Here is a 55,216-nt window from a genome sequence, read left to right as displayed (position 1 = left end):
CGATCCGGCGGTCGATCTGGTCAAGACGCTTGGCAGTAGCAGCCTCTCGCCGTTCATCGGCGTCCGGCGACAGAAAGGAAGCGATCGCGGCTTCCGCGATAAGCGACAGCGACTGCTCGCGCCGGGCGGCGTAGGCCGATAGCGCCTTCATGACATCAGGATCGAGATAGACCGACAGCTGAGCCTTCTTTTTTGTCCCGATCATGGCTACCTCACAATCCGAGATCGTCGCCGGGATCGAGGGAGGCTTGGCGCGCCACGCCCTGCATCATGTCGTTCATGCGCCTGATCCGCGGGACATCTTCATCGAGCTCATCCACGAGGTCCGAAGCGAACTCGTTCTCGAGTGGTTCCTTATTCTCCACCGTGTCTCGATCGAGTTCCGGCTGCTGCCTGCGGTCGGCGGCCTTTGGATCTTCGTCATCCGTCTGGTCGTCGTTCAACGTCTCCAATGCCCTTGGGCGCGGCGGCAATGGCCTTGAGCTCCAATCGTCCAACCGGCCGCCATTGGATTTCGTCAGCATCGGCGGCGCCATGATGCGCTCCTGGAAACGTCTATCTTCGTAATAGCGCGCCTTCTTCGCCCGAATCGGATGGAGGCCCGACATCATGACGATCTCGTCGGAGGGCGGGAGCTGCATCATCTCGCCGGGCGTGAGCAGCGGGCGGGCGGTCTCGGACCGCGACACCATGAGGTGGCCCAGCCAAGGCGCCAGCCGGCTGCCGGCATAGTTCTTCATCGCCTTCATCTCGGTCGCCGTGCCGAGCGCGTCGCTCACGCGCTTTGCGGTGCGCTCGTCGTTGGTCGCAAAGCTGACCCGGACGTGGCAGTTGTCAAGGATCGAGTTGTTGGGCCCGTAGGCCTTCTCGATCTGGTTCAGCGACTGAGCAATCAGGAAACTCTTGATGCCGTATCCGGCCATGAAGGCCAGCGCAGACTCGAAGAAGTCGAGCCGGCCGAGCGCCGGGAATTCGTCGAGCATCAGGAGGAGCCGGCGCCGGCCGGCCTTGGCTTGCAGATCCTCGGTCAAGCGGCGGCCTATCTGGTTGAGGATCAGACGGATCAGCGGCTTGGTGCGATTGATGTCGGAGGGCGGCACGACAAGGTACAGCGTGGTCGCTCGCTCTCCGCCAACGATATCGGTAATCCGCCAGTCGCAGCACCGCGTCACCTCCGCCACCACGGGATCTCGGTAAAGGCCCAGGAACGACATGGCGGTGCTCAAGACACCGGAGCGTTCGTTGCCGGACTTGTTCAGCAACTCGCGGGCAGCGGACGCGACGACGGGATGAACACCGGCCTCGCCGAGATGCGCGGTTCGCATCATTGCGGCAAGCGTCGTCTCAATGGGCCGCTTGGGATCGGACAAGAAGGCTGCGACACCGGCGAGCGTCTTGTCTTCCTCGGCATAGAGGACGTGGAGGATCGCGCCGACCAGCAGGGCGTGACTGGTTTTCTCCCAATGGTTCCGCTTCTCGAGGCTGCCCTCCGGGTCGACCAGAATGTCGGCAATGTTCTGGACGTCGCGCACCTCCCACTCGCCGCGGCGCACCTCGAGCAACGGGTTATAGGCCGACGACTTCGCGTTGGTCGGATCGAACAGAAGGACACGGCCGTGTCGGGCGCGAAAGCCGGCAGTGAGCTGCCAGTTCTCCCCCTTGAGGTCGTGGACGATAGCCGAGCCCGGCCACGTCAAGAGCGAAGGGATGACGAGGCCGACGCCCTTGCCCGATCGCGTGGGTGCGAAGCACAGGACATGCTCCGGTCCATCATGGCGAAGATAGGTGCGCTCGAACCGGCCGAGCACCACGCCGTCGGGTCCAAGCAATCCAGCCTGCTCGATCTCCTTTGCCTTCGCCCACCGCGCGGACCCATAAGTCTCGGCATTCTTCGCTTCGCGGGCGCGCCAGACCGACATACCGATCGCGACCGCCGCAGCGATGATGCCGCCGGATGCCGCGATGAAGGCGCCCTCGGTGAAGATTGAGGGCGCGTAAGCATCGTAGGCATACCACCACCAGAAGAAGGCAGGCGGAAGGTAGAACGGAAAATGGAGCAGCTCGAACCAGGGCTGCCCGAGCTGCGGCTGAAAGCCGAGGCGCCAAGCCGTCCATTCCGTCGCGGCCCAGATCGTGAGCAGGACGATGCCGAAGACCATGATGACCTGCCCCCAAAGAATCTTGGTCGCCGACATGGCGGCCGCCCTCTCCTGACGTCGGTGATTGGAAGGATCACTCACAAGCCGAGCCCCCGGTTGCGCCCAAAACCCCAATCGATGCCGCCATCCGCGCGCGCGACGCCAGAGACATGCCGGCCGAGCTGTTTATCGAGTGAGGGCGTCCAAGGCACGAGCTGGAAGCCGAGACCGTCGTCGATCATGGCGAAGCGGCCGGAGGCGAGCGCGAAGCGCTGCCGATAGGTGCCTGCCACATACTCGCCGCTAGCCGACGGGTTGAACGGCTGACCGGTCTCGGCGGCGAGCTGCTTGCCGAGATCCTCTAACTCCCGACGGCGCAGCGTGCCGATAAGGTTTTTCGCGAACACCAGTCCACGCGCCTGGCGTTCGGCGAGCCCCTGCCCGATGAGCTGCTCGGGCCGCCGTTCCATAGCGTCGCGGACCTCGGCGCCGAAGCCGCCCTGGCCAAGCGCCACAGGGTCGCGCGCGACGGCCTGCCGATCGAGCCATGTCGCGCCGCTCGCGGTCACCTGCGCTTCGATCGAGAGATCGGAGCGGACGGCAAGCGCCACGCGACGCTGCCCTCTTGCGTCATCGAATTTGCGAAGCTCGACGATTGAGCCTGGCGCGCTGTCGCCGGCAGCGTCGAGGTCGGGCAGCCGGATGTGGTGGGTGCGGCCGTCGACCCCGTCGACCACGGCATAGGCGGTCGCCTTGAGCTCGTCGTCGAGACCGCGATCAACGAGACGCCCGATGACGGGGACGTCAAGATTTTCGCCTGATAACACGTAACTCGCGCTCCCGCGCTCGATGCCGCGTTCGGTCAAGCTGCGGTGGATACGCTTGATGATGTCGCCGCGTTCGCCGAGCTCGCGCAAGGTCGTTTCGGCGGCCTCGTCCATGGACCATTGGCCGGGCCCGAGTTGATGAGCGAGGCCAAGACTTTCCAAGTGTCGCAGCCGGCCAACCTTCAACGCATGGAATTGATCGGGCTGCTGCTCGGGACGCGGCGCAAGGTCGATAACACCGTGCTGGTTTGCATCGCGAACAAGCTGGCGATCGAGCTGCGTCCAGCGCTCGGCTCCGATCTGGCTCTCGAGCGAGCGACGAATGTCGAGATCGGAGCGCAGTCCAAGTTCCTGGGTGACCAGGTCCTGGGCGCGGGCGCGCATCCCTTCCTTGATGTAGTCGCGGGAGATGACGAGGTCTTGGCCGTCCTCTGCGACGCCGCGCACGATGATGTGGACGTGGGGGTGCTGGGTGTTCCAGTGATCGACCCCCACCCAGTCGAGCTTGGTACCCAGATCCACTTCCATCTGGCCGACCAATTCGCGGGCGAAACCCTTGAGGTCGGCCATGTCAGGCGCGTCCTCGGGGGAGACGATGAAGCGGAAATGGTGGCGGTCATTCTGACAGCGCTCGGCGAAGGCCTTGGGATCGGCATCCTCGGTGCCCGGGCCGAACAGGTGGGCCTTCTCCCCGTCCCGGGTCACGCCTTCGCGCCGGAGATAGCCGAGATGCGTCGCGAGCGGCGCCGACCTCGCCCTGTGCCGGACGACCCGGGTCTTGATGGTCACCAGACGCGAGCGGCCGGTGAGCAGACGGTTTGCCCGCACGCTGGCGGCTCGGCCGCGGCCGAAGCGCGAATGACGGTGGCTGACGAGCTGGCCGGCTCGCGAAATGCCGCCGCCAGCGCGTTGAGCGGCGGCAAGCGCCTGGGCGATGAAGGGCTTGGCCCGCTGGCTCCTCGAGGAGCGGATGCGGCCGGGCCGTGGTTGAAAATCGCTGTCTTCAGCCATGGCCAGCCTCGACAATGTGCGGAATGCAGAATCCCTGCAACGGGTTGATAGTCGAGCGCACATTGCGCGCCGAAGCCGCACATTGCGGACCCGAGGAAAAATAGCAGCACAAACAACCAACCGACCGAGCCGCACATTGCGGCCTTTTATCTCGCCATCGTTCGGTCGGTACTCGCGGAAGCCCCCACTGTTTGCGAGTGTTTGCGATAGCGATCGTTACGCGAAGGGCCGAGACACCCGTAGGGTGGCTCGGTGAGGAGCGAAGCGACGAGTAGAGCGCGGGCCGAAGGCATCGCCCGTATGACTGTGTTGCAGCGTTTCGAATGCAAACCGAATGTTCGTCAAGGGGCGCCAGCGAACCTGGAAACTGACAGCTGATATCGCGAGCTGCCCGATGTGCAGCCGCCGCAACAAGGGTGCCTGCAGACGTACCGCGATCCGCGCATTGACGTTGAAGATGCCGTGCAGTCATTGCGATCGCCCCATGGCCGAGAGCGCGACGAACAGGCCCTCCGACTGCGGCGCAATCGCCGAAATATCGTGCACCGTAGTGCCGACTGAGCCGCCGTGCGCGGGTTGATCGAGCGCCGCTCGCGCGCCAGGGGACGGCCCGTCAGCGTGGTCGAAGAACAGCGGCGCCCGCGTCCAGGATGAACGAGAAGAAGCCGCGAGGAGAAGAGGTCCTGGCGCTCCCTCCGCGTCGACAAAAGGGACGATGGCCGCGACATAGGCTGTCGTCTCCGCGGGCAGTGGACGGTGTCTATCCCGAAACTCCTCGTAGCGGCCGGGACCTGCATTATAGGCCGCGAGAAAGCCCGGCGAGCCGTAACGGTCGTGCAGTTCGCGAAGAAAGGCGGCGCCGGCGAGGATGTTGTCACGGGGATCGAAGGGATCGCGCCCGAGACCATAGCGCGCGCGCATGTCCGCCCAAGTCTTGGGCATGAGTTGCATCAGGCCGAGTGCGCCTTTGGGTGAGACGGCACGCCGATCGCCATTGCTCTCGACCCGCATGACGGCTCGTATCCATGCAGCCGGAATGCCAAAGCGCTGCGCGGCCTCTGCCACATGAGATGCGTAGTGATCGCTCGCCGGTTGACTTCGTGCCGGTGCTCTCTGCCCGGACACTGCTGCCGTTGGCCCGCCAATCACCAGCAGGCCGGTAAGGAGGAGAACGGCAAGGCTCGCCCTGTCTCCGCCATCATGGCGAGGCGTCTTGCTGCCTACCGGCGGTGCGCACGGACCACCGGTTTGACCGCCGCTGTGCGTGGCGGCCGCCCGACGGTTGCGTGGACCCGAGTTATGAGAGGGCTTTTCCCCGAACAAGGGGGTGGACCGTTGATGCGCCTGGTTGGCGGCACGCGCGACAGGATCCTGCATGCAATCAGTCCCGCTCGGCGCGTTGGGGCTGACGATTCCAGTTCAGCGTCCAGGCCGCTTTGTCGTTGCCCGACTGGAAGAGATTTGCGCGGATCGGCCGCGGCAGCGCCGGGTCGTCGATGACGAGCGAAACGTAATCGCCGGCCTTCTCGCCGGTCCGCTTCCAACCTGCGCCGATCTCCGGGCCATCGGCATCGCCGAGGCGGATACGGTAGTCCGGCGCGTTCTCGGCATCCGAGGATTCGGCCGGGACGAGGGTGAGAATCCGCTCGAAGAACAGCGTTTCAACGCGACCGGTGAAGCCGGACTTATCGCGCGTGAACTGGCCGATTTGTGCCATGGGAAAGCTCCTGGGTTGCTGGGTTGGAAACGGGTCAATGAGTGGCGGCGCGCCAGACGAAACGGCCGTCGGCGGCTTCGTCCGTCCAAAGCGGGACTGCGCGCGCGACGATCGAGCTGACGGGGAGCGCGCCGAAATAGCGGCCGTCCAGGCTGTCTGGGACGGTCGGGTTCATGAGAAAGACCTCGCCCGGTTCGAGGGTATGGCAACCGCTCCAACGCGGCAGCGGACGGCCGCGATGATCGTGCTCGTGTGCGGCGCCGACATCGACAGCATCGACCGTGATGGCATCGCCCGACCGGCACACGGTTTGCCCGGGCAGCGCCATCACACGCTTCAGCAGCGGCAGACCTTTTGGAAGAAAGCCGCCATCGGCAAGGAAGCTGGCGATCGGTTCCGGCAGCCGTACCGCGACCAGTTCCAAGTCGCGCAGCTCTCCGAGCGGATGCAGCGCGTAGAGCCCTATTGGCGTGCTCGCGGTAGCGTTCCAAATCAGCCGCGGCGCAGGATGAACGAGGGCCAGGGCGCCGGCGACCAGCGCCGCAAGGTAGGTCAACATGAGATAGCCGAAGCGGGTCATGGCGTGACGCTCCGGCGCTTGAGCCAGGCGATATGCTGCTCGCGCGTGTAGGCGCGCGGCACATGGTCGGCGGCGAGACGGTTGTGGAGATGCCGCCAGTATTCGGGTGCGGCGTCAGCCGGATCGATGGAGAGCGCCTCGATGGCGTCGATGGCCTGCAACACGCGCTCGACCTTCGGCCAGCTATCAACGCGCAGCAGGATTTCGCCACCGGGGCGGACGAAGGGCAGCGTCTGATAGCGCTGCCCGGCTTCCACGGCACGCACGATGTCCATGCGCGACACCACGGTGCCATAGTCGTTCGATGCCCAGCGGACGAAGCCGAAGATGCTGCCCGGCTCAAAGCTCGAGATGCTGCGGCGACGGTCGAGAATCTTCTCCTCCGCGCGGCGGCCGAAGCGCAGCCAGTGCTCGATCCGCTTCTCGATCCAGGTCAGCTCGACATGGGTGAGCGCGACATCCCGTCGATGCGAGGGCGGCACTGCACGCGGCGGCAAGGCTTCATTGTCGTTCATGACGGTTCTCCGGGGCGTCAGCGGGGAACTCTCGCGCCAGCAATTCGCGCAGCATGTCGGCGACGGTCACGCCGCGCTGGAACGCGGCGACCTTGATGCGGCCGCGCAGCGTGGGCGTGACGTCAATCGTCAGGCGCGCGGTGAATGCGGCAGCATCATTCACGCTGCGTGGCGGCGTATCACTGGCTTTGATCCAGCTCTCGGCATCGCCCGGACGCGAGGCGAAGCCGCGTTTGATAGAGCGGTCGCTCATGGCGCGAACCTCGCAACTTCTGCCGCGAGCGCGGCGATCTCGCGGGCGGCGGCGCTCTGCTCGACGAACTCGAAGACGAGCCGTCCGGACTGAGCGGCGTCGGCGAAGACAACGCGTTGGCCGATGGTGCTGGCGAGCACCGGCGGATCGTGGTCGGCGAGAGTTTCGGCAGTCTCGCGGGCGATGATCGTGCGCGCGCCGCAGCGGTTGAGCACAAAGCGAGCAGGAAGCTGCGGACGATAGATGCGAGCCTCTCGCAGCAGAGCGAGCATCTCGGCCGAGGCCCAGCCGTCGAATGGCGACGGCTGCACGGGGATCAACACGAGATCCGCCGCCAGCAGCGCCGAACGCATCAGTCCCGCGACGCGCGGCGGTCCGTCAATGACGACATGATCGGCGGTGCGTGCGATTTCCGGCGCCTCGCGGTGGAGCGTATCGCGCGCGAGGCCAACGACGCCGAATAGCCGTGCGACATTCTCCCGCGCACGCTGCTGCGACCAGTCCAATGCGGAGCCCTGGGGGTCAGCGTCGATCAGCGTCACGCGCTTTCCGCGCAGCGCCCATACGCCGGCGAGGTGCAGGGCGAGCGTGGTCTTGCCGACACCGCCTTTCTGGTTGAGCACGGCGACGATCATCGCATGCCTCCCGTCTTGCGACCTGAAAGCGGCAGAGATGGTTGGCTTGGGTGCTCGGTTGGCGGCTGAGCGCGGATGTCGGTGTTATCCGCAAGACGCGCGGCCCCACTACAACAGTTAGATTCTAAGTTAGACTCTAAGTTAGGGCAGGCGATCGTGTTTCCTGGCCAAAGCGTTAGCTGTGGTTTGCACTCCCGGAATCCCGATACCGGCACGCCCGGAGTCCCGATAGTGTGAACGCCCGAAGTCCCGAGCTGATTCACAGCGCCGTCCACAGGAGCTGTGAATGACTTCGATGGCAGGATGCGCAATAGCTCTCGGCGTTCCCTGCGTTCGATGCTCAGGCAGTAGCCTGGCAGCGGTTGACGTGCCGCGATCCGGCGGAGATCAAAGGCGAAGTCTGCAGGCTTGGCGAGGCTGCCGGATTTCTCATGGAGGTGTGCGACCTCGAACAGCCAACCTCTCGGCTGGCGGCCAGCATGCTTGCGCGCGACGCGGTAGAGCCAGCGCTCGATCCCACCAGTCAGGCTGAAATAGGCCGGATCGATCGTGAGAACGAGTGAGCGATCGATGACGCCGCGATAGAGCCAGTCGGGAAGGACGAATTCCATTCCCTGCACCCGACCGTCGCGCGTCGCGCATTCCTCCCATTCGTTGATCCATGAGAACTGGTGGCGCCGCCAATGCTCCCCCTGCCGGATGCTGGTGCGGATGACGGTCGCCTGCAGGCGGGCCAATGCCCCCTTCAAGAGCTTGTAGTCGCGGGCGCCGGTCTGCCGGCCGACTGCGGTCAGAAGCTGGTAGGGTGTGAAGCGCAGGAAGCGCGAGGTCTTCAGACCGAGGTTCTCGGCCTCGACAATCTGGCTCGCCGCCCAAATCAGCACGTCGGCATCCCAAATGGTCGCCATACCGTGCTCAGGAACTGCATAGACTTCGACACACACGTCGCCGGTCTGGTAGAGGATCGGTCTTGTTCGCTTGGCCTTGGCGAGCGAAAAGAACGGGCGCTCCATCAGGTCGCGTTGATCACGCGGGCTGGCATCACCGGTGGCGACAACGAACGGGTCGAGCTTGCTTCGCTCGCTGGGTGTGATGAGGCGACGCGACGACATGACGAGCGTTGCCTTAGCGATGCGCGTTGCCGGCGGCGCGCGCTTCGAGGTAGCGCGGATCCGACGTTGAGCTGCAGGCGGCCTGATCGGCCCAGGCTTCGAGATCGCCGATGGCGTAGACAACGCGGCCGCCGAGCTTGCGAAAAGTCGGGCCATTGCCATGGCAGCGATATTTTTCAAGCGTGCGCGGCGAGATGCCGAGGAGGCGCGCGGCCTCGGGGGTGCGCACGTAACGGGTGGCGAGTTGCGCAGGCCTGTCGAGCATGGGAGATCTCCGTCTTGCCTCGAAGTGCCGCGGCCAAGTCGCGGCATGTCCGGGCCAGAGTGGCGGAGAGTTCAGGCGTTGGGGGTGGACGAAAATTGACGTACGTTTGTGTCCCCCCATCGTCGCAACCAGGCGAAGCCAGGCGTACTACCGGGGCGCAACTAACTCATCAGGTCGATGGCTTGAAGGAATCGGGGAGCCGATCAGAGGCCGCGTAGAAGTTTCAGATAGCCGCGCTCGACCAAAGCGATTGAATCGTGAATGAGCCGGTTCGCCTTGCGGCGGGCATGAGAATCCTTCCACTCGACCGAGCGGCGCTGAGCGTGGTCGGAGGCGAGCACCTTCGCTGCCACGTCTCGCGGGCCGCCACCCAGGTCGTGGACGTCGAAGGCGTGCAGGAGCTGAATCAGTCGCCGTTTCTGAAACGACGTCAGCCGCAGCGCCGCCGGGAGAAGACCGGTGCGCTGGCCGCTGAGGCGACGCACGAAGTGTAGCGCCACGTCGGCCCGCAGTTCGCCCATGCCGTCGAGCGGCACAAGCACGGCGGGACGGCGCGCGGCCTGCTCGTCGCGCAAACTGACATGGAGCTCACCCGAGCCGTCGGCGACAACCAGCTCGCGACCGTCAGCATCTGTCCGCCCGACGATCGACAGTCCGAAAGCGTTGCGATCAATCGAATGAACGGTCTCGAAGTCCGGCGGCGCGGGCGTCAGGATCAATGTTCCCGGTGATGCCTCGGGCAGCCAAATGGCTGGTTCGGGCCAAACCGGAGAGGCGGGGTCATGGGCGACACCGCAACCTCCATCGACGTGCGAAACTGGTTCGGATGGTGTTGGGATCGGATTCGCCGCGCGCGATCTGTCGCTCAGTGCGGGCGAAGTCGCGGCGGTAGTCGGCATTGCGACGAAGGAATTCGAGGGCAAAACCCGGGCGCTCAAGACGATTCAGGCGTTCGATGGTCTCCGGCGAGCGCCAGTACTGGGTCGGCATGGTCTGTCTTCTCGTCTTTTTGTTCTGTGCCCCGCACCACGATCCCTAAAGACGCTACAAGAGACCAGACCCGGAGGTTGCATCACGCGAGATCGCAATTTGCGTGATTGGGGCGCAAATCACTGCATCCGCGGTTCCAAAAGGCCCTGATATCCGGCTTCCACCATCCATCGCGCGCGGGCGAGATGGCTATCATGGACATTTTTGGCACGATCTGGTTCGCGCGTGGGGTCGAGGCCGAAGATCACGCTGACCACCTCGCGCCAGTCGGCGCCCTCCTCTTCGGCCATCAACAACCGAACGTAGATAGCAAGATGTTTCTCGTCATAGGCGTTGACGCGATCCGTTATTGGCGGCCGGTCCTGGAATGGCGCGCCGTTCATTGCAATTGCCCCTCAGCATTGATGCAGCGATTAGAATTCATCTAAGCTCCAGAACTTTGCAAGCTGGGAAATCGTCACACTCGAATTGTGCCGTGATGCGCAGATCGCATCGCGGCGCTCCCCGGAAGCGGCACACCAGGGCCTAGCCAGACGATATGAATAGCACAGTGACGCACGAATCGGAACGATCGTTCCTGGAACGATCATTCCGATGTGAGTTCCCTTGTTGCCATGGATCTCAAGGAGGTCATGGCGGTCAATCTGCGTCGGATACGTCATGTGAAGAAAATGACGCAGGAAGAGTTGGCCGATGGCGCTGGACTAAGCGTCCGTTACGTCGGCGCAATTGAACGCGCAGATGTGTCGGCCAGCGTGACCGTGCTTGGCCGAATCGCGGAGGCGCTCGGCGTCGAAGCAACCGATCTCGTCAAGCGAACGACGGTTCATTCCCATCGGGCTCGATGACGCGACAATTTTGTGCCCCACCGCAACACCGGCACGTCGTGAATCAACTCCGCATTGCCTCACGCATAAGTTGATAGTCGGCTTTACGTAAATCTGATCTGTCTCCAAAGCGCATGCCTAGTTCAGAAACGGACGAGCATGCTGGGGAGATGGAGTAGGCCTCATGACTCTGTACGAGCACTTGCCAGCCGACATTCGCGAGACAGTGGATGCTCTGGTCACGGAACTCAGGCCGCAACCTTGGCCAACGCGGTTCTTTGCGCTGATTGGCCTGCTCGGAGAGAAGTTGGAGGCGCGGCGCGAGGCGGAGCCGTGGCATCTGATCCAACAGTGGACCGGCATAGTGACGGCAACGATGGAGCACTTGCTCCCCGACAGTTCGGTTGTCGAATGCCTGGGACTGATGAGCATTAGTTTCAACGACCAGTGGCGCGCTCAGGCGCTTGGCCAGATCGAACGGGATCCCACAGTGCTGGATCGTCTCGTCGCCATTTGTCCGGACTGGGAAGACATCGTCGAGAGCGTGATCGAGGCCAACCAAAGACGTCCAATCAAATCGGCACGCGGCCGCTGATCGGCATCGGTTACGCCCTTGCCGCTTGCGCCGTCACGGCAAACGAGGTGCCTTCGCGCTTCCTCAGCGTGGCGGTGCCCCGCCCGGGCCAGCCGGGCGGGGCATTGCGGATCGGCTCAGTCGCCGTTGCGACGGTTGGGGCGAGACCAGATCAGGCTGAAGCCCTCGCCCTCTTCATCGGCGAAGAGGTTGGCGAAGATCGGGGCGGTGAAGCTCGGATCGTCGAGCTTGAGGCCGAGATAATCGCGGCCTTCGTTGGAGCGCTTGGACCAGGCGGCCCCGATCTCGACCCGGCCGACATAGATCCGGTGGCTGGGGGCGTTGTCGCCCGAGCGGCTGGTTTCGGGGACGATGCGGACGTTCCTCGCCTGGAGCGAGAGAGTGACGATCTCGCCGTTGAACTCGTTGTTGCCGGTCTTCTTGAAGGTGCCGATGGTCGCCATGGTAGTTCTCCTTGATCTCTGTTTTCGAGCCCGCACCTTGCGGCCTCGATGGTGATCGACAGGCCGGAGGCGATCGACGGCGCACCCCGAAGGGGCTGGACAGCAAAGGAGGAACTTTCTTGTCTCGCGCGAGGAATGGCGGCGCAGCCGGCAGGGGAAGAAAGTTGTGACGCCGCTGTTGCGCCAAAGGCGGTCGAGGCTTCAGCCGTCCTTCGGCCAGATCCATCCATCGAAGAGGCCGTTGGTGCGCTCGATCCAAACAGAGCTGACATCAAGGAGAACGTGGCGATTTGGGAGCCCACCGAGAGAGCTGGCCCAACGAATCCAATGCTGCTTAGCCCTCTGTAATCGAGACGGACGGATCTCCGCTTCCGCGATCGCGCGTCGGCAGCACGCCCCATTCACGAGAGCGGCTGGCCGTAGTTGTGATCCGTCACCGTTTGGTCGATGCCGCACAACGACTGCCACGAAACTGCCACTCTGCGATGATCGGTCGTGTCTCGATGCTTGGCCGCTCTGTGTGAAGCTCACAGACTAGAATGCGAGCACGCTGGATGTCTGATCGAGTCAGCCCCTTCCAATGGACGCTGCCGGCTTGCGCCAGGCCTTCCCGCCCCTACAGGGGTTACGACAATTCGCCGCGCGGACCCAGAGGAGGATCTCGCGCAAATGATGACCGCTAAGAGCTCGAGTGAGAAGAGAACCGGATGAGCGACAAAAGCGATCTTGAAAACAGAGCCATCGAAGCGATATGGAACTATCGTGAGGCCTTCGCCGTGGTCGGCCGCCTGGAGCGAAAAGAACGTTCCGCGCATCGAGCGGTGACCAGGATACTGCCTGAATTGGGGCGCGCCTTACGCAGCCAAGACACGCGGTGTCTTAAGAATAGCATTAAGATCGGCTCGGCAGCTGTCTCGCGGCAGAACGAAGCGTGGGCCAACCTAACTGAGGCGACCGCACGTTTGGATTCAGCCCACTCGACTTTGGCCGCCCTCGAGCGCCAACTAGGATATCTTCCAAAGGTCTCAAAACCACGAGATTCAGGCTAGCTCAAAGTATGCCAGGACGTCGAGCTGCGCCTTATCCTAGGCGGAGATTTTCTGCGGCTTGTTTGCCGCTGCGGTTCATCACCAGCTCGTAGCTGACCTTCGCGCCTTCAACAAGCGAGGTATAGCCGGCCTTCTCTACCGCCGAGATGTGCACGAAAACATCGTTGCCACCGTCGTCCGGCGCAATGAACCCATAGCCTTTGGTCGGGTTGAACCACTTAACAGTCCCTAACGCCACGTCATTTGCTCCAAAAAGAAAAAACACCTTCCCATCTAAATCATTGAACGAGCCGATCGCAAGTCTCCGCGCGAAAGCGGCTCGATGGGATCCGTTGTCCCGCCCGTTCGTAGGTCTTGGACAGAAGAAATAGAGTGCCCCACTCGATGAAATGAACGAGCACGCTGAAATCGGCCGGCATTCAAGAACGACGAGGCGAAGGTCACATTTTCTTCGAGAACTCCGTGCTAACTGTCGCCTGCTTGTCGCGGCCGGATGTACGTCGTGGCATCACGGGAGCCCCGGCTTTCATGCCGGGGTTTTTCGTTTCCGGCGCGAGAAGCAGCTTGACCGGATAGGCTCGTCAAATGGCGCAGCCCACTGCGACAATTCGACTTGGATGCGTAAGAATCATCCGGAGCGGCACAGAGCGAAAAGCCGAATAGCAGGCAGATATGGCGCAGAATATCTACGACAATCCCGATTTCTTCGCTGGCTACAGCCAATTGCCCCGGCAGGTGCATGGGCTGGACGGCGCTCCTGAATGGCCGGCGATCCGGGCCATGCTGCCCGATTTGGTCGGGAAACGTGTCGTTGATCTCGGATGTGGCTTCGGCTGGGCCTCGCGCTGGATGCGCGAGCAGGGCGCGGCCTCGGTTCTGGGTCTCGATCTGTCGCAGAACATGATCGAGCGTGCCAGGGCGGACACAGCGGATACGGCCATTGAGTATCGCATCGCCGATCTCGACACACTGGACCTCCCTGAGGCGGCTTTCGACCTCGCCTACAGCGCACTGACCTTTCACTATGTTCAGGACTTTGGCCGTCTCGTACATGTGATCCGCAAAACGCTCGTTCCTGACGGGCATTTCGTCTTTACGATTGAGCATCCGATCTTCATGGCCGCGGCACATCCGCACTGGATTTCCGATGAGGAGGGCCGCAAAACCTGGCCGGTCAATCGATATTCCGTCGAGGGCGAACGTCGGACGGACTGGTTTGCCAAGGGCGTTCTGAAATACCACAGGACACTTGGCACTACCTTGAATACGCTGATCGGCGCAGGCCTTCAAATTCGGCGGATCGAGGAGTTTGCCCCAACACGCGAGCAGATCCAGCAGATGCCGCAATTGGCCGAAGAACTCGAACGCCCCATGATGCTGATTGTATCTGCGTCCACATCGATCGGCGGTAAGCTTCGAAGCCTTCGTGATATCCGGCCGGATTAGGTTCCTGCCGGGCCCGCCCCGGTATTGATATCAGCCCGGCGTCAAGCGCTATCTTGCCGGCCCGTCTGCGGCCATGCCGGTGAAGCGAGCCAAGGCCGTGATGCTGACCGCAACGGCCCCGGCGATCGCGAAGACCGTTTGCCAGGTGGGCGAAGACATCGCCATCTGGGCGATTCCATGCGTCGCGCTGTAACCGGCGACGGTCGCGGGCGCGACATAGAGGATGATGATTAAGAGCCGCAGCCAAGCCCATGTCACGAGGGCGAGCGCGAGTTGGCCGATGCCGAAGGTTACGGCGCCAGCCGCGAACGCAACCGCGATTCCGCCCAGAGCGCCAGCCCCTGTGTGGAAGGCCCGAAGACCAATCGTCACGCCGGCGAAGACGGGCACCGCGAAGACCGCAAGCGTGAAGAGTAGCCAGGCGAAGAAGCCTATGGCGAGGAAAATAAGCAGTGGTCCCAAGGCAATCATGGTGGTGGGCTCCGTGAGATAGGGGTCTGACGGTCGCGCCTTCCACCACCACCACGGCGCAAACGCAGTATAGCAGCAAATGCCAGCGACCGGAATCGTCACAAATCCGGTTGCGGGCGAATGACAAAATGACCATATTGAGCGTCAGGAGCCGATCGCCCGGGCTGCAAGCGACCCAAAAGGCGGCATCTCGATTTCCCAATCGAACACCCGAACGGCAACCATTCTGCCGGCGCGCGGTGGTCATGAAGCGCTTGTGACTGCCACTAAGACGCCGGTGTGAAATGGATTTGCCATGTCTACCATCCAAAAGAAGTGCGCAGACTTTCTGCGTATGACCTTCAACGATCTGGCCGGCGGCAAGCTCGGATCAGGTCACGCCCACGAGATCGTGGCTGCGTATTTCGGCTATGGTACCGCGGCGGCTCTAAGGGCCGAGCCGAAGTATCAGCTTGCGGCTTTGGATAAAGCCGCGATCCTGATGCCTGATCTGCGCTTGATGGATCAGCGCGTGCAGCACCTCAATGGTCTCCCTGCAGGTCTACCCAATGTTGACGAGCTGGCTTCGCTGCTCTCGAGCTTTCTTAACGCAAACGGCTACTTTTCAGGTGAGGTTTGGTACACCCGAGATCTCGAGGAGTATATCGATGTATCCTTCATTCAAGAAGATCCCATGATGATCGAGGACGCTCTCTCGGGTGAGATGGCTATGACGAATGCTTTTTTTGACGAGCTTTACATAGACAAAGTAAGCCTAGACGTCGGAGACGATGTGCTCGTGGCAAATGTCTCAGGTTCTCTCAATGGAGAGAACGATCCGGATAAGCCGTTCCACGGGGATTCGATCGCTTTCACGACGATGATAACATTTGAGCGTGTGGCCGGTCGAACCGGCTATATGCGGCCGGAGCTGGAGACGTCGGGCGCCATTGATGACTCACATTACTATGATCAGGACGCCTGAGGGCAGCTAGGCATTTCATGGCACGATTGGGCTCTCATTTCGTCTGTCGTTCTGCACGACAAGGTACGGCGGCGCTCACGAGCCGCCGTACCTCCAGACCGGGATGCCTAGCTTCTTCGCTTTGTCAGCGAGATTGTCTTGGATGCCGGTGCCAGGAAAGTGCATCACGCCGATGGGTAGCGTCTCCAGCATCGCATCGTTGCGTTTGAACGGCGCGGCCTTGGCGTGCTTTGTCCAGTCGGGCTTGAAGGCGATCTGCGGGACCTTGCGATTGTCGGCCCACTTGGCGGCAATCAGCTCGGCGCCCTTGGGCGATCCGCCGTGCAGCAGCACCATGTCCGGGTGCTTGGCGTGCACCTGGTCGAGCTTAGCCCAAATTAGCCGGTAGTCGTTGAAGTCGAGTCCACCGGTGAGCGCGACTTTCGGTCCGCGTGGCATGAGCACCTGATTTTCGGCGCGCTTCTTCGCGGCCAGGAAATCGCGGCTGTCGATCATCGCTGACGTCAGATTGCGGTGGTTGACCTTCGATCCGTTGCGCGGCCGCCATGCGGAATGGGCGTGGCGTTCGAACTCGTCGGCGGCCTGGTCGCGCATCAGCTCGAAGGCGTTGCGTCGCTCGATCAGCGTTTGCCCTTCTGCCGTCAGACGCTCCAGCTCGACGGATTTGATTTCGCTGCCGTCCTGCTCCCGCTGCGAGCGCTGCTGGGCCAGCTCGTTATCGTCGAGCTCGCGCTCGATCCTGTCGATCGCACGATGGAAGACGTTTACCATCGACCAGAGCAGGTCGTCGAGGTCGGGCTCAAGACGGGTATCGGACAGCGCCACCACCAGGGCATCGAAGATGTCGGCGACGCTGCCGGCGAGGATTCGCGCTTCAGGAAGCCCCCGGGGATCGGGATCATCGTGGAAGGGACGGTAGCCATGGAGCTGGAGTTCCTGGAGGACCTGGTCGGTCGGGGATGAGCTGTGGTGCGGCTCGAAATCGTTGTCGTGGTCGGCGGTCATTGCGGTTTTCCCTCGTCGGATCGACCGCGCCCATCGCGGCCTTCATGGCGACGAAAGCGGCAGGCGGAACGGACTTGCACCCGCAGCGCAGCGGAGGGCCGGAGCCTTGGCGGAGGACCGAAGGGGGCCGACTATTTTGTCTCGCGATGTAAAGGCGGCTCTGCCGCCGACGGAAAATAGTCGGCCCACGAGGTTGCCGGTCCGGGCCGCCTGCCGCCCGATCGCCCTCTCAGAAGGCCGTGGGGCAGTCCTCTGGCGCCGAGGGGAAACACGTTCACCGACCGTGCGGTAACGAAGCGGCCGCGTCGCCCCTCATCCCGTTTCGGCTATGCCGCCAGCTCCATAAAGCGCGCGACGTCCTGCGCCGCGATCTGTACGCGGCTTGCGGCCCGAAGGGCGTCAAATCCGAGCAGGCGAAGATCCTCGTTGAAGTCGCCAAGCTGTGGCGAGATCACGATTGCCTCGATGCCGGCCTCCTGCGCCCGATCCATCAAGGTCGCCATGGCGCCGTCACCGGCAGGATCGTCGTCCCGGGCGATGTAGAGCCGGCGGAGCGTATCCGGAAGAAGGACGGCGGAGAGATGCGCTGCCGAGAGAGCTGCGACCATCGGCATGGTCGGCAGGGCGCAGCGGAGCGACAGCATCGTCTCGATGCCCTCACCGGCCGCCATGACTTCACCAGCGACGCCAAATCGAACAGCGTGACCAAGCAGGTCGCCCATCGCCCGCTTTGGCGTGTCGATTGGCGCCTTGCCCAGCGTCGCCTCGCTGAAACCATGCGGGTCGAGCCAGGTGCGGTGTACGCCAGCCAGCTCGCCGGACAGATCGGTGACGGCGGCGATCATCGCCGGCCAGGTCTCGGTCGGGCTGTGGTCGTCGGGCCGGTAGTAGCAACGTGGGTGAAAGCGCAGGCTTCCGGTTTCGTGCAAAGACGTAATGCCGCGATTGCGGAGATACGCTTCTATGAGTGTGCGTTCGATCGGCTGCGACATGGCAAAGAGCCGACGAGCGGCCTCCGGCGATCCTCGTGCCGCGCTGGAATTGCGGAGCCGCGGCTGATTGGGCTCGGGCTCTGGATGCGGCAAGCTGAGAAACAAGCGCGCCTCGTCGAGGACGTTCTTGAAGTCGACCAGGCGGCAACTCTCGCGAATGACATCGAGCAAATCGCCATGTTCCCCGGTGGCGGCATCGGTCCATTTGCCGGCGGCTCCCTTCGCCGACTGCTTGAGCCGCACGAACATTGAGCGGCCAGGCGTATTGCGGACGTCGCCGACGAGCCAATAGCTACCTTCCCGTCGTCCGGCAGAGAGGTAGTGACGGCACACGGACTCAGCCTGCCGGCCGAGACGCCGTGCGAGATCGTGTGCGTTATCGGCCATCGTCATCCCCAAAAAGAAAAGGTCCGCCGTCGCCAGCGGACCTTGTTGTTGCTCTCGACGGCTTATTCGGCTGCCATAATCTGCTCACCGGCTCGCTGATTGTGGGCGGTCCGCTCTTCTTCGTCTTCCAGTTTGTTTTCGCTAGGCTGCTCTGGAGTTTCCTCGACTATAGATTCGACCGCCGGTTCGTCGCCAATGGCTCGGCCCAGCGTGCGAAGCGGTTCGGGCAGCCAGGCCGTGTCGGTGAGCAAGGTCTGCGCCTCGGCAGCCATGTCACCCTTCTTCAGATGCTCGATCCGATCGGCGGCGCGCTGCCCTTTTGCCTCCACCACGGCCTGGAGGATTCGCGTCTTCGTCACCCGACCGAAGAAGTTGTCTACGGTCGGTTTCCACCCCGCCGCAGCCATGTCGAGATCGACAGCCCGGGCGAGACGGTCGGCGTGAGCGAGCGCACGCGGCCGCCGATTCCAGGGTTCATGCACGGCGTTGACCGACAGGCTGACGACATGGGCAAAGAGCATCGCCTGGCTGTCGCCGTCCCACGCCTGAAGTGCGTCCCAGAGGTCGGCCGATTCCTTCGGCAAAGCCTTCGCCCAGCGCTCGTGCCGAGCGCGGATCGCCTCGGCTAAGGCGCTGTCGTTCAGGCCGAGCGCCTGGGCGCCGAAACTCACGCTCTTCAGATCCAGCTCCAGGCAGCTATCCGAGCCGTAGTGGTAGAAGGTCTTCAATGTCAGAGCATGCAGGGCCGCATGAAAGGCGACCTGCGGCTGCTCACCGAGGGCATGACGCAGGCCGAGTGTCCGATGGGTGGTGAGCTCGGTCATCAGCCGGTCGGAGATGGGCGAAAGGCCCTCGTCCTCCTCCTGCTCGGCGCCGGGCTCGACCGACACGTTGCGCTCGCCGCCTTCGTAGCTCGCGGCCTTGGCCCGTTCGGCCTCACCATCTTCTTCAGCAAGACCGGGCTCCGGCTCCGCCGACGGTTCGTCTTCGGGCCGGACGTAGCCGCGCTCAACACGAAGCTCGCCTTCAGCGCCAATGCTGACGAAGACGCCTGCGCGCACGATCTCGGCCGGGTCGAAAACAACCGGCCGGCTCTCGAGCCCCTCCAAAGCTGTTTCCAGCTCGGACAACCGTTCGTCGACCTCGTCGGGCAGTTCATCGGCGTCCGCGTGTTTCTCAGACAGCTGATCGAACTCTGCTTGCAAGGCGTTGCGGGCCGCTTCCTCCTCGGCAGTGAGGGTGACGATCTCGCCGCGAAGTTGTCGCAGACCGAAAGCGTGGCCGTAAGCGAAATCGGGGGCGACCTCGGTCCACTTCCAACCCTCGGCGGCAATCGTCTCGGATTCCGCCTTCAGCTTGTCGGCCACCATCTGGTCGACGAGCGCGACATCCTGCATCCAGCCGCCATCGTCGCCCTGAAACAGATCTCGCAGCACCGTGCCACCGGCGGCAGTATAGGCGTCAACCCCGATGAACAGCGCCCGCTTGTCGGAAGCGCGGACCGCGCCTTCTGTCAGCATGCGGCGGATGACGTAGGGCTGCTTGTCGTGGGACGCCTTCAGCCGCTCGAACACAACTTCCTGACGCTCGTGGTCGCCAGATACAGCGAAGGCCATGAGCTGGTCGAGCGTCATGCCGTCCTCCGCATAGACGTCGAGCAGCGTCGGCGAAACCGACGCGAGCTTGAGGCGTTGCTTGACGACGTTGACGGAGACGAAGAAGGCGGCAGCGATCTCCTCCTCCGACTGGCCCTTTTCGCGCAGCGCCAGGAATGCCCGGAACTGGTCGAGCGGATGAAGCGGAGCGCGCTGGACGTTCTCGGCGAGCGAGTCTTCCTCAGCGATGCCGCTATCGCGGACGACGCAGGGCACCGGGGCGGTCTTGGCGAGGCGCTTCTGCTTGACGAGCAGCTCCAGCGCGCGGTAGCGCCGGCCGCCAGCCGGGATCTCGAACACGCCGGTCTCGGCGCCGACCTGGTCGACGACGGGCCGGACACTGAGGCCCTGCAGAAGGCCCCGGCGGGCGATGTCCTCTGCTAGCTCCTCGATCGAGACGCCGGCCTTCACGCGCCGGACGTTCGACTGACTCAGCACGAGCCTGTTGAAGGGGATATCGCGCGAGGGCGAAAGGGTGATCTTGCGAACGGTAGTCGCCATGGGATGATACTCCGCGACGGGCGCCGAGAGCCTCTCTCTCGACATCAACTCGTCACGAAGCGCAGCGCCGCCCTCTCACTTTGGAGGGCGGCGTCGCAAAGCCAACGAACAGGAAAGACGGAAAGCCTCGGAACCGGAAAAGCACCGTTCCGTATCTCCGGTTGTCCGGGAATCAGGCCGCGCGGTCGAGCAGCTTCTTCGCCCGTGCCTCCATGTCGAGTCGTGCGTCCTGATGAGTCTTGTCGCGCGCGACGGCTGTGATGCCCTGGACGAAATCAAACACGCTCTCGGGCTTCCGGCCTTCCTCGGACAGAACTGTGTCGATGATCTTCGCCGTCTCGGTCTTGGAGAAGCCGCCCTTGCGCAGAAACTCGCTGCGGTCCTCGTCGGTCCGGGCGACGATCCGCTCCCGCGCCGATTTGATGCCGTTGACGAAGGGCATCGGCGAAGAGTTCGCGAAGCGTGTCAGCGCCGGCGCCGCCTCATGGGCGAAGCGCGTCGCGGCGTATTTCGAATGGCGGATGGTGATCTCCTCGAAATCCTGAACACCCCACAAATTCCGATTCTGACAGACGGCGCGAAGATAGAAGCTCGCTATGCCGAGCGTCTTCGCGCCCACCTCGGAATTCCAGCAGTAGAAGCCGCGGAAGTAGAGGTCCGGCAAGCCGTCGGGCAGCCGGCCGGCCTCGATCGGATTGAGGTCGTCGACCAGAAACAGGAAGACATCGCGATCGGAGGCGTAGAGCGTCGTCGTATCCTGGGTGATGTCGACGCGCGGGTTGTAAACGCCAGTCGACCAATCAAGCACGCCTGGGACCTTCCAGCGCGTGTCACCCGTGCCATTGCCGGCGATGCGCTGAACAGCTGCCACGAGTTCGTGGTCAAATATACGCCCATATTCCGGACCCGTCGCGGCGCGAAGCTCGAGGCGACTGCCCTGCACCTCAAGCGTTTTTATCTGCTCGGCTCGATGAAAGCTGAGGCCGAACTGCAGGTTGATGCCAGCGAGCGGTGCCGGAAGCTGACGGAGGTAAGCCGCCGGCGCTCCGACCAAGCTGGCAAGTTGACCGAAGCTCCAATGAGTCGGCGCGATCGGCGCGTCGCAACCGGGTAGCATCAGCGTCAGGCGCTCGGCATCGTCGCGGTTGGCCTCCACTCGGATCGCGGTGCTCTCGACCGTTCGGGTCCGGCTGCGCTCGCTCCGGCTGCGCACGGCGGAGTAGAGATCCGACAAGGACAGATAGCGTTCGTCCGCCGGCCGCGAGAACCATTCGGATGAAACGCGGCCGATGCGCTCGCCGCGACTCACATCCACCTTGTAGCCGCCGGCGCAGTCGTGGGCAGCGATCAAAACTTCTGCTTGGGTCATGGGACAATCTCCATGACGGGCGCCGGAGGCCTCTCCTCCGATCATCAACCCGTCACGGCGAAGCCGATCCGTCCTCTCACTCTAATGGGGGCGTTGCGGGGTCTCCCCGCAGAAGGGGGTGCGTCGGCGACCGCGGCGCCGACCAGGGGGAAGGCTTTCCCCTCAAAGGCGCACCGCCGGAATTCGCCATATCATCGGAGCAACAGGCTGCGTAACCCGATGGACCAGCTCGGAAAGTTAGTGCGCGCGCAAACAAGGGGAACTGAACATCGGAGCCAACTGGCGGGTGCTTTCGCCATTTTCATACGACAGCTTGACTTGACGTCCCACACACCGGCAGAACGATCCTCCACAGACCACAACGTCAGCGATTGAAACGAAAATGACGTTCGATATCAGGGGCAGCATCAAGAATACGAAGATCAGCTCGAACCTGTATGTCGTTTTTGAGGAACCGATCTCAAATGCGACCGACTCATTCCTTATCCGCAAGCACGAAGACGCCTCTGAAACGGACATGCTGGTTGAAATCGACGTCTAATTTATTCGAGCTGACATGCTCGACGACCGAGAGTCCATGATCGTTTCCTGCAAAGACAACGGATACGGGTTGGGAGACGATCAGCTCAAGGCATTTCTAACCAAAGACACTTCCTACAAGGACGACCTTCCGATCTTCGCGATTGGTCAGTGTACCTGCGGCCGAGAGCCGCAAGTATTTTTGCTACGCTCCGTTACGCTATCTTGCGGCTATCAACGCAGGCTGACGCGTTAACTCGCTCGCGTTTGACGCGAGCTATGCGGGGTCATCGAGAATATCGTTTTCTTCCGTCATTCTGGGTGCCAACATCTCAGTCATCTCGACCGTGACGTTTCGTGCGGCGGAGTGATGGAGAAGACGAATGACGGAGTCCAAATTCCTGACACCGGAGGAAGTGTCTGCACGATACCGTGGCGAGGTCTCCGTGGGTACGCTGCGGAATTGGCGCGCAATGCGAACTGGGCCTGCATACATCAAGATCGGCAAAGCCGTCTTATACCCGGTGGACGAGCTTGACGCATGGGATCGGGGAAATCTGGTGATTTGTAGTGCGTCGAAAGAACTGAACGTGAGCTAGCTTGAGAAAAACAAAATCGCGCTCTAATATGATGACTCAATCCGCTGGCACGCTCGAGACAACGACTCGGTTGCTGTGCTCGGAATGATAGGGAGCTAAAATCGCGAACCGCGCTGCGTTTCCCCTGTTCAGCGGTGCACCGTCAGACCACCGCTTTCATCATAAGTCGGCTCAACACTGACGCCATGTCCTCGCGGCACTCCGTCCGTGACCAAATACTCAGCGCAGAGAAGGCGACGTTGAGTTGAGCGCTCCGAACCGGTCGGTTCAGGCAATCAGCCGTGTCCGATAGGCCTCAAGCCGCGCCAGTCGATCCTGCAGATACGTGCGATATTGGATCAGAAGATCATCTGGACTGGCGAACTCGCCAAGCACCCTTTCCGTCTCTGCCATCGCCTGATCGATGGTGAGGCAGCCCGAACCGTCGCCTGTCATCTGATCGGTCAAGTAGCGCTCGACCTCCAATCGAGTAGGTTCGGGGAGAACCGAGCGCGCTTCGAAATAGATCAACCGGAGCCCGAACCAGCGCAGTCGCTCGTCCTCCATGCCCTGGACGATCGCGAGGCGGTCCTCCCATCGCGCATCGTGGAACGCGGCAATGCGTGCCTCATCAGCAGGACCGGGAAAGCCGCTATAGATGCGCTCTTCGAGGTGCGGAGATAATGCGTAGGGCTCGCGCGCAGCCATGTAAGCAGCCACAAGCCGCGCGCACAGACCAGTGTCCGCCTTCATGAGACAGGCCCGGTCTCCGGTGGCGCCCATCGAACCGCCATCCAGCATATGCTCGGGAGCGTCGTAGAACGCCGTCAGCGTGGGCGCGGCATTGATCCTGAAGCGACGAATCGGACTTGGCTTCTGCGTCAGATGAACTTGCAGTTCGAGATCGCTCATCGCGGCAAGCCGGCCCATGTCTTCGTTGAGACTCAAGCAAAGCCGGCCATTGGCCTGATCGGGATCCCTGCCGATGCAGACGACCGACGTATGATAAGCTTGGCCGCCGAAAAACTCGGTCAACACGAAGCCGTCTTCGACCTCAATGAAATCCGCGACGGTCGCTTTGTTCGAGAAGCGCACGAAGCGCTGCCACAACTCCGGAGACCTTCGATAGACCAATCGGCTCAGTTCGAGCGTCGCAAGCACATCGGACATCGCGTCGTGTGCCCGAGCATGTGCGACGCCATTTGCCGCCGCCAACTGTTGCAAGCGAAATGTCCGCCGCCCTTCTTCGCTGACCGGCACAACTAGTTGCGCAGGCGACACGGCATCGGCGGCCATCACCAGACTGAGCGCATCGGCGCGGCAGTTTCGATGATTACTTGTCAGATATGCCGGATATAGGCACTGGAAGAGGGCGTGGCGCAGCATCTCCTCGTCGAAGCGGATGGAGTTGAAGCCGACGAAAACCGCAGGGCTCCAGGAAATCAAGGTCCGGCGAATATCTCCTACCATGGTGTAGTGCGACGGCAGGCTGGAATCAGTCAACGACTCGATCGGCAATCCGTTCGTCCGAAGCGCCGAAGGATGGGGAAGCACATGTGGCTGAAGGCGCGAGCGCGTCTCGAACCGAGCCACCTCGTTCAGGTTTTCATCGGTGCGAACAGCGGCGAAGTGGAGAATCTGATCGAAGCCACGCTTAAGCCCCGTCGTCTCGGTGTCGAAAAAGACGAAGCTCATGGGTGTGCTACCAACGAGTCAACCGGAAACGCATCGCCGCCGGGCTTACCCTAAACCGGCGCGCGAGACCCTCAATCGCTGCCTCGTCCTCGAGATCCACACCACCGCCTTCCAAGACGGCGGCTAAGAGGTCGCCGGGGATCAACAGCTCTGAGGCGAAGGCGTTGGCTTCGATCTCTATCGGTTCGGTTCCGAGCGCTGAGATATCATCTCGGAAGAGAACGCGTATCCCCTTGTCGACGTGAACGGCTTGTCTGATGTCTTCGTCGTGCAGCACATGATGGGCGAGTTCATGGGCGGCGGAAAAACGCTGGCGGTTGGGATGATGTAGCGCATTGACGCCGATGATGCCGATGCCGTCCTTGATATAGGCCATGCCCGAAAGATCCTCCTCCAGCGGTGCGTACTGAAGGACGATCTTGCGCGATTTAATGATGCGTTCGACAGGGACGGGCGGCGCTGAAACGCCGAACTCCCGAAGGATCGAGCGCGCAGCTTCGCGCGCTCGACCTGGATCAGCGTCCCTCACGATCCGACCTTAGAGCCGCGGCGTGGCGCGAGCGCGCTGCTGATCAAATCAGCGACCTGGGCGCCCGCGTTCTCGGACAGCGACTCCTTCGAAAGCTTCTCATTGACCAGCGTCATCTTCAATTCCTCCCCGATGGACTTATGCGGCATTGGCGGCAGCAGGTCGGCGACCTTCGCGAAATCAAGCGCGGTGGCGAGGGCATAGACATGGTGCAGCAATATGTTCTGCCGGCCGCTCTCGATGTTGGCGATCGACGCGCGAGACATCTTAACTTTGCTCGCCAACTGGGCCTGGGTCAGCGAAAGAGCCTTGCGCCGCGTCGAGACCGCGTTGCCGAACGCTATATAGACCGGATTGCCCGCCATCGCCGATGTTTGCGCTGCTTCGGGCATAATGTCAATCCCGCAAACATTATGTGCTTATTACAAACTTACTAGTGTGATCATTACTTGACATATTGGCCAATCTCAGGAATCCATATCCCGCCGGAGAGCGCGACGCTCACCGACGAGGCGAAGGAACCGAGATGTCGAAGCGCATTCATGTCGTGCCGCACGAATCAGGTTGGGCAACCCGACGTGAGGGGGCGTTGCGGGTGGGGTCCACCCATCACACCCAAGCCGAGGCGACGGAGGCGGCGCGTAGCACTGCGCTTCGCGAGCACGGCGAAGTCGTCATCCACCGTCCCGATGGCCGCATTCGCGACGCCAACTCCTACGGAAACGATCCCTTCCCGCCGAAAGGATAACCCAACGGATCGCTCACCAGGGCGATCCGGTCGGATCGGCGCGCGGAGGTCATTCAAAGAAGAGGACCAATATCGATGTCGAATTTTCCGTCCCTGCGCCGCGATGATCGGCCTGATGATCCCTTTGCCGACCCGCTGGACGCGGTACTCGCCGAGCTTGCCATCAATATTCAGCTTCCGCCCGGCCTGCATGCCAAGGCGGTCGAGCGATATGAGGCGGTCCGACGCTACATCGAACGACCCGGTAGTCCGCTCGAAGGCAGGGTCGCCTGCTTCTATCCCCAGGGCTCCATGGCAATCGACGCAACCACGTCGACCCGCGGCACGGACGACGAGTACGATCTCGATATCGTCGCCGAGATCGAAGGCCCCGACCTCGGTCCCGAGGCGCTGCTGGATGACCTGGAAGCCGCACTCGAGAGCTACCCGGTAAGCAAGGTCGTGCGCCAAACTCGGTGCATCACGCTCTACTACGCCGACGGCATGCATCTTGACATTACGCCGTCGCGGCGGCGGGCGCCGAAGGAGAAGGAAGGCGAGATCCCGCATGCGAAGAAGGGGACTCGCAGCGACCCGGCGCGCTATGTGCCGATGAACTCATATGCCTTCGGGAAGTGGTATTGCGCCCGAACGCCTACCGAGGAGCGGTTCGCGCTGGCGCTGAATCGTCAGCTGTACGAACAGGCCGGAATCGCCTTCGCCGCAGCGGACGTCGAGGACGTTCCGCCGCAAACGCCGCTCATCATCAAGAGCGTGACGACGGTCGCGCTGCAGCTAATCAAGCGGCACCGCAACATCGCCTACGCGACCGAGACGGGCCGGATCCCGCCATCGGTGATGTTGTCGTGCCATGCCGGCCATGCCGCCCGTCCGGGCATGAGGCTTGCGGAAATGCTGATCCGGCAGGCGCGCTGGACGGCCCGCGCGATCGACGACGCCGCGAAGCGCGGCCAGCTCCTGGTCGTGCCCAACCCCGAATTTCCGGTCGAGCGTTTCACCGACCGTTGGCCAGAATCTCAGCTGCAACAGACAACCTATTCTCGCCACCTGCACACCCTCGCTAACGGGCTCGAAGCCGCCCGCACCGGCGACGTGCAGCTGGAGGACTTGCAGGAGTGGTTGCGCGGGCAGTTCGGGGACCGGGTCGTCACGCGTTCTGTCAAAGCTTTCAACCAGCGGCTCGGGCGCCAAGTTCAATCACGGCAGCATGGTTATACGCGCTCCGGCGGCCTGTTCGTTCCCGCCGCGCCGGCGATCATCGGCGCGGCGACCAGCCTGGCGCCAGTCGCGGCTCGCGCACACACCAACATGGGAGAGCGCCGATAAGTGGTGATGACGGTCGACGCCCAGATCACTGACATGGCTTCCTTGTGGCCGAACTTGAAACTCATCGGCCGCCACGGCGCAATCGCGGCGTGGCAGGGCCCTCTCCGGCCTTTGCTTCAGACGTTTCAGGTCGAGATCACTTATCGAGCGCCGCTGGTGATCGAACGGCTCGACGTGCGCATTCTCCAGCCACGCGTCAAAGTCTTGTCACCGCCGTTACGGCACCGTCCGGGCGACCCGGAGGGTAGGCTCCCTCACGTGTACTACGGTTCGGATGGCGAAGTGACGCTATGCATGCTCGATCCCGATTCCGACGATTGGTCGCCGTTCGACAGCCTCTCGCAGACAACTGTGCCCTGGGTGATCGAGTGGCTTGCCGCTTACGAGGGCTGGCGCGCAACGGGTCAATGGACAGCGAGCGGCCGCCACGTCGTAGCAGGTGGCGTCGGTGTCTAAGAGCAGCATTCCGCAAAAGGTCCAATCGGCGCTGTGGGCGCGGGCTGCTGGCCGCTGCCAATATCGTGGATGCAATACTGATTTGGTCGGCGACCTGGTGGCCGGGCGGCAAGACGGGATCTTCGGCTTCATCGCACACATCGTGGCTGACGTCGAAGGCGGCCCGCGCGGCGATCCGATCCGGTCGACTCAGCTCGCGCGTAGTCTGGAAAATCTAATGTTGATGTGCGCCCGACATCACAAGCTGATCGATCTTGACGCCGTCGCCGATCATCCGGAATCTGTTCTGCTAACTATGAAAGCCGAGCACGAGGGCCGGATCGCGATCGTTGCCGGCATCGACGAAGACCGGGCATCTCACGTCATCAGGTTTGGGGCGAGCATTTGTGACAACGAGGCGCTTGTATCGACGCAGGCGATCTTTTCGGCGATGCCGCCCGACCGCCACCCAGCCAGCGGCCAGAGGTTGGATCTTGAAATGGTAGGCTGTGCGTTTCGAGACAACGAGCCTGCCTATTGGACGGTCCAGCGCGAGAACCTGAGACGCCAGTTCGAAGCGAAGGTGCGAGGCCGCGTAGAGCGACAGGAGATTAGGCATCTAAGCGTATTCGCACTCGCACCGCAGCCGCTGCTGATCGAGCTTGGCCGGCTGCTCTGCGATATCGTTCCGGCCGTCGTTCATCAAAGGCATCGCGAACCCGCGAGTTGGCGATGGGCGTCCGATGGCCCCCCGATCACATTCCAGGTCACCGAACCGGATATCGGGCTGTCAGGCTCGGTCGCGCTAAAGCTCGGTGTCAGCGCTACCGTGACCGACGCGCGACTCCAGGCGGTTCTCGGCGACGAAGCCGCGATCTGGTCGCTCTGCGCGGATCAACCTCACAACGACGTCTTGCGGCGAGCTGACGATCAGGCCGCATTTCGGCGCGAACTCCGACGGCTCTACGACCGCATCAAGGCTCGGCATGGCGAGGGAACGCTGCTGCATGTTTTTCCCGCGCTTCCCGCCTCCCTGGCGGTCGAGGTCGGCCGCGTCTGGATGCCCAAATCGGATCTTTCCCTCCGGCTCTACGACAACAATCGATCGCACGGGTTCATACGGACCTTCGATATTCCCTAAACCCGATGCGACAAGCGCGCGGACATCTTCCTGTCCGCAATCCTCCTCGCCGCTGCGATTACCTGGTGGATCAATTAAGTCCGGACCCAAGCCCTCTCTCGTAGAGGCATGTATCCGAACGGGAGAAGCCTATTTTTTCAGGAGGCCACCAAGCCACTTTTGAAGGCTGTCACCGTTCATCAATTCGAGACGCGTCGGCAGAAAGGGAGTTATGAACGGATCAGATATTAGCCTTGGCGGAAAGTCCGACGTTGTAGTCAGGATTCCCTTAGAGGCATTCTGCTCCCCGCTGAGTACGCCCAGCAATGCACGAATGTCATCATATGAAACCTCGTTCCTCGGCTTATACGCCTTCACCGATCCTATGATCTTGATGCAACCAACCCCCTTCGAACAGCTATGACATCCCGTCCGTGATCCCCTGAGCGTGGCGTTAATGTCACCTCGTCGAACCCCGCTTTATCGAAGGCACCAGCGACGATCTCTTCCCAACGCGTCGCAGAAAGTGAATACGCTTGGCTCCAATCCGATTGCAGGCTTGCTACAATTTCATACCAAACCGCTGAGTTTGCCTTTATTAGAAATCCCTCTGCCGTTTTACGATCTGCCAGGACGATCTTGTGATCTGGTGTAATGATTCCCGCTACTCGCAACTCCGCTTGCTTATTCCCCTCGGAAAACCGCCGAGCGATAAACGACTCGAACACTGACGGAAGCCTGTCTTCGTAGATCAAGTCAGTAATTTTGATCTTCTCTGGTGGAATTTCCAGATTCCTAAAATCCACTAGTCGTGTGAACTCTAAAAGAATCGGAAACGCTAATTTCTGCGCAATAGGAAACAGCTTAACGGGCATGTAGAATATCAGTTGCTGCGCTAGGCGAACCCTTACCTCTTCCATCTGCTGCAAAGTAAGCATGGCACGCGCTCTTTACTACAACTGCGCATAGGTTAGCAGTCAGCCGGCTGTCGGGCCTTAACAGCCGGAATAGCCAAATCGCAGTTTCGAATACCGACTCCGTGATCAGCGCCTGCTAAGTTTGACAGATCACGTATCCATGTGCGTTCATTTCGGTACACGCCGAGAAGAATGACATCAACAGCCAATAGAGCTGAACGAAGTATGGGTCTGGCGCTTGGCCGGCTGCGACTTCCTTTAGCGCCTCTTCAACAGCACCGCGGCTCAGCGAAGAGGTCACGATGAAGACCCGACGAATTGCATCCGGCGCAAGCCGCACTTGAGCGAATTCGTTCATTAGCTCGTCGGCATCGCCTCGGACAATCCTCTTGATCCGGGTTTTGACTCCGCTACCGCTTACATACTTGTTGTTCCAACCACGAATTTTCGCTTCCATCGATTCCGGCGGAAGGCTCATACGCTGCAAGTTCTTAATTGCTTGGCTCACGGAGATATGGAACGGCCCAGCACCGAGCGATAGTGGACCATGCTTTGCGTGATAAAAGGTAATTCTAGGCGGGCTGCTGGAGTTGTTTAGCCCAATATAGTCCGCCCATTCGTCGCCAAGATCGTCGCACACAAGCACATCGTCCCCGTCCGCAACACTCGCTTCGATCACACCGAAAGTGGAGTCAGCATCAAAGGTGGCCTTTCGCGTCGAAAAGTTACCCTTTTCATCAGTCACTCCGTCTAGGAGCGGATCAGAGCGCAAATGGCGCAACAGGGCTGCGCCACCATCTACAAAGCCTTCGTCGCGGAACAAGGTCCCGTCGATGTAAGCTAAAGAGAGGGCGTCGAACAGCAATATGAACTTATCCTCGCGATCGATGTAGCGTCGGAGCGAGATCCGATTTGGATCGTGACCGAGAGCATACTCTGTACTTTCGACCTCGATGCCGGCAGTGATCGGCAATTGCAAGTCACGCAATGCTACGCGAGCTTGGTTGATTGCAATTGCTCCAACCGAATCAGCACCGTCGAAGATATCCATCCTCTTTCCGTCGCCGCTGACCCTAAACGCACGATCGAGCTCATTTAACGCTGCATCGATTTCATGCTTGGAGAGTTGAGTGAGTCTACCGCTATCTTCATGTACAAGTCTGATTTCGCGATCGACATGGATCGCATCAACAAATCCCGCAACGTCGACGGCAAAACTTGTTGGACGCGCGGTGCCGCCAATACTCGCCAAATCGATAGCGCGGGCTAAGGTACGGAGAAAGCTGGCAGGTGCAGCTCTTCCACCTACCAGCTCGTCAATTACAGATTTCGCGTACTCCACAAGTGCGAGGTGATCGACCCGATCAGACCGCTGCCCTATCCTGCCGGTGCTAGGAGTTGTAGAATAGTGGTCAGTTCCCGACCGGACCGCGTACGCCTGGGGCACATACCGGTTTGCGCCAGCAGGCCCGACAACATTTTGTAGGTCATCGGCTTCGAACGTTTTACTCCTCATCACGTGCTTGGAGACCGACATGTTTCGAAGCCGAATCTTTTCGAACACCGCTCCCTGCCGTGCGACCGCACGATCCACGCGTTCGGCTGATACTCGACCGAGATAGCGGGTGAAAAATCCTGCCGGAAGATCGAGCTTGGATTTAAGAATCGCGAGATGATCGCGATATTCGATCAAAAGAATAAATCCGCAGATTCGTTCTCGGATTCCTGCGTCTTCGGTTAAGAATGAAGGCGAGCGGTCATAGAGGAAGGAGATCGCAGACCAACGCGCGCGCCCAGCTTGGACGCGCCGATGGTAGAATATGTTTTGGGAGGCCGAGGGCTGGCTTGCCCGAACTTGGCGAAAAAGGTCATCCAATGCGGCATTGCTCATCTGCCGCTTAAGAATGTGAAAATTTGCTGTTTTTGCAACGCGAAGAGAGTCGATCATCCATCCCCCGTCGCGTTTCCGCGCGGAAGTACGCCATGTCAATTAAGACGGACCTTCAATATGATCAACTTAAGCGCGAATGCCTCCACGATGCAAATGGAAAGAACATGCCCCCCGCAAAGAAGAGTTAGAAGGCTACTCGATGTCGCGCAGCTCTAGACGGCCTGCTCAATAGCAACGTTAGCCACAAAGTGTCGGCTTATCGACACGTATCCGGTTGATGGGCGTTGAAGGCTATGATCTCTTGACTACGGGGCGACGGCATGCGGAGCGTGCTTGAGGTGCTATGCGACGACAACCCAGTGATCGTTCGATAAAGATTCTGTTCGCTTCTTCGGGGGGCCTATGCGCTTTCCCGGGATGTACAACGCAGCTCGTTCAGCCTCAATCTCGCGCATTACTGGGCGAACTCTGCCACATTCGTGCGGCCTCTCCCGGGGGGCCGAGATTCGATCCCGCGCAATCCGAAGAGTCGCGCAACGACGCAGACAACTTGATCATCCTATGTCCAACGCATCATCGTTTGGTCGATCAGGATCCGACCACTTACACAGCGGATTCGTTGCTTCTCATGAAACGGCGCCATGAGAGCCGCGTCGCAGCATTTCTCAGCTCGGTTGCTGTCGAGCTTACTGACAAGCAGGCTACCGACCTCTCGCGACAGGTGGAGGACGAATCAGTCGACTTCGCAGTTGTCGTCGCGTTGCGGAAGGAATTGGCTGCGCTTAAGCATTATTTTCCTGAGCTGGTACCGATTTCGTCGACATCGGATTCGACCCGCACGTACCTTCGCGGAACGATTCCAACAAGACGCGGCGGCTCGTATCGAGTTGTTGCCACTCTCCTTCATTCGATGGGAAATCTCGATGCCGCACATGCGACATCGGACCTCATCCACAAATGGAAGCCGCGATTTGTACTTGTGAATGGAATTGCTGGTGGAATCTCTAGAAAGGATCAGGGCTTCGGCGATATCGTGGCCTCGAACTCCATTTTCTATTATGAGCTCTCGAAGGTTCGACCCAATCATCAGGAGCATCGAGCTCGGCAATTTCAGGCGGACCCCATCCTCGTGGATGGAATACTGAACTTGACCGACTCAACGTGGCGCGCACATTTGCCTTCAAGGCCCGATGGGAAAAGCGCGAGCGCCATCGAGCCGAGAATTCATGTCGGACCAATTGCCTCTGGAGAGAAGGTGATTGCTTCAAGCGAGGCTGCCCAAGAGCTTCGGTCGTTGCAACGCGATCTCATCGCAATTGAGATGGAGAGTGCAGGAGTCGCTTCTGCGGCATTCAGCGCTGTCAAGAAGGTGGGATTCTTGACGATCCGAGCCATCTGCGACTTCGCCGACGGCAAAAAGAATGACATGTGGCAAGAGTACGCAGCGTATTCCGCGGCTTCGTGCTTGCGAAGCTTCATTGAGTCGCGCCCAGTTTCCCTCTCGGAGGGGGCGTGGCCGAAGTCCGTTGCTTCGGTAGCGGCAACGAAGTCGCGTATTTCGATAGCTCAACGTAAGAAATTGTTCGATGAGCTGTGTACGGCGTTCGATATGGAAGAGTTTAAGAACCTTTGCTTTCTCCTGGGCGTGGACATTGACGAAATTCCCGGCGACCGCAAATCGGCCCGGGTCAGAGAGCTAATTTTACTGTTCGAGCGGCGCGATACGTTGCACGTATTGGAGGAAGCCGTCGATGAAAGGACACGTTAACGGAAAACCTGAGCATTCAGGCTGATGCTTTCGGCGGTGTCCGTAAGCCGTCGATACGCACTGAAATGCATGTCACGGACAGATCGGGCATTGAAACAAGGACTCCAATCGAAGCGGCCAGGACCGAGCGTGAACTCTCGTGACTATCACGAACAATCACCCACTACATGCCCCAGTCTCCGCCTCCTACAGCTCGATCAGAATCTAAAATAACAGCAAACTCAAATAGATAATAGACGCCGCAGGCTCATCCACAATCACCCCTCAGGCGATCCCTCGCCCTCGCAGGCCGACATCCAGATGACGAAGGCGATCATCGACATCGCCAAGCCGCTCGGCATCGCCGTGCACGATCACATCATCGTCGGCAAGGGCGGGCATGCGAGCCTGCGCGGGATGAGGTTGATTTAGACGAGATCAGAATACCTGGTTCTTGGCGACTTTCAGGTGCTCTTCTGCGGCTCTGAATCCGCTCAATGCCTTCAACGTCAGGGCGGTCGGTTGCGGCTTCCATTCGGCAACCAGTTTCTCGGCCTTATCGAGCTCCGGCTTGGACAACATGGAAGCCATCTCGTTCACATTCTTGGCCGGCGCCAGTTGGGAGAGCTTGAAGTACGCATACGACAGGGGCAGATCCCTCGGCGTGTCCTTTCCTGCAGAATACGCACGCGACAGGCTGAAGAGGGCGGCAGGAAGGCCCTGGTCGCCTGCCATCTGCCACCATTTCAGCGCTTCTTCCGAATTCCCTTGCCGGTCATACATGAGAGCGACATCGTGCTGGGCACGCGCGTAACCGGCCTTGGCGGACACGAGCTTGTATTTCAAGGCCTGGTCCGGGTCGGTGGCGACGATGCCCGCGCCTTGCCCGTCATAGTAACAGCCGAGCTTGTAGGCCCCGAGCGGGTCGTTGGCCGCCGCCGATTTCTGAAACCACTCGAAGGCCTGGCCGCGATCCTGCTGCGTGCCGATGCCGTTATTGTACATCATGCCGACATGATATTGCGCCTCGGCATCTCCGCGATTGGCCAACGCTACCATCGCATTGAAGGTGCGGGTATCATTCGCGCTGGCTGGCACCGAGAAAAGCAGAAGGCACGAAAAGGCCAGGGCAACGAATTTCATGTCAGAGCCCGATCGAGTTTGAACAATTCCCTCTTGGTCGCTCAAGGCGGCAGAAAAGTTCGAAATTCGAGAAAATCCCGGAATCAGCGATTCTTGGCCGGTCCGAGCCCGTCCCGTCGGGGCTTCCCGCTCCGTCAGGGCTCGACCCAGCGTTGCACCGCCTCGGCGGTGTCGGCGGGCGTGGTGTTGAAGCAGATCGCGGCATCTGGCGCGAGGCGATGGACGAGGTTGAGCACCTTCTCGAACAGCAGCAGGCGCTCCCCGGGCTCGCGCAGGCCGGCGCCGATCACGATGCAGTCGAAGCTCTCGTCGCGCAAAGCCGCCGTGACGCCGGCTTCGGCTGTCGCGTCGAGATCGATCAGGCAGCTCGTGACATCAAAGCCGAGATCGCGCAGGCGCAACAGCTGCGCCTCGATATAGCCGCGCACGAGCTCCGGCGTGAGCTGCGGAAAAGCGCTGTAGTCCGCATTGCCGGGTTCGATGCCGATCGCGAGGACGCGCTTGGCCATGCAGGACTCCTTGCCGGACCGTCCTGCCGTTAACGGACGGGCGACCGCGCGGGTTCCCTGAACGTTACCGATGATTTCCCGCCAAGGCTGTAAGCCATTTCACATGCGCCGGTCCGGCGACCTGCCAGATTTCGCGAGATCACGCTGCAGTCACGCGCTGATCACGGCGCCCGGTTCTTTCTGGCTTGCACGGAGAGTCGAATATTCAGTCAATTTGCGGGAGCGGAAAATGATCTCATTCGAGAGCTTGAAAAGCGAATATGAGCGGAATTGGGCCGGTCTCGAGATCCGGCCCGGGCGCCTCGCGGAGGCGAATGCGGTTGCCCGCAAGGCCCTCAACGGCAAGGCGACCTATCAGCAGATCGAGCGGTTGACGGGTGTCCCCTGGTACTTCGCCGCGCTCTGCCACTACCGCGAGTCCAACTTCGATTTCGACACGTATCTTGGCAACGGCGAGTCGCTTCATCGCGTGACGACGATCGTTCCGAAGGGGCGCGGACCGTTTGCCACGTTCGTGGACGGCGCCGTGGACGCGTTCAGAATCGAGAACTTCAATGGCGCGCACGATTGGGGTATCGCGCGGATGCTGTTTCGGCTCGAAGCGTTCAACGGCTTCGGCTATCACGCCAAGGGGGTCAATTCGCCCTATCTCTATGGCGGCTCGTCGCTGTACGGCCCGCCGGAGGCAAGGGCGGGAAAATTCGTCCGCGACCATGTGTTCGACTCCAATCACGTCGATTCCCAGCTCGGCACGGCCGTGATCCTGCAAGCGATGATGTCACAGGATTCCTCGATCACGCTCGACGGCGGCCCGCAATTCGCCGGCCGCACCGAGCCCGAGGACGATGCGGCCTCGACGGTCATTCTCATGCAGCAGGCGCTCAACAAGCTCGGCGCCAATCCGCCGCTCGTCGAGGACGGCATCAGCGGAGCCAAGACCAGGGCCGCCGTCTCGCAGTTTCAGCAACAGAACGGCCTGAGGGATACCGGGCTTCTCGACGCGGCCACGGTCGCCGCCATCACGCGCGCGACGCAGTCTGGAGGCCTTGTGCAGACCGGGGACCTGTCCCAGATCCTGAAACGGCTGGAGGATCTCGCACAATTGCTGCGACCGTCGGCCGGCGGCGTGACGCTGCCCGCGACCGTGCCGAGCAACACATTGCCCGCTACGAACGACCCGATCAGCCTGTTCGAACGGCTCTTTTCCCTCATCAACAGGACGGCGCCCATGCCCGGCCCGGTCACCCCGACGAGCCCCGCCCCCGTCGATCAGCTGAAGCAGGTCGTCGACCTGCTCAGCACCCTGCTCAACAAGGACGGCCAGCCCATGCTGGGCCAGGTCAACGGCGCGCTCGGCGAGACCATCGGCAAGCTGCTCAACGGCAAGAAGACCGCGCTCGGTATCGGTGGCTCGGTGCTCACCGCGCTGCTCTCGTCGGTGACGGCAAGCCCCAATGCGGGCGGCCTTGCCGGACTGCTCGGAACGATCGTGTCTGCCGTACCCGGCCTCGGCCAGTTCGCGATGCCGATCTCGCTCGCGCTTACCGTCTGGGGCGTGCTCGGCAAGATGGAGAAATGGGCGCAAGGCACCGCGCCGCCGCCGAAGCCGACGACGTAACCTGCGGCCATCCTTCGAGACGCCCGCCTCCGGCGGGCCCTCAGGATGAGGTCGCGTTACGCGGCGAGATATCAGACCCTCATGGTGAGGAGCCCGCCAAAGCGGGCGTCTCGAACCATGCAGGCCGAGTACGCCCACGGCGCCTACTGCCGCAGCATGATCAGGGGATCGGCTGTGTCGGGAACGCGCCGCCACTGCGCGTTGTCGTCGGCCTCGAACTGCCAGGCCTCGCCTGATTTCGACATCAGGATGATCTGGCCGCGCTCGAGCCGCCATTGCGTCGGGTTGAACTGCGCGATCGTCGCGTCGCATTTCGGCTTGAGGAAGACCTGGAAATTGTCCGAGTCCGCCTCGGTGTTGGTCAGCGTCAGCCCGCACACCGGCTGGCCGTTGCCACGCACCATCGACCAGTCGCCGATCATCTGGTCCATCGACTTGGCCATCGAACGCGCGGCGGCGAGATCCTGCAGAATGTAGACGCCCTCGCCCTGGCGCAGCCCCTCGAAGATGCCGGCCTCGACCTCGGTGAAGTCGATCACGGCTTCGCCGCTCGCATCCTGCAAGCGCACGATGTCGAGGCCCTTCACGCTCCAGGCAACGATATCCCTGGTGAAGGGCAGAGCGGTCTTGCAGGCCGGCTCCAGCTCCAGCCTGAAGCCTTGCGCCGCCGCATCGCTCTTGAGCGTGACGACGCAGGTCTTGCTGCGCTCGGTGGTCGAGAGCTCCCACTGGCCGGGCATCGATTTCTTCAGGGTCGCCGCATCCTGCGCTTGCGCAGCACCGATCGCGGCCAAGCAGGCCGCGACGGCGAATGCAACGACCCGAAGACCACTCATCAGCGCCCCTTGAACGGCGTTTCCGCAACCGGCGTCAGCGGCGCCTTGCCGGCGAACCAGGCCTTCAGATTGTCGACCACGAGCTGGTCCATCGCGTTGCGCGTCACCACCGAGGCCGAACCGATATGCGGCAGCAGCACGACGTTCTGCATGGTCTTGAGCTCGTCAGGCACGTTCGGCTCGGCCGCGAACACGTCGAGGCCGGCGGCGAGAATGGTGCCGGATTTCAGCGCCTGGATCAGCGCCGGCTCGTCGATCACCGAGCCGCGGGCCACGTTGATCAGCACGCCGCGCGGGCCGAGCGCCTTCAGCACCTCGGCATTGATCATCTTGTTGGTGCTGGCGCCGCCCGGAACGATCACCATCAGCGTGTCCACCGCCTTCGCCATCTCGATCAGATCGGGATAGTGCTTGTAGGAGACGTCCTTGGATGGGTTGCGCGAGTGGTAGACCACCGGCACCAGCGAGGCGTCGAGCCGGCGCGCGATGGCCTGGCCGATCCGGCCCATGCCGACGATGCCGACCTTGCGGTCGCGCAACGAGCCGACGCTGAGCGGATAGTTCTGGGTCTGCCAGAGCCCGGAGCGCACATAGCGGTCGGCCTTGATGAACTCGCGCAAGGTGGCGATCAGAAGGCCCATCGCGACGTCGGCGACCTCCTCGGTCAGCACGTCGGGCGTGTTGGTGACGACGATATTGTTCTCGGCCGCGTATTTGGCGTCGATGTGGTCGTAACCAACGCCGAAGCTCGCCACCATCTCGATCTTGGGCAGCTGCGACAGCGAATCCCTGTCCGCGCGCACGGTGTGATAGGTCACCGCGACACCGCGGATCTTGTCGCGGACCGCCGGCGTCAGCCGCTCGAGATCACCGCGCGTCTCCGCCTTGTGCACGACGAAATGATCGGAAAACCCGTTCTCGAGGATCGGCCGCACCGGCCCATAGATCAGAAGGTCGATCTTTTCGGACGAAATCGAACCGGCGGTCATCAGTTTTCCTTTCCAAGCGCGCTCTCATGCCAGCGCCGTAAAACGAGGTGGGAAACTAGCGCCAGCACCCCATAGATGACAATCCCGGCCAGCGACAACAGAAGCAGCGCCGCGAACATGCGGGGTATGTTCAAGCGATAGCCGGACTCGGCGATCCTGTAGGCGAGCCCGGAGCCCGCGCCGGCTGTTCCCGCCGCGATCTCGGCCACGACCGCGCCGATCAGCGACAGGCCGCCGGCGATGCGCAGGCCTCCGAGAATGTAGGGCAGCGCCGCGGGCAGTTTCAGGAAGCGCAGGGTCTGTGGCTTTGATGCGCCATAGAGCTGGAACAGGCCGGCCAGGTTGCGATCGACCGAATTCAGCCCGAGCGTGGTGTTGGACAGCACCGGAAAGAAGGCGACGATGAAGGCGCAGACCACGACCGCGGTCTGCTGTTCCAGATAGATCAGCAGCAGCGGTGCGATCGCGATCACAGGCGTCACCTGCAGGACCACGGCGTAGGGGAACAGCGAATATTCCACCCATTTCGACTGGTTGAACATGAGCGCAAGCGCGATGCCGCCGATGCTGGCGGCGACAAAACCTTCGAGCGTGGTCAGCAGCGTGGCGGCGAGCGATTGTGACAGCACCGCCCAGTCCTTGATCAGCGTCAGGACGATGACGGACGGCGCCGGCAGCACGTAAGGCGGGATCGCCCTGATGCGGACCACCAGTTCCCAAGCGACGAGGCCGGCCGCGAACACGATGACGGGAAGCACGAAGCGCATCGCGCGTTGCGCGCGGGACATTTTTGCGGGCACGGGAGCTTGCGCGCTCATAGCGTCGATCGTCCCGAATAGGACGGCGCCAGCGCGGCCGACACGCTTCGACAATAATCGGAATAGGCGGCCGAGGTGCGAAACTCCTCCCCGCGCGGCTCGACCGTCTCGATGCGGATGTCGGCCTGGATGCGGCCGGGCCGCGCCGTCATGACGACGACGCGCTGCGACAGATAGACGGATTCGAACACCGAATGGGTGACGAAGATGACGGTCTTGCGCAAGGACCGCCAGAGTGCAAGCAGATCGTTGTTGAGGCGGAAGCGGGTGATCTCGTCGAGCGCAGCGAACGGCTCGTCCATCAGGAGAATATCGGGGTCGGTGACGAGCGCACGCGCCAGCGACACACGCATCTTCATGCCGCCGGAGAGCTCGCGCGGAAAGCTATCTGCGAAATCGGCGAGCCCGACGCTCGCCAGCGCCTCGTCGGCGCGCGCGCGCGCGTCCGCTTTCGGCATGCCCGCGAGCCTCAAGGGCAGCCGCACGTTCTCGCGCGCGTTGGCCCAGGGCATCAGCGTCGGCTCCTGAAACACGAAGCCGATGCCGTGACCTGGCTGAACCCGGCGCGGCTGCACCTCGCCCTCGTGCCGCGCCACCCGCACGGTGCCCGATGACGGCGCGCCGAGCCCTGCGATGATGCGCAGCGCCGTCGACTTGCCGCAGCCTGACGGGCCGAGCAACGAGATGAACTCGCCCTTGCGGACAGCGAGGTCGAACGGGCCGAGTGCCATGACACCGTTGTCATACACCTTCGTCACGCCGCGCAGGCTGACGGCGAGGGCCGTCAGGCTGGCCTCGACGGCGGATGACGATGAGCTCGCTACCATCGATCGCCGGCAGTTGTGAGGCTTGGTCGCGCCGCGTCTTTCACCTCTCCCCGCCGAGGAGAGGTGAATGATGCCCACACATCGTGGTCGAACATCCGCATGCGTTACGGCTTGTTCGGGCGCAGCTCGATGCCGACGCCCTTGTTGACGAAGCGCAGCGTGTAGGACTTGCGGAAGTCGAGATCCGCCTTCACGACGCCGGCCTTCACCATCTTGTTGAAGAAGGATGTGTAGCGCTCGTCGCTCATCGCGCCGATGCCGTTCTTGAGGCTGTCGCCGGAATCGACGATGCCGTGTTCCTTCATCTTGGCGACGGAATAGGCGAGCAGATCGTCGGTCATCTCCGGATTGAGCTTCTTGATCATGGCGTTGCCGGCGGAATTGTCGCGATAGATGTAATTGTACCAGCCGATCATGGAGGCATCGACGAAGCGCTGAACCAGATCGGGCTTCTTCTCGACGATGTCGCGGCGGGTCTCGATCAGGGTCGAATAGGTGTTGAAGCCGTAGTCAGCGAGCAGCAGCACGTTGGGCTTGAAGCCCGCCGCCTTCTCCACCGCGAACGGCTCGGAGGTGACGTAGCCCTGCATGGCGCTCTTGGGGTTGGCGATGAAGGGCTGCGGATTGAAATTATAGGGGCGGACGTTCTTCTCGCTGAAGCCGTATTCGGATTTCAGCCACTGGAAGTAGCTGCCCATGCCCTCCTTGGAGACGAACAGCGTCAGCGGCTTGAGGTCCTCGATCTTGGCGACCTTGGCGTCCGGCTGGGTCAGCATCACCTGCGGATCCTTCTGGAAGATCGCGGCGATGGTCACGACGGGAACGTTGTTCGCCACCGCGTCGAACGACATCAGCGTGTTCGCGGCCATGAAGAAATCGATCTTGCCGGCGATCAGCAGCATCCGGTTGTTCTCGTTGGGACCGCCGGGGACGATGGTGACGTCGAGCCCGTATTTCTTGTAGGTGCCGTCGGCGACCGCCTGGAAGAAGCCGCCATGCTCGGCCTCGGCGACCCAATTGGTGCCGAAGGTGACCTTGTCGAGCGTTTCGGCGCGCGCCGGCGCAAGAGTGACGAAAGCGGCCATGAAGCCGGCCGTTAACGCTCGCCGCAAATGAGAGGGGGTCATGATGGCACTCCGTCGATCGCTTCTGGCCCAATCACGTCTGGCTCATGCCAGCCCAACGCGATAGAACCGCAAGATATCAGGGGACGCGAGCCGGCCGGGCCCGCGTCCCCTCATACCCCAAACTACGTGACAAATCCGGGCAAAGAAACCTTGAAGACGCCGCCCCGCGACTGGATCGATATCAACTGGGCCGATGCGGGCACTGCCGACGTGTCGCGCTGGATCGCGGTGCTGCCGCTGGCGGCGACCGAGCAGCACGGACCGCATCTGCCGCTCACGACCGACGTGCTGATCGCGGAGGCGTATCTGGCGCGCGTGCGCGAGCTGTTGCCCCAGAGCATTCCAGCCGGATTTCTCCCGATTGAGCCAATCGGCATTTCCACCGAGCATATCGACTATCCGGGCACGCAGACGCTGCCGACCGATGTGGCGCTGAAGAAATGGACCGGGATCGGCGAGGACGTTGCGCGCCGCGGGGTGAGGAAGCTCGTCATCATCACCAGCCATGGCGGCAACAGCGCGGCGATGATGCTGGTCGCGCAGGACCTACGCGCGCACCAGAAACTGTTCGTGGTGACGACGTCATGGTCGCGGCTGTCGGGCGCGGACAAACTGTTCCCGGCCGATGAGGTGCGCCACGGCATTCACGGCGGCGCGGTCGAGACCTCGATCATGCTGGCGCGCTATCCGGACCAGGTCCGCATGAATGCGATCGCGGATTTTCCCGCGAGCAGCATCGCGATGGAGCAGCAATATCACTGGCTGTCGACGCAGCGCCCCGTGCCGTTCGCCTGGCAGGCGCAGGACCTCAATGTCAGCGGCGCAGTCGGCAATGCCACGCTGGCGCTCCCTGAGAAGGGCGAGCAACTGCTCGATCATGGCGCGCGCTCCTTCTGCGAGCTGCTGACTGAAGTCGATAACTTCGACGTGAACAGGCTCGCCAAGGGACCCCTCGGCTAACCGGCATCCTCCTGGATTCGTTCGGGAAAGATCGAGTCTCCGCGGCCAGATTTCCGGCCTTCGAACCGGACGCGAAGAGCCTCCGTCCAATTGGGCACGCGGACCACAACGGACCGCCTCAAACCCGGATGGAGTTTCATATGTCGATCAAGACCAAGATTGCCGCAGCAGCCCTCGCTGCCCTCACTGTGACCGGCAGCGTCGTGTCCACCACCTCCTCGGCCGAAGCCAAGCAGCCCGCTTGGGTCTGGGGCGTGGGTGCCGGCATCGCCACCGCCGCCGTCGTCGGCTCCGCGATCGCCGCCAGCAACGACCCCTATTACCATGGCTATCACCGCTGCGGCTGGGTCGCCCAGTACAACGCCTTCGGGCAGTACGTCGGCCGCGTTCGCACCTGCTACTGATTCGAGTATCTGAGGCCGATCTCACGTGGATCCTGCGTCCGACACGGGCGCCTCATCCACCCCGTGTCGTGCCCCGGCCCCGCCCGGCTGTCCCCCCGGGCGGGGTCATCCTTTTTGAGGCCTGCCAATTTGTTGCAGTCCCGTCACACAGTGGTGCCAACCATCGTCCACAGCAATGCGCACCAGTTGCTATTGCGAATTAATAGCAATAAAGCTTGTCGCAGGTTCAGGAACTTGAGACGAAGTCGGGTCGAATCGAGATCATCTCGCCCGCTCGCGTGAGTAACGAGACCTGATGACAGAATCGCCGCGACTCGGCAGGGATAGCGCGGCGGGTGGAACACATTCGCGTTTTGGGGGCGTGCGTTTTGGCGTTGAAAGGTCACAGACACCGGTGCTTGCGAACGGCTGCGGCGATTGCCACGGGCGTGCTGGCTTTTCCCAGCAGCGGCCGCGCGGCCGATCTGCCACTGAAGGCGCCGGCCTTGAAAGCGGTCTACGACTGGACCGGCCTCTATATCGGTGCGCATGCCGGCGTCACCCGCGGCACCTCCGCGGCGACGCTGACCGATCCCACGTTCGCAACCGACAACAACGTCTTCACCGGCGCGACGGGCGGCGTTCAGGCCGGCTACAATTGGCGTTTCAATTCGGGCCTGCTGCTCGGCGTCGAAGGCGACATCTCGTTTCCGAACTATCTGCCCTCCAACCACGTCGTATCATCGGCGGGGACCGCGCTGTCGTTCGCGGAGGAACGCTGGGACTATGTCGCGAGCCTGCGCGCGCGGCTCGGCTACGCCAGCGGTGACTGGCTGTTTTACGCGACCGGCGGCGCGGCCTTCGCCGGCGAGCGTTTTCTCTCGACGCCGAACGGCGGCGTTGAAGAAAAGGTGCTGCATACGCGGTTCGGCTGGACCGCCGGTGGCGGTGTCGAATACGCCTTCGCGCCGCACTGGAGCGCGCGGCTCGAATATCTCTACAGCAAGTTCGGCGACGCGAGCGTCAGCTTCCCCTCCGGCGCACAATATTCCTCGTCGATGGACTTCCATAGCCTGCGCATCGGCCTCAATCGCAAGATCGACTGGCCGGGCGTGCCGACCTACGACCCGAAATCCGACGTCACCGACACCGAATCCAGCCGCTGGGAGATTCACGGCCAGTCGACCGTGCTCGGGCAGGGTTATCCGGCCTTCCACGCGCCCTATACCGGACCGAACAGCCTGCTCCCGTCGCCGGATTTTCAGCAGACCTGGAGCAATTCGCTCTATCTGAACGCGCGGCTGTGGGACGGCGGCGAGGTCTATTTCAATCCCGAGCTGCTCCAGGGCTTCGGCTTCAACAACACGACGGGCGCGGCGGGCTTCCCCAATGGCGAAGCGCAGAAGTCCGGCTTCCCCTATCCGCACTTCAACGCCTCGCGCCTGTTCGTGCGCCACACCTTCGGCTTCGGCGGCGAGCAGGAGGAGTTGGCCAGCGGCCAGCTTCAGCTTGCCGGTAAGGTCGACGTCTCGCGCCTGACCTTGCAGGTCGGCAAGTTCTCCGTGGTCGACGTGTTCGACGGCAATGCCTATGCGCACGATCCGCGCAAGGATTTCATGAACTGGTCGATCTGGGCGTCCGGCGCCTTCGACTATGCCGCCGATAAGCTCGGCCTCGGTTATGGCGCCACCGCCGAGTTCAACCAGAAGCAATGGGCGCTGCGCGCCGGCTACTTCCTGATCGGCGCGGAATCGAACTCCAGCAATTTCGACATGAACGTCGGCCGCCGCGGCGAATATGTGATGGAGCTCGAAACGCGTTATTCGCTGTTCGGCCAGCCCGGCAAGCTGCGCACGCTCGGCTTCGTCAACAGCGCCTTTGCGGGCAGCTATCGCGAGACGCTGGACAATCCCGCGTTCGGCGTCGACATCAGCCAGACTCGCCGCGGCCGTATCAAATACGGCTACGCGCTCAACCTCGAACAGGCCATCACCGACGACGTCGGCCTGTTCGGCCGCTGGAGCTGGAACGACGGCCGCAACGAGATCATGGCCTTCACGGACATCGATCGCAGCCTGTCGGGTGGCGTTTCGGTCAAGGGCACGACATGGGGCCGGCCCGACGACGTGGTCGCGATCGCCGGCGCCGTCAACGCCCTGTCGCAGGATCATCGCGACTTCATCGCCGCCGGCGGTCTCGGCCCGCTGATCGGCGATGGCCGGCTCAACTACCGCCGCGAGCGCGTGCTGGAGACCTACTACGCCTACGCGCTGAACAAGGCGCTGACCTTCACCGCCGACTACCAGCTCATCGTCAACCCCGCCTACAACGCCGATCGCGGTCCGGTGTCGGTGTTTTCGGGGCGGCTGCACGGCGAGTTCTGAGCGCGACGCGAGCGCGATGAAATCAGGTCGTAGCCGCCGGTTCGCCTCACCCTCCGGGAGAGGTGTTCCTGTCCTTGGCGCGCATCGATCCAGTCTAATGCGGCTCCTTACGCGGCGCGGATCGCGTCCAGGAACTTGCCGACCTCGGCCTTGAGGCGAGTGCTCTCACCGGACAGCGATTTGGCCGACGTGAGCACATTGGAGGAGGCCGATCCGGTCTGGCTCGCGCCGCGCTGCACGTCGACGATGCTGGCGGAGACCTGCTGGGTGCCGCGCGCGGCCTGCTGCACGTTGCGTGAGATCTCGCGCGTCGCCGCGCCCTGCTCCTCGACCGCCGAGGCGATTGCGGACGCGATCTCGGACATGCGCGTGATGGTGTCGCCGATCGCCTTGATGGCGCCGACGGAGTCCTCGGTCGCCGTCTGGATTCCCGATATCTGCTGACTGATCTCGCCGGTGGCCTTGGCGGTCTGCTCGGCCAGCGCCTTGACCTCGGATGCGACGACGGCAAAGCCGCGTCCGGCCTCGCCGGCGCGCGCCGCCTCGATGGTGGCATTGAGGGCCAGAAGATTGGTCTGGCCCGCGATCTGGCTGATGAGCTCGACGACGTCACCGATCCGGCCCGCGGCCCTGGCGAGCTCACCGACATGGTCGTTGGTCCGCCCCGCCTGCTGCACCGCCTCGCCGGCGATGCGCGCGGAATCCTGGACCTGACGGCTGATCTCGTCGACCGACGAGGCCATCTCCTCGGCCGCCGCAGCGACGGTCTGCACGTTGGTGGAGGCCTGTTCGGAGGCGGCCGCCACGGTCGCGGTGACCTTCTCCGATTGCTCGGCCGTACACGTCAGCGTTCCCGCAGACGCTTCCAGCTCCGAAGAGGCCGACGAGACGGTGTTGACGACGTCACCGATCATGGCTTCGAACTCGCGCGCGATCTGGTCCACGCGCTGGCTGCGCCGGAGCTTTGCTTCGGCTTCGACCGCGGCCGCCTCGTCGGCGGCCTTCTTGGCGCCGAGCGAATCCTTGAAGTGCTGGAGCGAGCCCGCGACCTGGCCGATCTCGTCGTTGCGGCCCGTTGTTGGGATCTCGACCTCGTGCTGTCCGGCGGCGAGCATCCCGATTACGTCGGCGAGCTTCGCAAGCGGCATCACCACGCGCCGGCGCAGCATCATGGTCACGCCACCGAGCGTCCCGAGCAGCGCCAACACGGCGACACCGGCGAGCGCCAGCATCGCCAGCGCGCCGTCGCGCGCGGCCGAGGCGCGCTCGGCTGCTTCCGCCAGCGCGGCGTCGCGCACGCCGTAGAACATCTGGATCGCCGGCACGATCACCTTCGCCAGCTCGTCGGCGGTGCCGCCGTACTTGCCGTCACTCCGGGCTGCAGGAATCTCCTTGTCCACGGCAACCGCGGCTCGTCCGAAATAGGATTCCGTTGCCGCCTTGTGCGCGGCAGCGATGCGGGCGGGATTTCCGAGCTGTTCGATCCCGGCCTCGATGCGCTCGCGATCGGCCTCCACGCGTCCCTGCATGCGGTCCATCAACGACAGCTCGGCCGCGGTGAGCGGACGGCGCGCGGAGAGCGCCGGGGACAGCGTGGCCGCGCGGTTGCCGGCCGATACGCGCAGATCCTGCGCCGTTCGCGCCAGATTCAACAGCGCCGCAAGCGAGGAATCGGCATTGATGACCTTCGCCTCGAGCCGGTTCATGACCGGTTCGATGTTGCCGATGACCTCGGCGATACCGGGCAGGAAGCCCTTTGTCGCGACGCTGTCGCGCGCCGCCAGGGGAACGCCCATCGCGCGACCGGCCGCGGTGGTGATCTCCTTCAGCCGCCGTGCGGCACGGTCGAGATTCTCGGCAATTGCGCCGCCGTCGTCCAGCACCATGACGGCGCGCCTTGCGGCCTCGAAGCCGGCCTCGGCAGCTTTCGCAGCCTTCGTGGCAGCTTCGAGCTGCGCCTGCGTCGCAGCGCCTTCCTGGAAGATCGGTCCGATATAGGGAGCGCGAAGGCTGGCGACGTGCTGGCTGGCCATCAGGGTCGCGCCAAAGGCGTCGACGGTCTTGATCGCGTCGGAGCGGTTGGTGAAGATGCGGGTCTGGGGTATCAGCACCTCGGCGCCAAGGATGACTGCAAATACCGTCACCGTCAGCATCGACAGCGCGAAAAGCTTCCCGATCCGCATCCTGGGTCCCCGAACATATTTCTGCAATGTCGAAAACCTAGCCGGCGGCCACTAAGGGCTCGTTAAGCAACGATCCGTAGTTCCGCGGAGTGTCAGGTCGTCGCGGAGGGCGCCGAGAACGCTGTCCCGCACGGGTTCCCGGAGGTGACGAACGCGCAGAATTGCCGGCACTTCCTCACCGAATACCTATATCAATGGCTTGCGCCGCCATCCGGCCACACTTGCTTACCTCTGGAACGTCAATGCTCTCGCTCGAACTCGTCATCGTCGTCGTCCTGATCGTCATCAACGGCCTGCTCTCCATGTCCGAGCTGGCCGTGGTCTCGTCGCGTCCGGCGCGGCTGTCGCTGCTCGCGGCCAAGGGTGTGCGCGGCGCCGAGCCGGCGCTGATGCTGGCGGCCGATCCCGGCAAGTTCCTTTCGACGGTGCAGATCGGCATCACGCTGGTCGGCGTGCTCTCCGGCGCGTTCTCGGGCGCGACGCTCGGGCAGCGGCTGACGCAATGGCTGCTCGAACTCGGCCTATCCTCAGGGCTTGCCGACATCGTCGGTGTCGGCATCGTGGTCACGCTCATCACCTATGCCACCTTGATCGTCGGCGAGCTGGTGCCGAAGCAGGTCGCGCTACGCGATCCCGAAAGCATCGCCGTTCTGGTCGCGCCCGCGATGCACGCGCTTGCGAAGATATCGCTGCCGCTCGTCTTCCTGCTCGATGTCTCCGGAAAGCTGATCCTCACGCTGCTCGGCCGCGGCGGCAGGGCCGAGGAGAAGGTCTCCGAGGACGAGATCCATCACCTCGTCAGCGAGGCCGAGAGCGCGGGCGTGCTCGAGCCCGGCGAGAAGGAGATGATCGCCGGCGTGATGCGGCTCGGCGATCGGCCGGTCGGCGCGGTCATGACGCCGCGCACGGAGGTCGACGAAATCGACCTGAACGACGATCCGGCCGCCATCCAGGCGATCATCGCCAAGAGCCCGCATTCGCGCTTCCCCGTCTCCGACGGCGATCGCGACACGCCGATCGGCGTGCTCCAGGCCAAGGACCTGCTGATTGCCTATATGAACGAGCGCAACCCCGACCTGCGCGCGCTCGTGCGCGAGACGCCCGGCATCCCGGTATCGGCCGATGCGCGCGACGTGCTGACCATCCTGAAAGCTGCTCCGGTTCACGTCGGCCTCGTCTATGACGAATACGGCGCCTTCGAAGGCATGGTGACGGCCTCCGACATCCTCGAGTCGATCGTCGGCGCCTTCCATTCCGAGGCGGGACCGCCGGAGCCGGCCTATGTCAGGCGCGCCGACTCGTCGCTCCTGATCTCCGGCTGGATGCCGGTCGACGAATTCGGCGAGCTGCTCGGCGTCGAATTGCCGCCGCATCGCTACAACACGGTGGCGGGCCTGGTGCTGCAGCAGTTCAACGCGCTGCCCAACGCTGGCGACGCGTTCGACTTCGGCGGCTGGCACATCGAGGTGGTCGATCTCGACGGGCGCAGGATCGACAAGATCCTGGCAACACGGCGGGGCGAGCAGGCTGCGGCGTGAGCTGAATTCTCCGCCGGCGTACCGGACAGGCGCGAAGCCCTCACCCGAACTTCACGCCGATCCGCTTTTCCTTGCGCCAGACCACGGTGCAGGACAGATGCCTTCCATCGACCTGGACGAACAGGGTGAAATGCTCGGGGATGCCCACCGGGCTGGTGACGTCGAGCGCAGCGCCGGTATCCGAGAGATTGCGAACAGTGCAGTCGATCGCGCCGCCACCGAACTCGATGGTTCCGGCCTTCAGCACGCGATGCCTCGCCTTGCTACGTCGCTCGTCCATAGGCGCAATTTACGCCCAAAGTTGAATCAAGCGTTAAGCCTACGCTCCGCTCGCGACTAATTTACGGCCTCCGTACCTGCCTGCCGCGGCCGGCATCTCACGGCGCCGGCTGGAAAGTCTCCGCCCGCGCCATCTTCCAGGCGTCGCGGAAGCGCGAATCTTCCGTACCCTCGAGCAACTCGCCGGGCCGCAGCGCCGGGTAAAGCTGCGCGAAGGACTTCACCTGGGTCGTCGACGTCCGTTGGCTGAAATGGATCGGGCGCAGTTGCTGCGGATGGGTCAGGCCGGCGGCGGCGATCAGCTCGGTCAGCGAATGCAGCGTCGCATGGTGATAGTTGTGCACACGGTCGATCTTGAGCGGCACGTAGAGCGCGCGCGCCCGCGTCGGGTCCTGCGTCGCCACACCGGTCGGGCAGCGGTCGGTGTGGCAGCTCAGCGACTGGATGCAGCCGAGCGAGAACATGAAGCCGCGCGCCGAATTGCACCAGTCGGCGCCAATCGCCATCGCGCGCGCCATGTCGAAGGCGGTGGCGATCTTGCCGGAAGCGCCGATCTTGATGCGGTCGCGCGCATTGATCCCGACCAGCGCGTTGTGAACGAAATTGACGCCTTCGCGCATCGGCATGCCGAGATGATCCATGAATTCCAGCGGCGCGGCGCCGGTGCCGCCCTCATTGCCGTCGACGACGACGAAATCCGGATAGATGCCGGTCTGAAGCATCGCCTTGCAGATCGCCAGGAATTCCCAGGGATGGCCGATGCACAGCTTGAAGCCGGCCGGCTTGCCGCCGGACAGGCGGCGCATCTCGGCGATGAACTGCATCATGCCCACAGGCGTGGAGAAGGCACGGTGCGAGGCCGGCGAGATGCAGTCCTCGCCCATGGCCACGCCGCGGATCTTGGAGATCTCCTCCGAGACCTTGGCCGCCGGCAGCACGCCGCCATGGCCCGGCTTGGCGCCCTGGCTGATCTTGAGCTCGACCATCTTGATCTGGTCTTCGCAGGCGACGCGCGCGAACGCTTCGGGATCGAAGGTGCCGTCGATATGACGGCAACCGAAATAGCCGGAGCCGATCTCCCAGATGATGTCGCCGCCCATCTCGCGGTGATATGGGCTGACGCCGCCCTCGCCGGTGTCGTGCGCGAAGCCGCCCTTCCTGGCACCGGCATTCAGCGCCCGCACCGCATTCGGGCTGAGCGCGCCAAAGCTCATCGCCGAGATGTTGAACACCGAGGCCGAATAGGGTTTTGCGCAATCCGGCCCACCGATCACGACACGGAATTTTTCCTTGGCATGTGCCGTCGGCGAGACCGAGTGATGCATCCACTCGTAACCCTCGCGGTAGACGTCCTCCTGGGTGCCGAACGGGCGCTTGTCGAGCTCCATCTTGGCGCGCTGATAGACCACCGCGCGGGTGTCGCGCGAGAACGGCATGCCGTCCTTCTCGCTCTCGAAGAAATACTGCCGCATCTCCGGCCTGATTTCCTCGAGCAGGAAGCGGATATGCGCGGAGATCGGGTAGTTGCGCAGCACCGCATGGCTCTTCTGCAGGAGATCGCGGACACCGAGCAGGGTCAGCGCGCCGAAGATCAGGATCGGGACCAGCAGGATGTCGAAGATCTTGCGGTCGGCGATGCCGATGCCGATCAGGAGCGCGGTGACCACCGCGCAGATCGTCAGCACGATGAAGCGCGGCGAGAAGGGCAGCAGCAAGGTTTCCATGATCCCCTCTTCCGCCAGCGGCAGGCGTTTGGGGGATTGCTGCGTCTTGTTGTCGTCGGCCACGATTCCCATCCTCTCGCCAGCATGAGGCGGTACGATACGCCCTCGCCTGTCATACGGATATGACGCGGCCCTTGTTTCAGGCTAGCGAATTTGGTCGAGACAAATCAATCAGCCGAGAGGATAGATTTTGCAGCGCAACAAAGCCTGCCGAATTTCCCACAGCGGCCGCAAACTAGCTATGTCCCGGGCAAGCGCCAGCGCAGACCCGGGACGCAGAAGGCAACAGCACACGCTATGGCGAAATGGGCCCCGGTTCTGCAGCGCATCGCCGAAAAGGCGCATGCACTGCGTCCGGGGGCACGAGAGCGTGGCTCGAGCTCAGCGCTCGACGAACGCCTTCTCGATCACGAAATGGCCGGGCTTGTTGCCGGAGCCCTCGACGAAGTCGCGGCTCTCGAACATCGCCTTCAGCTCTTCGAGCATCGCCGGGCTGCCGCACATCATGATGCGGTCGGTTTCGATGTCGAGCGGGCCTTGGCCGATGTCGTTGAAGATCTGCTCGGAGCTGATGAGATCGGTAATGCGGCCGCGGTTCTTGAACGGCTCGCGGGTCACGGTCGGATAATAGACGAGCTTGTCCGCGAGCAGCTCGCCGAACAGCTCATCCTCGCGCAGGGTCGCGACGAGCTTCTCGCCATAGGCGAGCTCGGAGACCTGGCGGCAGCCATGCACCAGCACGATGCTCTCGAACTGATCGTAGACCTCGGGGTCCTTGATCAGGCTCGCAAAGGGCGCAAGGCCGGTGCCGGTCGAGAGCAGCATCAGCCGCTTGCCCGGAAGCAGGTTGTCGGTGATCAGCGTGCCGGTCGCCTTGCGGCCGACCAGGATGGTGTCGCCTTCCTTGATCTTCTGGAGACGCGAGGTGAGCGGGCCGTCCTGAACCTTGATCGAGAAGAATTCGAGCTCTTCCTCGTGGTTGGCGCTCGCCATGCTGTAGGCGCGCAGCAGCGGACGACCGTCGACCTCGAGGCCTATCATGGCGAACTGGCCGTTCTGGAAGCGGAAGCCGGTGTCGCGGGTGGCACGGAAGCTGAACAGCGTGTCGGTCCAGTGCTGGACGGAAAGAACCTTCTCTCGGTAAAACGCGCTCATGATTTTCGATATTCCGAATAATTGCGGTTTTAGGGCAAAAGCGCTGCCCGGCCCTGAAAACGGGGCGGACACCATCTGCCATGGCGGAGGATTTCGCGTGTGTGATCTACGCCATTGAGACCAATAATCAACCTCGTTCCGGATGCAATTGATGCCGGTCAAACCGGCATTTGCGGCAGAACCGGTCACATGATCGATGAATCTGCTGCCGGGGAGGTGCGGAAGGCAATTTCCTTCCCCTCCGATGCCTGGTTTGAGCACTTAATTTCCGTCGCACTCGCGAGAATTTCATTAAGAATAGTTCTGATTTTCATCCCGATTGGCGCCGATTCCCGCATTTTTGCGGCTGTTGCGACAGGAACGACGAAGGACCATGGCAAGCGGCGAGCGAATCTTCGTTCAGGCAATCCGGCGCTATTGCGCCGACCGCGGCATCGCAGTCGACGTCCGCGCCAGTGGCTGGCTGATCGCAATGAACAGGGGCGAGATACGCCGCTTCGCCTTCGGCTACGACATCGGCCTCAACAGCGCCATCGCCCACCGCCTCGCCAACGACAAATCGGCCACCGCCGAGGCGCTGGCGCTGGCGGGCGTGCCATGCGTTCCCCATCACCTCTTCCTCAACCCGAGCATGGGCGTGCACGTCGCCGGTGCCGATTGGCGCCAGGGCATGCTGGCACTGCTTGCCCAGAATCCGCAAGGCGTGGTGGTGAAGCCGAACGAGGGCACGTCCGGACGCGCGGTGTTCAAGGCGACGAACAGCGACGAGCTCGACCGCGCCGTCACCGAGATCTTCTCGTCCAGCCTTGGGCTGGTGATCTCACCCTATGTCGAGATCGAGGAGGAGGTCCGCGTGATCGCGCTCGATGGCAAGCCGATGATCGTCTACCGCAAGGAACGGCCGTCGGTCGTCGGCGATGGCGTCCGGACGTTGCGTGAGCTGGCGAGCGCGGCGGGACAGGACAGGCATCTGCGCGAACTCGCGGCGCGCGAACTGAACGCCATCGTCCCCAGAGGCGAACGGCGCCTCCTGACCTGGCGACACAATCTCGACGCCGGCGCAAAGCCCATCCTCCTTGACGAGGGCGAGGTTCGCGCGGTCTGCGCAAAGCTCGCAATCGACGCCGCAAGCTTCATCGGCATCACCTTCGCCTCGATCGACGTGATCCGGGTCGATGGCATCTGGCGCGTGCTCGAGATCAATTCCGGCGTGATGATGGAGGCTCTCGGACGGCTCCATCCCGAACTGGTCCGGGCGACCTATGACGCGGCGCTGGATCGCATTTTCGAGACGGGGCACTGAGCCGCCGGTGCCGGGGCCGCCATATCGTGCGTGAACCGCCTCCGCCGAAAAAAACGAGGCCCGGAATACCGAGCCTTGTCACCATAGCAACTGCGTGGGGGTTTCAGGGAGAAGCCGCTAGGCTCGAAGACGCTGTCGCAAATCCTGGTCGTGTCGGTTGCGCCAGCGCAGACAGCGATGACATGCCCCGACATCGCAGGACCGTGCCGACCTCGGAGGGAGCCGAGCTTGCGGAAGGCGCGCTTACACCGGCGTTTCATGATGTCGCAGATATCACAGCGACGCAACACGCTTTGCGTGTGGTCGCGTTTTCAGGATGTTCCCGTTGTGCAATGGAACGCAGCGATCTAGCCTTCATGCAGCGCACAAGGCATGCGGCCTGCACGTTTTATTTGCGGGGGCTGCATCGACAATCGTCAAGACCGTCAAAGAGGGAAACGCCATGAGCGGACATGTCAATCGCCAGATTCTTCTGGTCGAAAAGCCCAGCGGCAAGCTCGGTCCCGAGCATTTCAGGATGATCGAGAGCGCAATGCCGGAACTAAGAGACGGCGAGGCCCTGCTGCGCGTGCGATACATCTCGCTCGATGCCGCCAACCGCGCCTGGATGCACGGCGCGACCTATCGTTCCGCCGTCGAAGCCAACAGCGTGATGGCCGGCGGCGCCATCGCCGAGGTCGTCAGCTCGAAGGCAATGGGGCTTGCGGCGGGCGATATCGTGTTCGGTGACACCGGCTGGCAGGAATTTGCCGCGGTGCCGGCAAAGCATCTCACAAAAATGCCGAAGCTCGAGCCGATGACGCATCTGCTCAGCGTGTTCGGCATCGCCGGCCTCACCGCCTATTTCGGCCTGCTCGAGATCGGCAAGCCCCGCGAGGGCGAGACGGTCGTGGTCTCCGCGGCGGCCGGCTCGGTCGGCTCGATCGTCGGGCAGATCGCCAAGATCAAGGGATGCCATGTGGTCGGCATTGCCGGCGGCGCCGACAAATGCAACTGGCTGACCTCCGAGCTCGGCTTCGATGAGGCCGTCGACTACAAGGATGGCGCGGTGTTCAAGGCGCTGCGCGCGGCCGCGCCGAAGGGGATCGACGTTTATTTCGACAATGTCGGCGGCGACATTCTGGAAGCCTGCCTGCCGCAGATGAACAACTACGGCCGCATCGCCTGCTGCGGCGCGATCTCGCAATATGACGGCGCGCCTGCCGCGCACGGCCCGCGCGGCGTGCCAGGGCTGATCGTGGTGAAGCGGCTGACCATGCAGGGCTTCATCGTGATGGACTACATGAAGGAGAGCCAGCGCGCGCTCGCCGACCTGCAGGCCTGGGTCAAGTCCGGCAAGCTGAAGGTGCAGGAGGACATCATCGACGGCCTCGAGAATACGCCGAAAGCACTGATCGGATTGCTCGCGGGCGAGAACCGCGGCAAGCGCATGGTGAAACTCTAGCGCCGGCACTCCGTCGTCTTTGGCCACAATCCGCTTGCGATGGCGGACAAAGCGGCCAATGATGCCGTGCATCGCCCGGCTCGCAACGATTGCAATCGCATCACCTTTTTAGGAGCGTCGAACGGCGGTTCGAGCGCTCGATCCATAGGGCAGGAAGTCATCCAGATGTTCGCGATATTGAAGCATGGCTCCACACGCAGCACGTTGCTGGCGGCAGTGCTGTTCGCAACCGCAACACCGATCTTTGCGCAGGCGCCGACCGACGCGCAGAAGAGCGCGATCCGGTCCGCGTGCCGCTCGGATTTCATGGCGCACTGCTCGAGCGTGACGCCGGGCGGCGTGGAGGCGTATCAATGTCTGAAGAAGAACGTTTCGAGCCTGTCATCGGGATGCCAGACCGCGGTTCGCGCCGTCGAGCCCGCCGCAGATCCGAAGACCGAGGTCGCTCCGGCCGCGCCTAAAACCGAAGCTGCACCCAAGGTCGAACCGACGCCCGCTGCGCCGAAGGTCCAGGCGGCGCCTGTCCCTTCCCCCGCCGAGCCTGCCAAGCCCGCCGCGCCGGCGGCGGCGCCAAAGGCTGCTCCCGCCAAACAATCGAGCAGTGCGCAGGTCTCCGCCATCAAGAGCGCCTGCCGGTCCGACTATCCGAAAGTCTGCGCCAGCGTGCCGCCGGGCGGCGCCCCCGCGCTCGAATGCCTGGAGAAGAACAAGGCAAGGGTCTCGCCGTCCTGCCAAAGCGCGCTG

The 55,216-nt window shown here is 62.5% G+C and carries 58 protein-coding genes and 1 pseudogene (1 of these 59 cut by a window edge); 21 read left to right on the top strand and 38 right to left on the bottom strand.

All coding sequences use genetic code 11. The features are described 5' to 3' along the window. From IC50_RS19705 to IC50_RS19645, 14 genes are all read right to left on the bottom strand, one after another. Positions 1 to 205, bottom strand: partial view of a ribbon-helix-helix protein, CopG family gene (locus IC50_RS19705; RefSeq protein WP_011082874.1) — the 5' end (the start) only. It extends 236 nt beyond the left edge of the window; the window shows 205 of its 441 coding nt (coding positions 1-205); it begins with the start codon at positions 203 to 205; its stop codon lies beyond the left edge, outside the window. A 7-nt stretch (positions 206 to 212) separates the two neighbouring features. Beyond that, entirely contained in the window at positions 213 to 2,195 is a 1,983-nt protein-coding gene (locus IC50_RS19700) for a conjugal transfer protein TraG (protein WP_018269525.1), read from the bottom strand. A 41-nt stretch (positions 2,196 to 2,236) separates the two neighbouring features. Next, positions 2,237 to 3,976 (bottom strand): relaxase/mobilization nuclease domain-containing protein, encoded by a 1,740-nt coding sequence (locus IC50_RS19695; protein WP_018269524.1) that lies wholly within the window; start codon positions 3,974 to 3,976, stop codon positions 2,237 to 2,239. Between the two features lie 468 nt (positions 3,977 to 4,444). Next, positions 4,445 to 5,353, bottom strand: coding sequence for a lytic transglycosylase domain-containing protein (locus IC50_RS19690; protein ID WP_011082877.1), 909 nt, complete (start codon positions 5,351 to 5,353; stop codon positions 4,445 to 4,447). Between the two features lie 4 nt (positions 5,354 to 5,357). Next, positions 5,358 to 5,693, bottom strand: coding sequence for a DUF736 domain-containing protein (locus tag IC50_RS19685; RefSeq protein ID WP_011082878.1), 336 nt, complete (start codon positions 5,691 to 5,693; stop codon positions 5,358 to 5,360). 34 nt (positions 5,694 to 5,727) lie between these two features. Next, positions 5,728 to 6,273: a S26 family signal peptidase gene (locus IC50_RS19680; protein ID WP_011082879.1), complete on the bottom strand. Its 546-nt coding sequence runs from the start codon at positions 6,271 to 6,273 to the stop codon at positions 5,728 to 5,730. Next, entirely contained in the window at positions 6,270 to 6,788 is a 519-nt protein-coding gene (locus IC50_RS19675) for a DUF2840 domain-containing protein (RefSeq protein WP_011082880.1), read from the bottom strand. Before IC50_RS19675 ends, IC50_RS19680 begins: the two co-directional genes overlap by 4 nt. Next, positions 6,775 to 7,041: a ribbon-helix-helix protein gene (locus IC50_RS19670; protein ID WP_011082881.1), complete on the bottom strand. Its 267-nt coding sequence runs from the start codon at positions 7,039 to 7,041 to the stop codon at positions 6,775 to 6,777. Before IC50_RS19670 ends, IC50_RS19675 begins: the two co-directional genes overlap by 14 nt. Further along, positions 7,038 to 7,676, bottom strand: coding sequence for a ParA family partition ATPase (parA, locus tag IC50_RS19665; RefSeq protein ID WP_011082882.1), 639 nt, complete (start codon positions 7,674 to 7,676; stop codon positions 7,038 to 7,040). Before parA ends, IC50_RS19670 begins: the two co-directional genes overlap by 4 nt. Next, complete coding sequence (locus tag IC50_RS19660) at positions 7,673 to 8,788, bottom strand: replication initiator protein A (protein WP_014490269.1); 1,116 nt, start codon at positions 8,786 to 8,788, stop codon at positions 7,673 to 7,675. The genes parA and IC50_RS19660 overlap by 4 nt, the downstream gene beginning before the upstream one ends. A 13-nt stretch (positions 8,789 to 8,801) precedes the next feature. After that, entirely contained in the window at positions 8,802 to 9,053 is a 252-nt protein-coding gene (locus IC50_RS19655) for a helix-turn-helix transcriptional regulator (RefSeq protein WP_014490270.1), read from the bottom strand. A 203-nt stretch (positions 9,054 to 9,256) separates the two neighbouring features. Continuing rightward, complete coding sequence (locus IC50_RS19650) at positions 9,257 to 9,772, bottom strand: DUF2285 domain-containing protein (RefSeq protein WP_014490271.1); 516 nt, start codon at positions 9,770 to 9,772, stop codon at positions 9,257 to 9,259. A 61-nt stretch (positions 9,773 to 9,833) separates the two neighbouring features. Further along, positions 9,834 to 10,043, bottom strand: a complete 210-nt coding sequence (locus IC50_RS42520) for a transcriptional regulator domain-containing protein (RefSeq protein WP_014490272.1) — start codon at positions 10,041 to 10,043, stop codon at positions 9,834 to 9,836. A 119-nt stretch (positions 10,044 to 10,162) separates the two neighbouring features. Next, on the bottom strand, positions 10,163 to 10,426 hold the full coding sequence (locus IC50_RS19645; RefSeq protein ID WP_011082886.1) for a hypothetical protein: 264 nt from the start codon (positions 10,424 to 10,426) through the stop codon (positions 10,163 to 10,165). A gap of 231 nt (positions 10,427 to 10,657) precedes the next feature. Between IC50_RS19645 and IC50_RS19640 the strand changes: the two genes are divergently transcribed. After that, a complete protein-coding gene (locus IC50_RS19640) occupies positions 10,658 to 10,891 on the top strand; it encodes a helix-turn-helix domain-containing protein (RefSeq protein WP_016841283.1) in 234 nt (77 codons plus the stop codon). A 163-nt stretch (positions 10,892 to 11,054) separates the two neighbouring features. Further along, complete coding sequence (locus IC50_RS19635; protein WP_011082888.1) at positions 11,055 to 11,465, top strand: hypothetical protein; 411 nt, start codon at positions 11,055 to 11,057, stop codon at positions 11,463 to 11,465. 116 nt (positions 11,466 to 11,581) lie between these two features. On the opposite strand, the gene IC50_RS19630 is transcribed toward IC50_RS19635, so the two are convergent. Beyond that, positions 11,582 to 11,908, bottom strand: a complete 327-nt coding sequence (locus tag IC50_RS19630; protein WP_011084751.1) for a DUF736 domain-containing protein — start codon at positions 11,906 to 11,908, stop codon at positions 11,582 to 11,584. A gap of 707 nt (positions 11,909 to 12,615) precedes the next feature. Here IC50_RS19630 and IC50_RS19620 point away from each other — a divergent pair. Next, entirely contained in the window at positions 12,616 to 12,957 is a 342-nt protein-coding gene (locus tag IC50_RS19620; RefSeq protein WP_011082890.1) for a hypothetical protein, read from the top strand. Between the two features lie 31 nt (positions 12,958 to 12,988). On the opposite strand, the gene IC50_RS19615 is transcribed toward IC50_RS19620, so the two are convergent. Beyond that, positions 12,989 to 13,195 carry a cold-shock protein gene (locus IC50_RS19615; protein ID WP_014490275.1) on the bottom strand — a complete coding sequence of 69 codons (207 nt, stop codon included), beginning with the start codon at positions 13,193 to 13,195 and terminating at the stop codon, positions 12,989 to 12,991. A gap of 434 nt (positions 13,196 to 13,629) precedes the next feature. On the opposite strand from IC50_RS19615, the gene IC50_RS19610 reads away from it, so the two are divergent. Next, on the top strand, positions 13,630 to 14,403 hold the full coding sequence (locus IC50_RS19610; RefSeq protein WP_011082892.1) for a class I SAM-dependent methyltransferase: 774 nt from the start codon (positions 13,630 to 13,632) through the stop codon (positions 14,401 to 14,403). Between the two features lie 48 nt (positions 14,404 to 14,451). On the opposite strand, the gene IC50_RS19605 is transcribed toward IC50_RS19610, so the two are convergent. After that, positions 14,452 to 14,874: a hypothetical protein gene (locus IC50_RS19605; protein ID WP_014490276.1), complete on the bottom strand. Its 423-nt coding sequence runs from the start codon at positions 14,872 to 14,874 to the stop codon at positions 14,452 to 14,454. Between the two features lie 295 nt (positions 14,875 to 15,169). Between IC50_RS19605 and IC50_RS19600 the strand changes: the two genes are divergently transcribed. Next, on the top strand, positions 15,170 to 15,838 hold the full coding sequence (locus IC50_RS19600) for a hypothetical protein (RefSeq protein WP_011082894.1): 669 nt from the start codon (positions 15,170 to 15,172) through the stop codon (positions 15,836 to 15,838). A 75-nt stretch (positions 15,839 to 15,913) separates the two neighbouring features. Here IC50_RS19600 and IC50_RS19595 read toward each other — a convergent pair whose 3' ends face one another. From IC50_RS19595 to IC50_RS19580, 4 genes are all read right to left on the bottom strand, one after another. Next, positions 15,914 to 16,843, bottom strand: a complete 930-nt coding sequence (locus IC50_RS19595) for a DUF2493 domain-containing protein (protein ID WP_011082895.1) — start codon at positions 16,841 to 16,843, stop codon at positions 15,914 to 15,916. 326 nt (positions 16,844 to 17,169) lie between these two features. After that, positions 17,170 to 18,222: a DUF7146 domain-containing protein gene (locus IC50_RS19590; RefSeq protein ID WP_014490277.1), complete on the bottom strand. Its 1,053-nt coding sequence runs from the start codon at positions 18,220 to 18,222 to the stop codon at positions 17,170 to 17,172. A gap of 62 nt (positions 18,223 to 18,284) precedes the next feature. Further along, entirely contained in the window at positions 18,285 to 20,378 is a 2,094-nt protein-coding gene (locus IC50_RS19585; RefSeq protein ID WP_014490278.1) for a ParB/RepB/Spo0J family partition protein, read from the bottom strand. A 172-nt stretch (positions 20,379 to 20,550) separates the two neighbouring features. Then, the gene (locus IC50_RS19580; protein WP_026192137.1) at positions 20,551 to 21,747 is read right to left on the bottom strand and encodes a hypothetical protein; all 1,197 of its coding nucleotides are present in this window, start codon (positions 21,745 to 21,747) and stop codon (positions 20,551 to 20,553) included. Between the two features lie 382 nt (positions 21,748 to 22,129). Here IC50_RS19580 and IC50_RS42515 point away from each other — a divergent pair, with 382 nt between their 5' ends. Both IC50_RS42515 and IC50_RS19570 read left to right on the top strand, forming a co-directional pair. Further along, positions 22,130 to 22,288: a hypothetical protein gene (locus tag IC50_RS42515; protein WP_016839828.1), complete on the top strand. Its 159-nt coding sequence runs from the start codon at positions 22,130 to 22,132 to the stop codon at positions 22,286 to 22,288. Between the two features lie 361 nt (positions 22,289 to 22,649). After that, a complete protein-coding gene (locus IC50_RS19570; RefSeq protein WP_011082899.1) occupies positions 22,650 to 22,865 on the top strand; it encodes a helix-turn-helix transcriptional regulator in 216 nt (71 codons plus the stop codon). A gap of 267 nt (positions 22,866 to 23,132) precedes the next feature. On the opposite strand, the gene IC50_RS19565 is transcribed toward IC50_RS19570, so the two are convergent. Genes IC50_RS19565 through IC50_RS19555 form a run of 3 tightly spaced genes read right to left on the bottom strand, consistent with a single transcriptional unit; the run spans position 23,133 to position 25,460 of the window. Next, positions 23,133 to 24,539 (bottom strand): exodeoxyribonuclease I, encoded by a 1,407-nt coding sequence (locus IC50_RS19565; protein ID WP_011082900.1) that lies wholly within the window; start codon positions 24,537 to 24,539, stop codon positions 23,133 to 23,135. Between the two features lie 7 nt (positions 24,540 to 24,546). Further along, positions 24,547 to 25,068, bottom strand: a complete 522-nt coding sequence (locus IC50_RS19560; protein WP_011082901.1) for an ImmA/IrrE family metallo-endopeptidase — start codon at positions 25,066 to 25,068, stop codon at positions 24,547 to 24,549. Continuing rightward, positions 25,065 to 25,460 (bottom strand): helix-turn-helix transcriptional regulator, encoded by a 396-nt coding sequence (locus IC50_RS19555; RefSeq protein WP_011082902.1) that lies wholly within the window; start codon positions 25,458 to 25,460, stop codon positions 25,065 to 25,067. The genes IC50_RS19560 and IC50_RS19555 overlap by 4 nt, the downstream gene beginning before the upstream one ends. Before the next feature lie 134 nt (positions 25,461 to 25,594). Here IC50_RS19555 and IC50_RS19550 point away from each other — a divergent pair, with 134 nt between their 5' ends. The 4 genes from IC50_RS19550 to IC50_RS19535 all read left to right on the top strand — a co-directional run bounded on the left by IC50_RS19550 (position 25,595) and on the right by IC50_RS19535 (position 28,718). Then, positions 25,595 to 25,816, top strand: coding sequence for a DUF2188 domain-containing protein (locus IC50_RS19550; protein WP_011082903.1), 222 nt, complete (start codon positions 25,595 to 25,597; stop codon positions 25,814 to 25,816). A 75-nt stretch (positions 25,817 to 25,891) separates the two neighbouring features. Continuing rightward, the gene (locus IC50_RS19545) at positions 25,892 to 27,142 is read left to right on the top strand and encodes a nucleotidyltransferase domain-containing protein (protein ID WP_011082904.1); all 1,251 of its coding nucleotides are present in this window, start codon (positions 25,892 to 25,894) and stop codon (positions 27,140 to 27,142) included. Between the two features lie 6 nt (positions 27,143 to 27,148). Then, positions 27,149 to 27,598 (top strand): hypothetical protein, encoded by a 450-nt coding sequence (locus IC50_RS19540; protein WP_202557271.1) that lies wholly within the window; start codon positions 27,149 to 27,151, stop codon positions 27,596 to 27,598. Next, positions 27,582 to 28,718 carry an SAVED domain-containing protein gene (locus IC50_RS19535; RefSeq protein ID WP_011082906.1) on the top strand — a complete coding sequence of 379 codons (1,137 nt, stop codon included), beginning with the start codon at positions 27,582 to 27,584 and terminating at the stop codon, positions 28,716 to 28,718. Before IC50_RS19540 ends, IC50_RS19535 begins: the two co-directional genes overlap by 17 nt. Before the next feature lie 129 nt (positions 28,719 to 28,847). Here IC50_RS19535 and IC50_RS44050 read toward each other — a convergent pair whose 3' ends face one another. The 3 genes from IC50_RS44050 to IC50_RS43150 all read right to left on the bottom strand — a co-directional run bounded on the left by IC50_RS44050 (position 28,848) and on the right by IC50_RS43150 (position 31,562). Then, positions 28,848 to 29,075, bottom strand: a complete 228-nt coding sequence (locus IC50_RS44050; protein WP_071908403.1) for a restriction endonuclease — start codon at positions 29,073 to 29,075, stop codon at positions 28,848 to 28,850. Between the two features lie 5 nt (positions 29,076 to 29,080). Next, positions 29,081 to 29,635, bottom strand: coding sequence for a restriction endonuclease (locus IC50_RS19530; protein WP_011082907.1), 555 nt, complete (start codon positions 29,633 to 29,635; stop codon positions 29,081 to 29,083). 115 nt (positions 29,636 to 29,750) lie between these two features. Then, positions 29,751 to 31,562 (bottom strand): hypothetical protein, encoded by a 1,812-nt coding sequence (locus tag IC50_RS43150; RefSeq protein WP_011082908.1) that lies wholly within the window; start codon positions 31,560 to 31,562, stop codon positions 29,751 to 29,753. 286 nt (positions 31,563 to 31,848) lie between these two features. Between IC50_RS43150 and IC50_RS39200 the strand changes: the two genes are divergently transcribed. Together IC50_RS39200 and IC50_RS39195 are read left to right on the top strand one after the other, a co-directional pair. Then, positions 31,849 to 33,273, top strand: a complete 1,425-nt coding sequence (locus IC50_RS39200) for a phosphorylase family protein (RefSeq protein WP_011082909.1) — start codon at positions 31,849 to 31,851, stop codon at positions 33,271 to 33,273. A 246-nt stretch (positions 33,274 to 33,519) separates the two neighbouring features. Further along, positions 33,520 to 33,684 (top strand): annotated as a pseudogene (locus tag IC50_RS39195) (JAB domain-containing protein); the annotation flags it as partial. Positions 33,685 to 33,690: 6 nt separating this feature from the next. Here IC50_RS39195 and IC50_RS19510 read toward each other — a convergent pair. Both IC50_RS19510 and IC50_RS19505 read right to left on the bottom strand, forming a co-directional pair. Then, entirely contained in the window at positions 33,691 to 34,395 is a 705-nt protein-coding gene (locus IC50_RS19510; RefSeq protein WP_035708383.1) for a tetratricopeptide repeat protein, read from the bottom strand. A 134-nt stretch (positions 34,396 to 34,529) separates the two neighbouring features. After that, on the bottom strand, positions 34,530 to 34,904 hold the full coding sequence (locus IC50_RS19505) for a hypothetical protein (RefSeq protein ID WP_035708381.1): 375 nt from the start codon (positions 34,902 to 34,904) through the stop codon (positions 34,530 to 34,532). A gap of 229 nt (positions 34,905 to 35,133) precedes the next feature. Here IC50_RS19505 and IC50_RS19500 point away from each other — a divergent pair, with 229 nt between their 5' ends. Beyond that, the gene (locus tag IC50_RS19500; RefSeq protein WP_035708380.1) at positions 35,134 to 36,522 is read left to right on the top strand and encodes a peptidoglycan-binding protein; all 1,389 of its coding nucleotides are present in this window, start codon (positions 35,134 to 35,136) and stop codon (positions 36,520 to 36,522) included. Positions 36,523 to 36,665: 143 nt separating this feature from the next. On the opposite strand, the gene IC50_RS19495 is transcribed toward IC50_RS19500, so the two are convergent. From IC50_RS19495 to IC50_RS19475, 5 genes are all read right to left on the bottom strand, one after another. Continuing rightward, the gene (locus IC50_RS19495; protein WP_035708378.1) at positions 36,666 to 37,358 is read right to left on the bottom strand and encodes an AprI/Inh family metalloprotease inhibitor; all 693 of its coding nucleotides are present in this window, start codon (positions 37,356 to 37,358) and stop codon (positions 36,666 to 36,668) included. After that, positions 37,358 to 38,347, bottom strand: a complete 990-nt coding sequence (locus IC50_RS19490) for a 2-hydroxyacid dehydrogenase (RefSeq protein WP_035708376.1) — start codon at positions 38,345 to 38,347, stop codon at positions 37,358 to 37,360. Before IC50_RS19490 ends, IC50_RS19495 begins: the two co-directional genes overlap by 1 nt. After that, a complete protein-coding gene (locus tag IC50_RS19485) occupies positions 38,347 to 39,165 on the bottom strand; it encodes an ABC transporter permease (protein WP_035708375.1) in 819 nt (272 codons plus the stop codon). Before IC50_RS19485 ends, IC50_RS19490 begins: the two co-directional genes overlap by 1 nt. Next, entirely contained in the window at positions 39,162 to 39,992 is an 831-nt protein-coding gene (locus IC50_RS19480; RefSeq protein ID WP_035708372.1) for an ABC transporter ATP-binding protein, read from the bottom strand. Before IC50_RS19480 ends, IC50_RS19485 begins: the two co-directional genes overlap by 4 nt. Positions 39,993 to 40,096: 104 nt before the next feature. Beyond that, positions 40,097 to 41,119 (bottom strand): ABC transporter substrate-binding protein, encoded by a 1,023-nt coding sequence (locus IC50_RS19475; protein ID WP_035708369.1) that lies wholly within the window; start codon positions 41,117 to 41,119, stop codon positions 40,097 to 40,099. Between the two features lie 150 nt (positions 41,120 to 41,269). On the opposite strand from IC50_RS19475, the gene IC50_RS19470 reads away from it, so the two are divergent. From IC50_RS19470 to IC50_RS19460, 3 genes are all read left to right on the top strand, one after another. Next, positions 41,270 to 42,079: a creatininase family protein gene (locus tag IC50_RS19470; RefSeq protein WP_035708367.1), complete on the top strand. Its 810-nt coding sequence runs from the start codon at positions 41,270 to 41,272 to the stop codon at positions 42,077 to 42,079. 140 nt (positions 42,080 to 42,219) lie between these two features. Beyond that, positions 42,220 to 42,483 carry a hypothetical protein gene (locus tag IC50_RS19465; protein WP_035708392.1) on the top strand — a complete coding sequence of 88 codons (264 nt, stop codon included), beginning with the start codon at positions 42,220 to 42,222 and terminating at the stop codon, positions 42,481 to 42,483. 398 nt (positions 42,484 to 42,881) lie between these two features. Then, positions 42,882 to 44,846, top strand: a complete 1,965-nt coding sequence (locus IC50_RS19460; protein ID WP_050991039.1) for a carbohydrate porin — start codon at positions 42,882 to 42,884, stop codon at positions 44,844 to 44,846. 107 nt (positions 44,847 to 44,953) lie between these two features. Here the strand turns inward: IC50_RS19460 and IC50_RS19455 are convergent, their stop codons facing one another. Then, positions 44,954 to 47,029 carry a methyl-accepting chemotaxis protein gene (locus IC50_RS19455; RefSeq protein ID WP_035708360.1) on the bottom strand — a complete coding sequence of 692 codons (2,076 nt, stop codon included), beginning with the start codon at positions 47,027 to 47,029 and terminating at the stop codon, positions 44,954 to 44,956. A 242-nt stretch (positions 47,030 to 47,271) separates the two neighbouring features. Between IC50_RS19455 and IC50_RS19450 the strand changes: the two genes are divergently transcribed. Further along, on the top strand, positions 47,272 to 48,567 hold the full coding sequence (locus IC50_RS19450) for a hemolysin family protein (RefSeq protein ID WP_035708357.1): 1,296 nt from the start codon (positions 47,272 to 47,274) through the stop codon (positions 48,565 to 48,567). Between the two features lie 40 nt (positions 48,568 to 48,607). Here the strand turns inward: IC50_RS19450 and IC50_RS19445 are convergent, their stop codons facing one another. The 3 genes from IC50_RS19445 to IC50_RS19435 form a co-directional block, all read right to left on the bottom strand. Next, complete coding sequence (locus tag IC50_RS19445; protein ID WP_035708354.1) at positions 48,608 to 48,847, bottom strand: PilZ domain-containing protein; 240 nt, start codon at positions 48,845 to 48,847, stop codon at positions 48,608 to 48,610. Between the two features lie 97 nt (positions 48,848 to 48,944). Then, positions 48,945 to 50,642, bottom strand: a complete 1,698-nt coding sequence (locus IC50_RS19440) for an FMN-binding glutamate synthase family protein (RefSeq protein WP_193374138.1) — start codon at positions 50,640 to 50,642, stop codon at positions 48,945 to 48,947. A 309-nt stretch (positions 50,643 to 50,951) separates the two neighbouring features. Beyond that, positions 50,952 to 51,725 carry a ferredoxin--NADP reductase gene (locus tag IC50_RS19435; protein ID WP_035708352.1) on the bottom strand — a complete coding sequence of 258 codons (774 nt, stop codon included), beginning with the start codon at positions 51,723 to 51,725 and terminating at the stop codon, positions 50,952 to 50,954. Positions 51,726 to 52,098: 373 nt separating this feature from the next. Between IC50_RS19435 and IC50_RS19430 the strand changes: the two genes are divergently transcribed. The 3 genes from IC50_RS19430 to IC50_RS19420 all read left to right on the top strand — a co-directional run. Next, entirely contained in the window at positions 52,099 to 53,028 is a 930-nt protein-coding gene (locus tag IC50_RS19430; RefSeq protein WP_035708350.1) for an ATP-grasp domain-containing protein, read from the top strand. Between the two features lie 442 nt (positions 53,029 to 53,470). Continuing rightward, on the top strand, positions 53,471 to 54,472 hold the full coding sequence (locus tag IC50_RS19425) for an NADP-dependent oxidoreductase (RefSeq protein WP_035708346.1): 1,002 nt from the start codon (positions 53,471 to 53,473) through the stop codon (positions 54,470 to 54,472). A 165-nt stretch (positions 54,473 to 54,637) separates the two neighbouring features. After that, positions 54,638 to 55,216: cysteine rich repeat-containing protein (locus IC50_RS19420; RefSeq protein WP_035708388.1), on the top strand; the 579-nt coding region annotated here is incomplete at its 3' end.

This window comes from Bradyrhizobium genomosp. I (2014), assembly GCF_000261685.1.
Lineage (GTDB): Bacteria > Pseudomonadota > Alphaproteobacteria > Rhizobiales > Xanthobacteraceae > Bradyrhizobium.
This window is presented reverse-complemented; position numbering and strand designations above follow the sequence as displayed.

Coding starts and splice junctions, on each gene's coding strand:
- IC50_RS19700 (WP_018269525.1), bottom strand. CDS start 2,195: ATGTCGGCGACCAAGATTCTTTGGGGGCAGGTCATCATGGTCTTCGGC.
- IC50_RS19695 (WP_018269524.1), bottom strand. CDS start 3,976: ATGGCTGAAGACAGCGATTTTCAACCACGGCCCGGCCGCATCCGCTCC.
- IC50_RS19690 (WP_011082877.1), bottom strand. CDS start 5,353: ATGCAGGATCCTGTCGCGCGTGCCGCCAACCAGGCGCATCAACGGTCC.
- IC50_RS19685 (WP_011082878.1), bottom strand. CDS start 5,693: ATGGCACAAATCGGCCAGTTCACGCGCGATAAGTCCGGCTTCACCGGT.
- IC50_RS19680 (WP_011082879.1), bottom strand. CDS start 6,273: ATGACCCGCTTCGGCTATCTCATGTTGACCTACCTTGCGGCGCTGGTC.
- IC50_RS19675 (WP_011082880.1), bottom strand. CDS start 6,788: ATGAACGACAATGAAGCCTTGCCGCCGCGTGCAGTGCCGCCCTCGCAT.
- IC50_RS19670 (WP_011082881.1), bottom strand. CDS start 7,041: ATGAGCGACCGCTCTATCAAACGCGGCTTCGCCTCGCGTCCGGGCGAT.
- parA (WP_011082882.1), bottom strand. CDS start 7,676: ATGATCGTCGCCGTGCTCAACCAGAAAGGCGGTGTCGGCAAGACCACG.
- IC50_RS19660 (WP_014490269.1), bottom strand. CDS start 8,788: ATGTCGTCGCGTCGCCTCATCACACCCAGCGAGCGAAGCAAGCTCGAC.
- IC50_RS19655 (WP_014490270.1), bottom strand. CDS start 9,053: ATGCTCGACAGGCCTGCGCAACTCGCCACCCGTTACGTGCGCACCCCC.
- IC50_RS42520 (WP_014490272.1), bottom strand. CDS start 10,043: ATGCCGACCCAGTACTGGCGCTCGCCGGAGACCATCGAACGCCTGAAT.
- IC50_RS19645 (WP_011082886.1), bottom strand. CDS start 10,426: ATGAACGGCGCGCCATTCCAGGACCGGCCGCCAATAACGGATCGCGTC.
- IC50_RS19640 (WP_016841283.1), top strand. CDS start 10,658: ATGGATCTCAAGGAGGTCATGGCGGTCAATCTGCGTCGGATACGTCAT.
- IC50_RS19635 (WP_011082888.1), top strand. CDS start 11,055: ATGACTCTGTACGAGCACTTGCCAGCCGACATTCGCGAGACAGTGGAT.
- IC50_RS19630 (WP_011084751.1), bottom strand. CDS start 11,908: ATGGCGACCATCGGCACCTTCAAGAAGACCGGCAACAACGAGTTCAAC.
- IC50_RS19620 (WP_011082890.1), top strand. CDS start 12,616: ATGAGCGACAAAAGCGATCTTGAAAACAGAGCCATCGAAGCGATATGG.
- IC50_RS19610 (WP_011082892.1), top strand. CDS start 13,630: ATGGCGCAGAATATCTACGACAATCCCGATTTCTTCGCTGGCTACAGC.
- IC50_RS19605 (WP_014490276.1), bottom strand. CDS start 14,874: ATGATTGCCTTGGGACCACTGCTTATTTTCCTCGCCATAGGCTTCTTC.
- IC50_RS19600 (WP_011082894.1), top strand. CDS start 15,170: ATGTCTACCATCCAAAAGAAGTGCGCAGACTTTCTGCGTATGACCTTC.
- IC50_RS19595 (WP_011082895.1), bottom strand. CDS start 16,843: ATGACCGCCGACCACGACAACGATTTCGAGCCGCACCACAGCTCATCC.
- IC50_RS19590 (WP_014490277.1), bottom strand. CDS start 18,222: ATGGCCGATAACGCACACGATCTCGCACGGCGTCTCGGCCGGCAGGCT.
- IC50_RS19585 (WP_014490278.1), bottom strand. CDS start 20,378: ATGGCGACTACCGTTCGCAAGATCACCCTTTCGCCCTCGCGCGATATC.
- IC50_RS19580 (WP_026192137.1), bottom strand. CDS start 21,747: ATGACCCAAGCAGAAGTTTTGATCGCTGCCCACGACTGCGCCGGCGGC.
- IC50_RS42515 (WP_016839828.1), top strand. CDS start 22,130: ATGACGTTCGATATCAGGGGCAGCATCAAGAATACGAAGATCAGCTCG.
- IC50_RS19570 (WP_011082899.1), top strand. CDS start 22,650: ATGACGGAGTCCAAATTCCTGACACCGGAGGAAGTGTCTGCACGATAC.
- IC50_RS19565 (WP_011082900.1), bottom strand. CDS start 24,539: ATGAGCTTCGTCTTTTTCGACACCGAGACGACGGGGCTTAAGCGTGGC.
- IC50_RS19555 (WP_011082902.1), bottom strand. CDS start 25,460: ATGCCCGAAGCAGCGCAAACATCGGCGATGGCGGGCAATCCGGTCTAT.
- IC50_RS19550 (WP_011082903.1), top strand. CDS start 25,595: ATGTCGAAGCGCATTCATGTCGTGCCGCACGAATCAGGTTGGGCAACC.
- IC50_RS19545 (WP_011082904.1), top strand. CDS start 25,892: ATGTCGAATTTTCCGTCCCTGCGCCGCGATGATCGGCCTGATGATCCC.
- IC50_RS19540 (WP_202557271.1), top strand. CDS start 27,149: ATGACGGTCGACGCCCAGATCACTGACATGGCTTCCTTGTGGCCGAAC.
- IC50_RS19530 (WP_011082907.1), bottom strand. CDS start 29,635: ATGCTTACTTTGCAGCAGATGGAAGAGGTAAGGGTTCGCCTAGCGCAG.
- IC50_RS43150 (WP_011082908.1), bottom strand. CDS start 31,562: ATGATCGACTCTCTTCGCGTTGCAAAAACAGCAAATTTTCACATTCTT.
- IC50_RS39200 (WP_011082909.1), top strand. CDS start 31,849: ATGCGACGACAACCCAGTGATCGTTCGATAAAGATTCTGTTCGCTTCT.
- IC50_RS19510 (WP_035708383.1), bottom strand. CDS start 34,395: ATGAAATTCGTTGCCCTGGCCTTTTCGTGCCTTCTGCTTTTCTCGGTG.
- IC50_RS19505 (WP_035708381.1), bottom strand. CDS start 34,904: ATGGCCAAGCGCGTCCTCGCGATCGGCATCGAACCCGGCAATGCGGAC.
- IC50_RS19500 (WP_035708380.1), top strand. CDS start 35,134: ATGATCTCATTCGAGAGCTTGAAAAGCGAATATGAGCGGAATTGGGCC.
- IC50_RS19495 (WP_035708378.1), bottom strand. CDS start 37,358: ATGAGTGGTCTTCGGGTCGTTGCATTCGCCGTCGCGGCCTGCTTGGCC.
- IC50_RS19490 (WP_035708376.1), bottom strand. CDS start 38,347: ATGACCGCCGGTTCGATTTCGTCCGAAAAGATCGACCTTCTGATCTAT.
- IC50_RS19485 (WP_035708375.1), bottom strand. CDS start 39,165: ATGAGCGCGCAAGCTCCCGTGCCCGCAAAAATGTCCCGCGCGCAACGC.
- IC50_RS19480 (WP_035708372.1), bottom strand. CDS start 39,992: ATGGTAGCGAGCTCATCGTCATCCGCCGTCGAGGCCAGCCTGACGGCC.
- IC50_RS19475 (WP_035708369.1), bottom strand. CDS start 41,119: ATGACCCCCTCTCATTTGCGGCGAGCGTTAACGGCCGGCTTCATGGCC.
- IC50_RS19465 (WP_035708392.1), top strand. CDS start 42,220: ATGTCGATCAAGACCAAGATTGCCGCAGCAGCCCTCGCTGCCCTCACT.
- IC50_RS19455 (WP_035708360.1), bottom strand. CDS start 47,029: ATGCGGATCGGGAAGCTTTTCGCGCTGTCGATGCTGACGGTGACGGTA.
- IC50_RS19450 (WP_035708357.1), top strand. CDS start 47,272: ATGCTCTCGCTCGAACTCGTCATCGTCGTCGTCCTGATCGTCATCAAC.
- IC50_RS19445 (WP_035708354.1), bottom strand. CDS start 48,847: ATGGACGAGCGACGTAGCAAGGCGAGGCATCGCGTGCTGAAGGCCGGA.
- IC50_RS19440 (WP_193374138.1), bottom strand. CDS start 50,642: ATGGGAATCGTGGCCGACGACAACAAGACGCAGCAATCCCCCAAACGC.
- IC50_RS19435 (WP_035708352.1), bottom strand. CDS start 51,725: ATGAGCGCGTTTTACCGAGAGAAGGTTCTTTCCGTCCAGCACTGGACC.
- IC50_RS19430 (WP_035708350.1), top strand. CDS start 52,099: ATGGCAAGCGGCGAGCGAATCTTCGTTCAGGCAATCCGGCGCTATTGC.
- IC50_RS19425 (WP_035708346.1), top strand. CDS start 53,471: ATGAGCGGACATGTCAATCGCCAGATTCTTCTGGTCGAAAAGCCCAGC.